Raw genomic sequence first — 57,671 nt, forward strand, 5'->3', positions numbered from 1 at the left:
AGCAAAACCATTTTGGGTTGTATGGTTAAGTGACTAAGCGTACACGGTGGATGCCTTGGCAGTTGGAGGCGATGAAGGACGTACTAACTTGCGATAAGCCTAGTTGAGCCAGTAAGAGGCGCTTGAGACTAGGATTTCCGAATGGGGAAACCCGGCCCTTTGGGTCATCAACAACTGAATACATAGGTTGTTGAGGCGAACGCGGAGAACTGAAACATCTAAGTACCCGTAGGAAAAGAAATCAACCGAGATTCCGAAAGTAGCGGCGAGCGAAATCGGATTAGCCCTTAAGCTGTAATGTAGTTAGTGGAACATTCTGGAAAGTATGACGAAACAGGGTGACAGTCCCGTACACGACAACTTATTTACAGTGAAATCGAGTAGGTCGGAGCACGTGAAACTTTGACTGAATATGGGGGGACCATCCTCCAAGGCTAAATACTCCCAACTGACCGATAGTGAACCAGTACCGTGAGGGAAAGGCGAAAAGAACCCCTGTGAGGGGAGTGAAATAGAACCTGAAACCGTGTACGTACAAGCAGTAGGAGCCCATCACTAAGTTACTTTGGTGAACTCCTAAGTAAGCACAATGTTTGAAATTACGTTAACGTCGACCTAACTTGTTAGCCGACGATCAACCGCCAAAATCAAGCAGAGGTAGCTTAGTGATGGGTGACTGCGTACCTTTTGTATAATGGGTCAGCGACTTATATTCTGTAGCGAGGTTAACCATTTAGGGGAGCCGTAGCGAAAGCGAGTCTTAACTGGGCGAGTAAGTTGCAGGGTATAGACCCGAAACCCGGTGATCTAGCCATGGGCAGGTTGAAGGTTGAGTAACATCAACTGGAGGACCGAACCCACTAACGTTGAAAAGTTAGGGGATGACCTGTGGCTAGGAGTGAAAGGCTAATCAAACCGGGAGATAGCTGGTTCTCCCCGAAATCTATTTAGGTAGAGCCTCGGACGAATACTTACGGGGGTAGAGCACTGTTAAGGCTAGGGGGTCATCCCGACTTACCAACCCTTTGCAAACTCCGAATACCGTAAAGTACTATCCGGGAGACACACGGTGGGTGCTAACGTCCATCGTGGAGAGGGAAACAACCCAGACCGTCAGCTAAGGTCCCAAAGTGTATGTTAAGTGGGAAACGATGTGGGAAGGCTAAAACAGCTAGGAGGTTGGCTTAGAAGCAGCCATCCTTTAAAGAAAGCGTAATAGCTCACTAGTCGAGTCGGCCTGCGCGGAAGATGTAACGGGGCTAAACATACCACCGAAGCTACGGCTGCAAACTTAGTTTGCGGGGTAGGGGAGCGTTCTGTAAGTGGCTGAAGGTGTGCCGGGAGGCATGCTGGACATATCAGAAGTGCGAATGCTGACATGAGTAACGATAATGGGAGTGAAAAACTCCCACGCCGGAAGACCAAGGGTTCCTATCCCATGTTAATCAGGGTAGGGTGAGTCGACCCCTAAGGCGAGGCTGAAGAGCGTAGTCGATGGGAAACGGGTTAATATTCCCGTACTCAGTATGAATGCGATGGGGGGACGGAGCAGGCTAGGCAAGCATGGCGTTGGTTGTCCATGTGAAAGGCAGTAGGCGAATGACTTAGGTAAATCCGGGTTATTCTTTTAAATAAGAACGCTGAGAGTCGAGACGAGCCACTACGGTGGTGAAGTTGTTGATGCCCTACTTCCAGGAAAAGCCTCTAAGCTTCAGTTCATACTGAATCGTACCCTAAACCGACACAGGTGGTCAGGTAGAGAATACTAAGGCGCTTGAGAGAACTCGGGTGAAGGAACTAGGCAAAATCGTACCGTAACTTCGGGAGAAGGTACGCTGACATTAGGTGAAGGGCCCGCGCTCGGAGCTGAAGTCAGCCGCAGTGACCAGGTGGCTGGGACTGTTTATTAAAAACACAGTACTCTGCAAAATCGTAAGATGACGTATAGGGTATGACACCTGCCCGGTGCCGGAAGGTTAATTGATGGGGTTAGCGTATGCGAAGCTCTTGATCGAAGCCCCGGTAAACGGCGGCCGTAACTATAACGGTCCTAAGGTAGCGAAATTCCTTGTCGGGTAAGTTCCGACCTGCACGAATGGTGTAACCATGGCCACGCTGTCTCCACCCGAGACTCAGTGAAATTGAAATCGCAGTGAAGATGCTGTGTACCCGCGGCTAGACGGAAAGACCCCGTGAACCTTTACTACAGCTTGGCACTGAACATTGACCCTACATGTGTAGGATAGGTGGGAGGCTTTGAAGCATCGTCGCTAGATGGTGTGGAGCCGACCTTGAAATACCACCCTTGTAGTGTTGATGTTCTAACTTAGGTCCCTGGATCGGGATTGAGGACAGTGCCTGGTGGGTAGTTTGACTGGGGCGGTCTCCTCCCAAAGAGTAACGGAGGAGCACGAAGGTTGGCTAAGTACGGTCGGACATCGTACGGTTAGTGTAATGGTAGAAGCCAGCTTAACTGCGAGACAGACACGTCGAGCAGGTACGAAAGTAGGTCATAGTGATCCGGTGGTTCTGAATGGAAGGGCCATCGCTCAACGGATAAAAGGTACTCCGGGGATAACAGGCTGATACCGCCCAAGAGTTCATATCGACGGCGGTGTTTGGCACCTCGATGTCGGCTCATCACATCCTGGGGCTGAAGTCGGTCCCAAGGGTATGGCTGTTCGCCATTTAAAGTGGTACGCGAGCTGGGTTTAGAACGTCGTGAGACAGTTCGGTCCCTATCTGCCGTGGGCGTTTGAGAATTGAGAGGGGCTGCTCCTAGTACGAGAGGACCGGAGTGGACGAACCGCTGGTGTTCGGGTTGTTATGCCAATAGCATTGCCCGGTAGCTACGTTCGGAACTGATAAGCGCTGAAAGCATCTAAGCGCGAAGCAGGCCTCGAGATGAGTTCTCACTTGGAGTTTAACTCCACTAAAGGGCCGTTGAAGACGACAACGCTGATAGGCAGGATGTGGAAGTGGTGCGAGCCATTAAGCTAACCTGTACTAATTACCCGTGAGGCTTAACCATACAACGCCAAAGTGGTTTAGCGACAGAAGTTGATAAGATACTAAAGTAGCAGCGGTTTTAGACCGCGACGAAGACAAAGAATTTAAGCAGTTTTTTCCAGATTTTAATGATTAAACAAGGTGACTAACCTCAGCGGTATCGCGAAATCAGTTCACCTTGCGCAAATGGAATGGTCGTGCGTGGCACGATGTCATTAGACATTTGCACCCAGTTTTCCTGGTGACTATAGCGTTTTGGAACCACCTGACTCCATGCCGAACTCAGAAGTGAAACAAAACAGCGTCGATGATAGTGTGGGCTTCCCATGTGAAAGTAGAACATCGCCAGGGCCTTATTAAGAAAACCCCGATTCGAAAGAGTCGGGGTTTTTTTGCGTTTAGCGCACAATAAAATGCGCGGGATAAACCCGCGCCTACCTGGTAGGCGACCTTTGGGCACACATCCCTGTGGCGGGCTTCCGGCTCGGTATCCATATCTCGCGTTCACTGCGCTGCGAAGCAGTGCTTCGGTCGCAGTTCACCCATGTGTCTCTCTATGAAAAGAATGAGAACATCCTACTTCGTAGCGAGCCAGGGCCTTATTAAGAGGTCGATGAAAGGCATTCATCCATGAATCTCATCGACATTAGTACTTCCTTGTACGTCAAACCCCGATTCGAAAGAGTCGGGGTTTTTTGCGTTTAGCGCACTATAAAACATCGCGGGGTAAGCCCGCTCCCACCCGGTAAATCTAAACTCTGGGATATTTGTCCTGCGCTCTTAGTATCATCGTTGTAGGCGGTGGTTTATCCGCCGATTTGTGTGGTAGATATACCAAGTCGAAGTCGTTAAAGCTTTTCCCTCCGACAACATTATTATGGAAAATATACGTCGCGCGGGGTAAACCCGCGCCTACAGGAAAGGTGGAAGGCTAGATTGCGCGTCCACACCAAACAACACGCCCTGAGATCCCATGCTGCTCGGCATTTTCTTGGGTGATGTGCCAGTTGGGGTAAGCGGGATTATCACTGATAACCTCCATGTGGTGCTGTTTAGGCACTATGCGCTTGGCCATTAAGCCATCTTCTGTTTGTATAATAAAGACTGCAGCATTGCTTGGCTGTTGTTGCGATAAATCCACCAACACTATGTCGCCATCTAGTAATGTCGGCTCCATACTGTCTCCGCGAATACTAACAAATGCCAGTTGCTCTGAGTACACACCGAGCTGATTACTCAGCCAGCGTTTGTTTAAAGCAAATTGCTCTGTGGTGGTTTCGATCCCCGTGATGCTACCCGTACCGGCACTGGCCTCGATATCCAGCATAGGCACTACAGTTAGTTCTTGGTTATTAGCTGTCGCGCCTGATTGATTTTGCTCTCCAGTCAGCAACCAATTCAGATCGATTGCAAACATCTCATACAAACGTTCAATATAGTTCATAGATGGTCTACTAAGACCACGGCAGATACGATAAATATGTGAGGGGGATTTGCCTGTCAGTAAAGCAAACTGACGTTTGTTGCCTGCCGTAACTTGTTCGACTAAGGTAACGAAACGTCGAGAAAATGCAGTTGCCATCGCTATTATCTCTAAGCACTTTTAAAGCAGGCAAGGATACTGAGGTGGGCCGCTACTGTACAGCGTCGGCAAGCTGTTTGCTGATTACTTCACCAGTGGGTGATAAGCCGACTAGCAGAGTAAGAGTTTGCCACATCGATAAAACGAGCATCGATGTGGCTTTGGCTCGATTAAAGTGCTTTGAAGCGAATAGCGACTCCGCCACTGGTGGCCAATTTTAGCTTTAGCTTATCGTTTTGCGTTACTTTTTGACGATAAATGCGCATATCATATGGGTTGTTTTTCCATTCGGCGTGTTCACCATCGGCATAGATCTGAGCTTCATAGATTTTGCCTGGATCTAAAAAGTTTAGGCTGATATCAAGCTCTCTGGCTACTTCATTGGTCACTGCTCCAAGATACCAATCATCACCACTGTATTGTTTGTGCTTGCGCTCCTTACGGGCAAAGACCACATAATCGCCTACCTCACCATCGAGTGCGATACTTTGCTCCCAGTCAGTTGGTACGTCTTTAATAAATTGGAACGCGTCAGGCTTTGCGAGATAGTTTTCTGGCAAGTCGGCTGCCATTTGAATTGGGCTATATAACACCACATACAAAGCCAATTGTTTTGCCAGAGTTGTTTGTGGGCGGTTGCTTTGGTCGCCAAGGCCATTGAAGCCCATATCAAAAATACCCGGAGTAAAGTCCATTGGTCCTGCAAGCATTCGGGTATAGGCCAGCATAGGCACATGCTCTGGTGGATTAGGAGGAGTGCCCCAAGCGTTAAACTCTTGTCCTCGAGCGCCTTCTCTGGTGATCCAGTTCGGGTAGGTACGGCGTAAGCCCGTTGCTTTGATGGGCTCGTGAGTATTAATGCTGATCTTATGTTGTGCCGCGAGCTTAACGTTATCTAGGTATTCGTTCACCATAAACTGGCCATCGTGCCATTCAAAGCGAGCATTACCCTGATGATCTATGCGCTTAATATTACCGCCATCGGCAACATAACCGGTTTTTACTTGCGTCACGCCTGCTTGTTCATACAGCTTGAGGGCATCAACCATTTGCTCTCGATAGTTACTGACGTTGCCTGAAGTTTCATGATGACCGATTAAGCGTGCTCCCACTTTTTTGGCGTGTGCAGCGACGGCGTCTATATCAAAGTCTGGGTAAGCTTCGGTAAAACTAAACACGTCACCGTTGTAAAACCAATCACCGTCCCAGCCGGTATTCCAGCCTTCTACTAGAACACCGTCAAAGCCATGTTCCGCGGCGAAACTTAAGTACTCTTTGGTGCGCTCTGTGGTTGCACCATGTTTTTCACCGCTCCCCCAGGTATGCTTTTTGATGTGCATGCCCCACCAAATACCCATATATTTCCCCGGTTCTACCCAAGAAACATCGCCTAGTTTATTCGGTTCATTGAGATTTAAAATGAGGTGAGAGTTTAATAGATCAGTGGCATCATCACCGATCTGCAGGGTACGCCATGGTGTAGTGAATTGGCCATTGGTTTTTACTGCAATGCCATCGGACCAGGGGGTTAAATCGGCCACAAAAGTGCCAGGTCTACGTTGGTTTAGAGTCATCCCTGCGTAATCAATCAGTGCCGCTTCATGAACACTAATGTGCACGCCATCTTGGGTTCTTAACGTGAAAGGAGTATGAGCATGAGGGGCATCTTGTAATGCGGTGGTGTTATATACGTATTCATAGCGGTTCCACCCTCGCGCTGGGATCCACCAAGCCGTGCTGTTACCACTATCTGCAAATGCAAACTCTGTGAGTTCTCGGGTAATATAAAGCGGTTGGTCATGATCTACTTCATAACGAAAACCAATGCCATCATCAAAGGCGCGGACGCGAACTGTGTATTGCTGTTTGGATTCTTCATTAGCGAAGGTGACTGCTAGCTCATTGTGTTTATCGACAATGACTCTTGCTTCACCCCAAGGCTGTTCCCAGCTGGTATTTACGCTGTTACGAGAGTGTGAGGAAATAGCCATGCCATCGCGCAAGGAAGCTGCCCTTGCAAAGTCAAAGCCGAGTTTAGAGCTGTGTATGACTTCTTTGCCTTTGAAGCTCACTGTGTAGCTTGGCTGACTATTATCGTCACTCAAGGTGAAGGTGATTTGACCGTTCGGTGAGCTTACAGCAACTTGTTCGGCATAACTGCCTGTTGCAAACAAGCTCAAACCGAGCAAAGAAATGGAAATGGCGCGCATAGTGCTTCCTTTTGTTTTTCGCACGAGCAATTCGTGATCTTATGAACATAAGCTAAGCTTAATGGTGTATCACTTGAATGGCGTATAAGCTGCATACGTATTCATGCGTTAAATGCGATGAATGGAATAATTATGCTGCCCGGTCTATTACTCACTGACAATAATAAGGAAGCCCTCAGTTTATGTTTCTTTTCTCTGAGCTCAAGCCATTAGTGCTAGGTTTATTGCTGGCCCACAGCGTGGCGGCAACAGCCATTGAAATTCAAATTCTCGATAGCAACAACACTCCATTAGCAAATGCTGCAGTGTGGCTGACGGCACCTGAATTGAGCTCAGCAGCAGCCAAAGTTAATTATGAAATGACACAGCAAGACAAAGCTTTTGCACCTCATATACTAATGATCCCAGCAGGAAGCCAAGTTGCATTTCCCAACCTAGACCCAATACTGCATCATGTGTACTCGTTTTCAGCGGCAAAATCGTTTGAATTAAAACTCTATAAAGATGAACCAAAGCAGGTGCTGTTTGAGCGCTCTGGGATCGTTGAGCTAGGTTGCAATATTCATGATTGGATGCTGGGGTACATTGTGGTGGTGCCAAGTAATTTGTATGCCCTCACCGATGGCAATGGTAAAGTGGATATTCCACTGCCGCAGCAAGATGTCACACAACTTCAGATGCATGTATGGCATGAACGCTTTACAGACATTACTCAGGTTGAGTCTATAAGCTGGTCGCAGATAGACAATAACCGTCAGGTCGAGTACATCATCAAACAATCTTTGTTGGCCCCCTTGGAGGACTTCTCTAGTGAGTTTGATAACTACTAATGCACTGGCGCTGGGGTGTTTGCTTTCTGCCAGTGCTAGTGCCGTAGACTGGTCAGCACAAGGGCAATTACAGCTCAGCTGGCAACGAGATGAAGGGCAAGCGGCCTGGTATCAGCCTGGTTGGGGGGTTACTCGTTTTGGCGCTGAGGAGTCGCCCACAAACGTTAGTCGCGGCGCTGTGGCATGGCGGGCCGATTTCGACAGCCTGTGGTCTTGGCATGGCGTCGCGCAATACGTGCCCGACCCTGATGATAAGCTTGGAATAACCGAGCTGTACTTACAATACCGAACGTTGCCACATAACAATCGCCGATGGCGTGTGCGAGTCGGTGGTTTTTACCCGGCATTCTCTATGGAAAACCCGGATATTGGCTGGTCTTCGCCCTACACTTATCAGTACTCGGCAATCAACTCATGGATTGGCGAAGAGGTGCGCGTGTTTGGCGGCGAATTGACTTTTGAGCAGCCTGCCACCAGACGTAGCCGTGGCAAGGGCTGGGCAATACACGCAGGGGCCTTTAAAGGCAATGATCCTGCTGGTACTTTGCTGGCATGGCGCGGTTTTACGCTGCATGACAGACAAACGGTCATCAATGAGCGTATTGCCTTTGCTCCGGTAGCGGCATTATCTGCGCTGCAGCTTGCCAAGCAGGCACAGTTTGTCGAACCCTTCACAGAGGTTGATGGCCGCTTTGGTTATTATCTTGGCTACCATCAGCAGTTTTCCCCGCGCAATGAAATTAACCTCTATTGGTATGACAATAACGGCGATCCGGCACGTGTTAACTATGCCACTGGACAATACGCTTGGGATACCAAGTTCATCAGTGTGGCATGGCGCTATAAACTGACTAAACACAGCCATTTTATAATGCAAGGGATGCAAGGCAATACCGCGATGGGGCCCTCACGTGGCGTAGATAATGATTTTCACAGCTGGTATGCCATGTTGACTCAGCGACTGCAATCTTGGCGCCTGAGCGCGCGAATTGAGCGTTTTAAAGTCATAGATAAAGACGCCTGGAGGTTTGATCCTAATGCCAGTGAGGGCAGCGCACTGACCCTAAGTGCAAAATATCACTTCAATGATAACTGGATAGTGGGCGGGGAGTGGCTTTACCTCGACACGAAAGTTGCTAATCGTGAAGACTTTAATGGCCAACCACAGCAATATGACAATGTCTGGCGCCTCAGCGCTGAGTATCGTTTTAGGTTATAGGGCATGGGTGGCGATTGCACCCATGTCAGCGGTGCTTAATCGAGTAGGCGGTTAAGCCCATTTAAAGCTGCAACACGATAGGCCTCAGCCATCGTTGGGTAGTTGAAAGTGGTGTTAATAAAGTACTCAACATTATTACCACTGCCTTTTTGCTCCATAATGGCTTGGCCGATATGAATAATTTCTGAGGCTCTCTCACCAAAACAGTGGATCCCTAAAATCTCTTTGGTTTCAACATGGAATAGGATTTTCAAACTGCCTACCTCGGTACCCGTAATTTGCGCACGTGCTAGGTGCTTAAACTGGGCACGACCCACTTCATAAGGGATCCGAGCCGCGGTGAGCTCTTGCTCCGTTTTTCCCACTGAACTCATCTCTGGAATGGTGTAAATGCCGGTTGGAATATCCGTGATTAAGCGGTCATCGCAGGCACCATGGACAATGGCATTGGCAGCAATACGGCCTTGATCAAAGGCGGCACTGGCTAAGCTGGGATAACCAATGACATCGCCCACCGCAAAAATGTTGTCAACTTCGGTTTGGTAATGCTCATTAATCTTCAACTGACCGCGGCTATCCGCTTTTAAGCCGACGCTCTCTAAATTCAATGTGTCGGTATTACCAGAGCGACCGTTGGCCCATAAAATACAGTCCGCTTTGACTTTTTTGCCCGACTCTAAGTGCAATACCACGCCTTTGTCATGGGTTTCTACCTTAGAAAACTCTTCATTGTGACGGATCACAATACCGTTGTTCCAAAAGTGATAACTCAGAGCATCTGAAATTTCGGCGTCCATAAAGGCCAGCAAGCGGTCTCGAGTGTTAATTAAGTCGACCTTGGCACCTAACCCTTTAAAAATAGAAGCGTACTCACAGCCAATCACCCCGGCACCGTAAATAAGCACTCGTTGGGGGTTATGCTCAAGACTCAAAATGGTGTCGCTGTCGTAAACTCGAGGGTGATCAAAATCCACCCCTGGTGGGCGGTAAGGGCGTGAACCGGTGGCAATCACAATGGTTTGTGCTGTTAATAGCTCTTGCGAACCATCTTGATGTTGAACCTGGATGGTGTGGGCATCAACAAAGCTGGCATCGCCTTGAAATAAATGGATACGGTTGCGGCCATAAAAGCTCGAACGCAGCGTTGACTGCTTGGTGATAACATCACTGGCGTGGTGGAGGATATCCTGAAACGTATGACGCTGTGGGCGTTCGGTAAAGCGGTAAAGTGGATTGGCTTTATACTCTATCAAGCGACTAACCGAATGCCGCAATGCTTTTGATGGAATGGTGCCCCAGTGGACACAGCCACCACCAACAGCATGTTGTTTTTCGATGACAGCGACTTTTTTGCCGCTTTTCGATAGGTTCATGGCGGCACCTTCACCGCCAGGGCCTGTGCCAATGATTATGGCATCGTATTGATAAGATTGTGCAGTTGTTTTGGTCTTTTCTGCGGCTTTTTTGCTCACGGCCTCACCCCTTTGATTTGCTGAGGCCGTTGCAGATTATGCAGTTGCTGTCTTCAACAGCCTCGAATTCAGTGCTATCCAAGCTTGCTTTTGACTTTCCCAAGCTTGTTCTAACTCTTTATATTGTTGCATTAATGCGGAATGTTCGCACTGTGCAATCACGGCTTCTTTCTTCGACTCTAATACCTGCTTTTGTACTGCACAGTAATTTTGGAGCTTTTTAAGAAGCAAATCATACTCTTGTTGTAACAATGTAAGCTTATCTTGGGCCAAAGGCAATTTTGCGAGACTGACTTTAGTCTTATTCAGTAAGGTTTCGGCCTTGGCTTTTTCAATTCTTTCCACCGGTGTGCGTTTTAACTTAGTGGCTAAGCCAAGCGCAGCAAACGTTCTGATCAGCCACTTGGTTGGGTCGTAATGGTACCAGCGAATGCCATTGCGATAGTCGCTGGCAAAAATATGGTGAAAGTTGTGATACCCCTCGCCATAGGTGAACAGAGCTAAAAAGCCATTGTCTCTGGCGGTGTTTTTCTCGGTATAAGGGCGACTACCCCAAATATGCGCCAATGAGTTAATAAAGAAAGTAAAGTGTTGGCTTAATACCAAACGCAATACACCGGCAAGCAGTAACATGCCCAGCACATTACCAAAAATTAGGCCTAGCACTAGTGGAATACCAATATTGGTGAGCCACACCAACTTCATATAATGTTTATGCTGCCACATAACAATGGCATTACGCTGCAGATCGCGGGCATTGCTATAGTCACTGTAAGATGCCCCCTGATAGTCTCTTAGCATCCAGCCAATATGGCTGTACCAAAAGCCGTTGGTGGCGGCGTAAGGGTCTTTCACCGGATCATCCACTTGGCCGTGATGCACACGGTGATCGCTGCTCCAATGTAGCGCGCTATTTTGCAGGGCAAACGCACCACCGATGGCAAAAATAAATTGGATGACAGGGTGGGCATCATAAGCTTTATGGGCCCACAGGCGGTGATAGCCCGCGGTGATTGAAAGTCCGGCGTAGAACATACAGGCAACAAACGCCACCCAGTGACTGGTGGTATAGCCATACTCAAAGCCATACCAAGGAACCAAGGTGATAGCGGCTAAAAAAGATAAGCTAAAGAACAACACATTGGTCCAAATAATTGGCGGTTTTTTCATCGATGGATCTCTAATAAATAAATTCAGCGTACAACTGTACGCTAAAATAGTATTTCAAACTTTCCGCGTCAAGGTTTAGACTGCAGTTTATTGTTCTTATTTTGCGAACCGAAGTGGGGAAATGTCCATGGCAGGCGTGCGTGCCCAGCAAAAACAAAAGACTCGTCAAGCGCTTATAGAAGCTGCTTTTAACCAGTTAAGTGCTGAACATAGTTTTTCTAATTTAAGCTTACGTGAGGTAGCGCGAGAGGCAGGAATAGCACCAACCTCATTTTATCGTCACTTTAAAGACATGAATGAACTGGGGCTAACCATGGTAGATGAAGCGGGCCTAACGCTCAGGCAGCTAATGCGCCAAGCGCGTCGCAGAATCGCCAAAGGAGGCAGTGTCATCAATACTTCGGTGCACACCTTTATGGAGTTTATTGAGCAGTCAAGTAACCAATTTCGATTGTTATTACGTGAGCGTTCAGGGACATCGCCAGCGTTTCGCGCAGCCGTTGCTAGAGAAATAAAGCACTTTATTTTGGAGCTAGCTCATTACCTAGAAACCGAAACCGGTGTTGAGGCCAACCACGCTCATATGCAAGCCGAAGCCATGGTGACCTTAGTGTTTAGCTCTGGCGCCGAAGCACTGGACCAAGACTCATTACAACGCGCTGAGCTCACTGAGCGACTTAAGTGGCAATTACGTTACATTGCCAAAGGTGCTGCAGGTTATGCTAAGCACCCAGAACCGCCGAAAAAATAGCGCAAGCGGCTATTTTTTTTGCTGTAATTACAATCTACATTTGATTGGTGAACACCATATCTTATCTGCATTTTATTAAATGAAAGTAATTTTTTGCCTGTAAATAGAAGCTACTTGGTTAATCTCTCCTTTAAAATCCCATTTTTAGTCGGTTTTTGGGATAAATTATGCTTGTTTTTGTCTTTTAAAGCATGTTAAAACATAACCAATTCATCAACAGGAAGCGTTAGCTCATGATCATGACAGCAATTATTTCACTCCTACTGAACCTCCTACTGGTAAACCATAGGGGTGGAGTGTAATTGCGCGCAGTGAGCGACATTACTAAATACACCCCGCACTTGCGGGGTTTTTTTTGGCTGAGGAACGGGTAGCTATGGGTGCAGAAGATAAGGTTTGGATTTTTGATACCACATTACGGGATGGCGAACAGGCGTTAAAAGCCAGCCTCACCGAAGAAGATAAGATACAGCTGGCACATACCATTAGTCGCCTCAATGTCGACATTATGGAAGTGGGCTTTCCGGTTTCCAGCCCTGCAGATTTTAGAGCCGTGCAACGTATTGCTAATGAGGTTAAAGGGCCGATTATCTGTGGTTTGGCACGTGCTGTGAGCAAAGACATTGAAGCCTGTGGCGAGGCACTAAAAAGAGCCGAGCGGCGCCGTATCCATACTTTTATCGCAACCAGCCCGCTGCACCTTGAGCACAAATTGAAAATGAGCTTAGCAGAAGCCACAGCCATGGCGGTCAACGCCATCACCTTGGCGAAAACTTACACCGATGATGTCGAATTTTCTTGTGAAGACGCGGGGCGCACGCCGCTGAGCGATCTCGCCGAAGTCGTTACCGCGGCAATAGAGGCAGGCGCAACGACCATCAACTTACCCGATACCGTAGGTTATGTGACACCCGATGAATATGCCGCCATGGTGCGTTACATCCGTGAAAATGTCAGCAACATTGATAAAGCGCGTCTGAGTGTGCATTGCCATAATGACTTAGGCCTTGCTGTGGCCAACTCGATTGCGGCGGTGCAAGCTGGGGCACGACAAATTGAATGCACCCTCAATGGCATCGGTGAACGTGCAGGTAACTGCTCATTAGAAGAAGTGGCGATGATCATCAAAATGCGTCAGGACCATTTACGAGTCCATACGGATATCCGCAGCGAAGAAATTTATCGTGCCTCTCGCCAAGTCTCGAAGATTTGTAATATGCCAGTGCAGCCAAACAAGGCGATTGTGGGGGGAAATGCCTTTGCCCATAGCTCGGGTATCCACCAAGATGGCGTGTTAAAAGCCCAAAACACCTATGAAATCATGGCACCAGAAACCGTTGGTGTGCCCAACAATCAGCTTAATATGACCTCGCGCTCTGGCCGTCATGTCATTGAGCACCGCTTAACTGAACTCGGGTATCAAGCGTCCGATTATGATATGGACAGCCTCTATGAAAGCTTCTTAGCTTTGGCTGACCAAAAAGGCACAGTGTACGACTATGACCTGGAAGCGATGATTTATTTCAATCAGATCCAACAACAGGATGAGCGCTATCAACTGCAGTTCGTTAATGCTTCATCGAATTCGCAATCGATTGCCAGCGCCACCGTAGGCATTGCCCAGAACGGCGAGTTAAAACAAGAGGCCGCCACCGGCAATGGCCCCGTTGAGGCCGCTTTTTTAGCCATTGCACGGATCACTGGAATGGCAGTGGAGGTGCTTGAATATAACTTAGACGCCACGGGCCAAGGGGCCAGCTCATTGGGACAAGTCGATATCATTGCCCAGTTTGAAGGTAAGCAATACCACGGCGTGGGTTTAGCTGCTGATATTGTCGAAGCGTCGGTGAGAGCCATGATCCGAGTGTATAACCTGATCGACCGTGCGCAAAAAGTTTCAAGTCTTAAACAACAAAGGAAAGCAGGATGAGTCAAGCAAGCTACAAGATTGCTGTACTTGCCGGTGACGGCATTGGCCCTGAGGTCATGCAAGCCGCAGAGTTAGTATTAGATAAAGTATCACAACAGTTTAATTTTAACTTAGAAAAGTCGCCACAGGCGATTGGCGGAGCCGCCATTGAACAGTACGGTGAGGCGTTACCTGCAGCCACACTCAGTGCGTGTGAGGCCGCCGATGCTATCTTATTTGGCTCGGTTGGTGGTCCGCAGTGGGAACATTTACCACCCAATGAACAGCCAGAGCGAGCCTCATTACTGCCACTTCGAAAACACTTTAAGCTGTTTTGTAATTTACGTCCGGCGCAATTGTTACCAGCCCTAAGTGCTGCGTCACCGCTGCGCAGTGATATCTCGCAGCAGGGTTTTGATATCTTGTGTGTACGGGAGCTCACTGGGGGCATTTATTTTGGTGAAAAGGGTCGCCACGGTGAAGGGCCAAGTGAATCCGCATTTGACACCCAGACCTATTCTCGTGGCGAAATTGAGCGCATCGCTAAATTTGCTTTTGATGCTGCCAGACTGCGCAGCAACCACGTTACCTCGGTAGATAAAGCTAACGTACTGGCTACCAGTGTGTTGTGGCGTGAGGTGGTGAACGAAGTCGCCAAAGGCTACCCAGATGTCAGTCATGACCATATTTATATTGATAATGCGGCGATGCAGCTGGTGAAGCAACCCAGTCAATTCGATGTGTTGTTATGCGATAACTTGTTTGGCGACATTTTATCGGATGAGTGCGCCATGATCACCGGCTCCATGGGCTTGCTACCGTCGGCAAGTTTAAACCAGTCTGGCTTTGGGCTCTATGAACCAGCTGGTGGCTCGGCGCCAGACATCGCCGGGAAAGGCGTGGCTAACCCCATTGCCCAGATCCTCAGTGCGGCACTGATGCTGCGCTACTCATTGGGGCAAGATGAAGCGGCAAGAAGCATCGAAAAAGCAGTCGCCGAAGCGGTGAAAGAAGGGGTTGGAACGCCAGACATTTATCCGCAGGGTGGCTTTACGACGATGGATGTCGCGCAAGCCATCGTGGATCGAATCTAATTTAACAAGGGGCGATAGCAAGTGGCACAAACATTATACGACAAAATTTGGCAGTCCCATGTGGTGACTAAACTCAATGAACAAACGGATCTGTTATACATTGACCGTCATCTGGTTCACGAAGTGACCTCACCTCAGGCTTTTGCAGGGTTAAAAGAGAAAAATCGGACAGTACGTTGTCCTGAAAAAACCTTTGCTACCATGGATCATAATGTCTCGACTAAAAGCCGCTCTATAGATGCGGCTAGTGAAGTGAGCAAAAACCAACTGCAAGCCTTAGCGAAAAACTGCGCCGAATTTGGCATTGTACTTTATGACCTAAACTCGATTAATCAGGGGATTGTTCATGTCATGGGTCCTGAGCAAGGGATCACCCTGCCAGGCACAACCATCGTCTGTGGTGATAGCCATACTTCCACCCACGGTGCCTTTGGAGCATTAGCACATGGCATTGGCACGTCGGAAGTAGAGCACGTGCTGGCAACCCAGACTTTACAGCAGAAAAAAGCCAAATCGCTGAAAATTCAGGTCAATGGCGAGCTGCGTCCGACGGTGACGGCAAAAGACCTTATTTTGGCTGTGATTGCCAAGTTAGGCACCGCTGGTGGTACCGGCTTTGTGGCGGAATTTTGTGGCAGCGCCATCTCGGCTCTGTCGATGGAAGCACGCATGACCTTATGCAATATGAGCATTGAAATGGGAGCCAAAGCGGGACTTATTGCACCAGATGAAAAAACCTTTGCTTACCTAAAAGGGCGACCGTTTGCCCCACAAGGAGCGGAGTTTGATGCGGCCGTGGCGTATTGGCAGACCTTACATAGTGACCCAGACGCTGAGTTTGATCGGGTGGTAGAGATTGACGCGGCTGAGATACAACCGCAAGTGACCTGGGGCACTAGCCCAGAGCAAGTGATTGGTATCAATGATGTGATCCCAAACCCCGATGATGAGCCGAACTTAATTAAAGCGGATGCCATTCGCAGCGCCTTAAAATACATGGGACTAACAGCTGGACAAAGGCTCAGTGATGCCAAGGTGGATACCGTATTTATTGGTTCTTGCACCAATAGCCGTATTGAAGACTTACGAGCCGCAGCAGAGGTTGTGGCGGGTAAACGGGTTGCGCCAGGTGTTGAAGCGTTAATTGTGCCTGGTTCGGGCCTGGTGAAACAACAAGCAGAGCAAGAAGGGCTGGCTGAGATTTTTATTGCCGCAGGCTTTGAATGGCGTCAGCCGGGCTGTTCCATGTGTTTGGCCATGAATGATGACCGTCTTGGGCCTGAAAAGCGCTGTGCGTCAACATCAAATCGTAATTTTGAGGGGCGTCAAGGCCGTGCCGGTCGTACCCATCTTGTTAGCCCTGCAATGGCTGCTGCAGCCGCTATTGCCGGTCACTTTACCGATATTCAAGGAGTCGCGTCATGACGGTTTTTCATCAAGGTTTGGTGGCACCATTAGATAAAAACAATGTCGATACCGACCAAATCATTCCCAAGCAGTTTTTAACCTCAACCAGTCGAGATGGCTTTGATAAGGCGTTGTTTTACGACTGGCGTTACACTGAGGAAGGTCAACCGGATCCCAGTTTCGTGCTTAATTACCCACAATACCAAGGTGCCTCTATTTTATTAACGCGAGATAACTTTGGCTGTGGCTCCTCGCGAGAGCATGCTCCTTGGGCGCTACAGCAATATGGCTTTGAAGTCATTATTGCACAAAGCTTTGCCGATATTTTCTTTAATAACTGTGGTAATAACCAAATGCTCTGCATTGCCTTGCCAGCAGAGACACTCGATACCTTGTTCACCTTGGCGGAGCAGCCCAGTGGCGTAAACCTAACCATAGATCTCGAGCAGCAACAGATTGTCGCACCGGGGCTCGAGGCGATTGCCTTTGATGTCCGCGAGGATATTAAAGCTAGGCTTTTAAGTGGCTTAGACTTTATTGGCGAAACGGAGTTATTGGCGGCAAAAATCGATGCCTTTGAAACCCAGCTTGCGGCACAAAGACCATGGCAATAACGCCTAATTAACGCATATCTTTGCTATCAAGCCAGAAGCCCAGTAAGCTCTGGCTTTATTTTTTAAGGTAAACACGATGCATAAAACCACAGTAGTCGCCTTGGCAGTGCTTAGCGGCAGTGCGCTGGCACGTCCAGCTCCTTTGGTGTCGATCCCAACTCATGATGCCTTTTTTGATAGCATTAAAGCCCACTGTGGCAAAGCCTATGAAGGCAAGGTCAGCGTTGATAATCAAGGACCTAGCAGTTTTAGTGAAGCACGTCTAGTAATGCACGTACGTAAGTGCAGTGCCACTGAACTGCAGGTACCGTTTCATGTTGGCAAAGATGCCTCGCGCACTTGGATCATTAGTAAAACGGGCAGTGGCTTAAGTTTAAAACACGATCATCGCCACCAGGATGGCAGTGATGATGCCTCTACCATGTACGGTGGTCACACGGTTGATGCCGGGTGGAATACGGTACAGTCGTTTCCTGCAGATGAGTATTCTAAGCAGTTGTTTGTGCAGCAGGGCATTCCACAGTCGGTGGGCAATACTTGGCAGATGTTTATTTACCCAGAACAGTTTAGCTATCGCTTAATTCGTGAAGGGCGAGAGTTTCGAGTCGACTTTGACTTAACCAAGCCAGTCACTCCCCCTGCGGCACCTTGGGGCTACTCTGATTAATGCAGATTAGTATTAGTCAGTGACGCAGCGAACCTCGACGGTGAGATCGTGTTGATATGGTCTCGGCGTCAGTGGTAGCCGTTCATATTTTTGTACACCCTTTAACAGCGTGAGCTGGGACTGACGACCTGAGCACAAGCGTTTGGCATGGCGGAGTAAAAACACACTTTGGCGGTTAAAGTGGGCGTAACTATCCGGTTTGATGGCCAGTCGGTAATGATCTTGGCTATACTGAATTTGCTCATAATGCACTTTGTGATCAAAGTCGTATAAACGCTCAGCTTTACCACTGGTAACAGGCGTTTGTTGGCAGGCGGTGAGCAAAAGCGCAGCTAGGGCGACAGGACTGCGCTTTATTTGCCACCGTCTCAATGTTAACTTTGCCATAATTGTCCTTTTAATCTGCTAGATTTTCAGTATATCACACAGGAGATTGGTCACTTGCTTAGTCATATTAAAAAGTTATTTCAAGCTGCCCAACAGCAGCCACACGCTGCAGACTCGCTTGATTTCAATACGGCGTTAGCGGCACTGTTAGTTGAAGTGATGCGCGCCGATGGCGAACTCCATGACGCTGAATTCGATAAAATAGCCGAGCTATTGCAGGTGCGCTGTGAGTTGCCGAAAGAGCAAGTAACGGCGCTGGTCGAGCGAGCACAGCAGCTTGTAGAAGAAGCCGTTGATATGTTTTCTTTTGCCAAGCAAATCAATAACTACACCAGCGATATAGAGCGCATCGAAATCATCGAGTTATTGTGGCATGTGGCTTTTGCCGACGGTCAGTTGGATAGTCACGAAGAACATATAATACGCAAGATCGCCGGGTTATTTTACGTCGCTCATGCCGATTTTATTAGTGCCAAACTCGCGGCTGAAAACGCTAAGAATGGCTAATGTGGCAACACTGCTTGGCACGTTAGCACCACTTCTTGCAAGATAAAATTCACTAGCGTCGGTGATATTGCGCAGATCTTAGCTATCTCCTTTTGCTTGTAATTACCACGAGTGTATAAACTTAACACCGTTAAGTGACGGCTTGAAAGCTGCTGTACGGCTTGCAGCATCTGGGTTTCTAAGTTGTTCTCAATAATCTTATCTTCTATGTTGAGCCGCTGTTCATTACAGTACTGAGGCTCGGCTTCATCGATATCAATACTCTTCTCCCTAGCACGTTTACGCAGTGTATCAATCGCGATATTCCTTGCCGTCTGATAGCAGTAGGCGGTTTGGTTTTGCACGCTTTGATATTGCGAAAGCTCCATGCTGGCAAGGCGAATAAAGGTTTCTTGTAATACGTCTTCGGCGAGCGCATGACAATGGAGCATACCTGTTAAATAGGCTACTAACTTCTCCCTTTGTGACTCAATGATTTGAGCCCAGCTATGAGCCGTCACAACGAGGTTAGAACTAAGCGCGGCACCCATTTTATTCCTCTTTTATTAATAATGAAAACGATTATCAATTAGATCCTATGGCTTTGCAGGTCCAGCTGTCAACATGGAAAGGGATTTTTTGTTTACTAAATTGTAACTTTTGCTCCTGGTAGAGGGGTAGGTTTTTGGATTTAAAAGAAATAAAAATTATTTTTATTTTTCTTAAATTATTTTCCCAGTAGGACGTCATAACTACATTGAAGTTTACTGTTTATGTCTAATAAGTGCATGAATTTATTTTTATTTATTGCTGCTTTTTAGTGCTGTTCTTATGTCGTTTTTTAACTGAGTTAAACGCTGACTCATGCTTTATAATGAAATACGCAACATCTAAGGTTTAAAATAATGTTAAATAGTTGTTTATCTTGGCCCGAGGGCGATGCAGAACAATATCGGCGTTTGGGATATTGGCGAGATCAGGAGCTGATACAAATTTTAGAGCGCCAAGTGCAATCCAACCCCCATGGCATTGCGGTGATCGATGGCGAGCTCAGTAAAAGTTATCTCGAACTCGAAAAAGCAGCGACGCGACTGGCCTGCTATTTAGCGAACCAAGGAATAGCTGCTGGGGACAGTGCCATCGTTCAGCTACCCAACTGTTATGAATTTTATGTTGTTTTCTTTGCCTTACAAAAACTGGCGGTGGTTCCAGTGTATGCGTTAATGAATCATCAGCAGCTGGAGCTAAAGCAATACACCCAGCTATTACAGCCCGCGCTTATTCTCGCTGATGCGGCACAGCCATTATTTAAAAATGCACAGTTTTATACTGAGCTACAACAGCACTCGACTCAGCTGCAGCACGTCTATTTACGGGGTCAGCAGAGTTGGACGGAAGACTTTACCAGTAAGCTTCATGCCTCTGCCTGCTTTAATCACTTTGAGTCGCTATCGCTTAGGAAACACAATGCTGAGAATACCGCATTTTTTCAGTTGTCGGGCGGCAGTACTGGCACTCCTAAGCTGATCCCGCGAAGTCATAATGATTACTACTATAGCATTCGCCAGAGCGTTGCCGTGTGCCAATGGAATAGCCAAACTCGGTATTTATGCGCCTTGCCTGCGGCGCATAACTTTCCACTGAGCTCACCAGGGGCACTGGGCGTGTTTTATGCCGGTGGCACTCTGGTTTGTGCACCAGACCCTTCCCCAAGCAGCTGCTTTCCCTTGATCCAGCGTCACCGCGTGACTTGGACGGCATTGGTACCACCGGCGGTAAACCTATGGCTCGATGCCAAAGCCAGCAGTCACGATGATTTAAGCACATTACAAGTGGTGCAAGTGGGCGGCGCTAAGCTCAGTGCAACGCTGGCGGCAAAGCTTGAAGCTGAGTTTGGGGTATTGCTGCAGCAAGTGTTTGGCATGGCAGAGGGACTGGTGAATTACACTCGTTTAGACGATGACTCATGGCATCGGCACCATACTCAAGGCTTACCCATGAGCGACGCCGATCAAGTGCGCATTGTGGATAACAATAATCAAGAAGTTGAGCCGGGCCAGGCTGGGCTGCTCACCACCAAAGGGCCCTATACCTTCCGGGGGTATTTTAACGCTGCCGCCCATAATTTAGCCGCTTTTACTGCGTCTGGCTTTTATTGTAGCGGCGATGTCGTTAAGCAAACCCCCAGTGGCCACCTTATCGTGGTGGGCCGCGATAAAGATCAGATTAATAAAGGCGGTGAAAAGGTCGCCGCAGAAGAGGTCGAAAACCTCTTGCTCGCCCACCCCAGTGTCTATGACTGTGCCTTAGTCGCCATGCCCGATGCCTTATTGGGGGAGCGCATATGCGCTTTTGTGGTGCTTTATCAAGACCGTCCCGAAGTGGCAACGCGAGGTCATTTATTGCGTTTTTTGCGTGACCGCGGCCTGGCCTTGTACAAGCTCCCTGACCGCATCGAGTTTGTGACCGAGCTGCCAACCACCAAAGTTGGCAAAGTAGATAAGCGAGCACTGCGCGAGCGCATTAAGCACACTCTTACTCCAGTTGAATCAGTTTAATAGGAAAAATACTATGGCAATCCCTCGGATCAGCAGTTACTCACTGCCCACAGATCGCCCAGAAAATCGTACCCAATGGGCTCTTGAGCCCAATAAGGCGGTATTGCTGGTGCATGACATGCAGTCGTACTTTGTCAACTTTTATGACTCCAAAGCGGCGCCCATGGCAGCCTTGGTGGAACATATTAAAGTACTGATCAAGATCGCTAAAGCCGCTGGGATCCCGGTTGTCTATACCGCCCAGCCAGCCGATCAGCCAGCACATTTGCGAGCCTTATTAACCGACTTTTGGGGCACCGGCTTGGGTCAAGCAGATACCCCTATTATTGCTGACATAGCCCCTGAGGCCGGTGATAAAGTCTACACCAAGTGGCGTTACAGTGCCTTCAAACGCAGTACGTTGCTACAAGACATGCAAGCACAAGGGCGAGATCAACTTATTATTTGTGGTATCTACGCCCACATTGGGGTGTTAGCCACCGCCCTTGATGCCTTTATGTCTGACATTAAGCCTTTTGTGGTTGCGGATGCTGTGGCGGATTTTAGTGCCAAAGAGCAACAGCAAGCGCTAGAGTATGTGGCCACTCGTTGCGGTCAGGTACAGCTACTACAAGAAGTTACTGAGGCCTGTGCTACGACTACGACCAAGAGCACCTCAATCACGCTAGCCCAGATGCAGCAAGCGGTGGCAGACACACTGAATATTAATACTACAGAAGTGGACCCTGAAGAAAACTTGCTCTATCTCGGTTTAGATTCTATCCGGGTAATGGCCTTAGTCGAACAGTGGCGCGGGCAAGGAGTGGCGGTGACCTTGGCAGACCTAGCCGCAGGGGAGAACTTGACCCAGTGGCATGACATTATTGCCGCTAAAAGCAACCAAGTAGAACAGGCGCTATGAGTACCCTGCCACTTACCGCGGCTCAGCTTGGGATATGGTTAGGTCAGGCGAAGCAATCGTGTGACAGCTACTACAATACGGCTGAGTACCTCAAACTAGACTGGGAGGTCGATACTCAGCGGTGGTTGCTAGAGGCATCGCGGGCCTTGCAAGGGATCACTGCGCTAAATGTTAAGTTTCAAGAGCAGGGCGGCGAACCACAGCAAATACTATTAAGCAATGCTGAGCGCAGCGCTAAGTATGGCGACTATGTTGATTTTTCCGAACAGGAGAATGCCCCCGCTGCTGCACAGCATTTCCTCAGTGACTGGTATCGCAAGCCCTACCATTTGGCAGCAGGGGAGCTGTATCGCCATGTGTTGATAAAACTCGCGCCAAGGCAGTATTTATGGGCGCTGGGAGCGCACCACATTGCGATGGATGGTTACAGCTTTGCACTGGCTGGTGATCGTGTCTTGGCTGCGTATGAAGGCCGGCCAGTAACAGACGATGAGGCTCAGTATCGGGAATTAGTGGTTGCCGATGTAAATTATCAACACAGTGAGCACTATCAACAGGATAAAGAGTTTTGGTTGGCGCATTTACGTGGTGCCAGCAGCGCCATTCAACTGACTGACAACACTTTGCAAGCCGAAGCGGCGAGTAATAAAGTCAGCGCCATCCTATCTGCGCAGTTACAGCAAAAGCTCGTTACTCAAGCACAGCGTCAGGGGGCCAGTTGGCCTGAGCTGCTGATCGCTGCCATTAGCTATTTAGCTTATCAATCGAGTGGTGCAGCGGAAACCATCATTGGCATTCCTGTGGCCAATCGTATTGCCAGTAAGGCTGCCAATACCCCGTGTATGCACATGAATATCATTCCGCTCAAAGTACAATTTCACCTGGCCACAGGCTTTGCTGACTTGGTGACCCAAGTGAGCCAGCAGCTGCGCCAGGCAAGGCGGCATTTTCGCTTTCGTTACGAGGAGATTAAGGCTCAGTCGCAGGCCCACAACCTACCGGACAAATTGTTTGGCCCCGTGGTTAATATTTTGCCATTTGAGCGCCAACACAGCTGTTCGGGCTATCCAGTGAGCAGTCATACCATCAGTGTCGGGCCGGTGGAAGACATTGCCTTTGTGTTTGCCACTCAAGCAGACGGCAGCTTACTGTTCGAGATAGAGGCAAATCCAAGTGGTTATAGCATGGAGCAGTTAAAGGCCCTACAGACACAAAGCCTAGCATTATTGCAGCAGTTCGAGAGCCAATTGCAACAACCTTTAGCTGTGCGCTGCAGCGATTTGGCGTTGTATCACCAGCAAGGGCCGCTGCCATTTAATAGTGTGCTATCGAGCTTGCTACAGCAAGTGCGGCAACGGCCAGAGGCTCTGGCGCTGCGCAATGCACAAGGCCGTGAGCTGAGCTATGCTGAACTGTACCAGCAAGTAAGGGCATTGGCGCAGGGCATACAAGCCTTGCAACAAGCGAGTGCTGGCACTGTTGTCGTGGCATTACCGCGCAGCCCTGAGACAATAGTTGCCATTTGGGCGGTTCTGGCGGCCGGTCAGCGCTTTGTGTGTATTGATGATGCCGCGCCAGCTGCACGTAATAGCGAAATAATCGCAGATGCCGCTCCTTTTGTTGCCTTGGTTAACCCGCAAACCGCAGCCAGTGTCAGTGCTATTGATAGTGGTTTGTCACTGCTGGATGTCAGCGATTTGCCACGCCACAGCAACTACCCTGTCGAGGGCATAAAGGTGTCACCCGAGCAGCAGGCTTATTTAATTTATACCTCAGGTTCAACGGGCCAGCCAAAAGGAGTACAGATCAGCCATGCTGCCTTGGCGGGTTTTGTTCATGGCGCCAGAGAGTGTTATGGCATCGGCCCGGCAGACCGAGTATTGCAGTTTGCCCCTTTTCACTTTGATACTTGCATTGAAGAAATATTTGTTACCCACAGCAGCGGCGCGGCCTTAGTACTGCGTAGCGATGCTATGTTGAGCTCGTTTAGCGCTTTTATGGATGAAATTGACGAGCAGCAAATAACGGTACTCGATTTACCTACGGCCTATTGGCATGAGTTATGTCACTATCTTTGCCGCTCCGGGCGTTTCCTGCCACAGCGAGTACATACCCTAATCATTGGTGGTGAGGCGGTAAATAGTCAGCGAGTGCAAGCCTGGCAAGCACATGTTGCCCAAAACATTCGCTTATTGAACACCTATGGGCCGACCGAAGCCACTGTGGTGGCCACTGCAGTGGATTTGAGTCACACCACGGCATTTAATCTTATTGGCAAACCGTTAGCTGGTCGTGGCGCGGTGGTGATGCGTGAGCCGGGGCAGGTGGCCAAGCTCGGTGAGCAGGGCGAGCTGTGGTTAACCGGAGTCGGATTGGCCAGTGGCTACCTTAATCAGCAGCAACAAAGTGACCACGCTTTTGTTGAGGTTTGGGATCCACTGCAGCGAGCAATGGTCGCAGCCTATCGCACTGGCGATAGGGTGATAATGGATAAAGCAGGGGTGCTGACTTACTTAGGGCGCAGTGATGCGCAAATCAAGATCAGTGGCTATCGCATTGAGATTGGTGAAATAGAAGCGGCATTGTTGGCTTTGCCTGAGGTGCTTGAGGCGGCGATCACCGTGATCCATAACAGCCAAGGTGCAGCAACGGCATTGGCGGCGCATGTGGTGGCGACGCAGCAGCGAACGTTGTCTCAACTGCGAACTGAACTGGCGCAGCAGCTACCAGCGGTAATGATACCAAGTCAGCTTTACTATCATGCCTCTTTGCCAAAGACCGCAGCCAATAAACTCGACCGCAAGGCATTATCTTCACACTCAAGCTGCGCTCCGAAAACCCAGTTAACGGGTTTACAGGCTGAAGTGGCCGCTGTGTGGCAAGCGGTGTTAGGTGTGGCTGACGTGCATCCGGATGATAACTTTTTCGATATTGGTGGTCAGTCTATGCAGTGCATTCAAGTGGCTGCCAGACTGACTGAGCTGTGTCAGCAGACGGTGACGGTGGCATTTTTGTTTGCTCATCCCAAACTTGCGGATCTTTGCACTGCGTTGGCGAAGGGGAGCGGCGTGAGCCCAACAAGCCATGACCAGCTGCAAGCCACCATCACGCAGGATGTCGAGGATGTTGAAACCCAGCTACAAGCGATTCAGCCATCGCCAACACTGAAGCAGCCAACCTCGCCATGTGTATTACTGACTGGCGCGACAGGTTTCGTTGGCGCGCAGTTACTCGCCCAGTTATTACTCACGGCAAACGTAACCATCCTTTGTCCGGTGCGCGCCGACAACCTGCAACATGGCTTGGCGAGATTGCAGCAAGCACTCGCAGCACAGCAATTAGGAGAGCTGGACAAGCAACGTGTTGAAGTCTTAGTGACAGATATCGCCAAACCGAACTTGGGGTTAAGGGCCTGTGAGTATGACGCGCTTGGTCGTCGCATTACTCATGTGCTCCATAACGCGGCACAAACCTCGGTGTTACGAGATTACGCTAGCTTGCGCAGTGCCAATGTTTTGGTAACGGCTCAGCTGCTTAAGTTTGCCAAACAGTTTGCGTTACCGTTTAGCCATGTTTCAACCATTGCCGTAGCCCCGCAGCAGGAGCAACCGCTAGAGGAGCAGTTTGTCGCATTCCACCCCGGGTTACGTGATGGCTATCAGCAATCCAAGTGGGCAGCAGAAGCCATGGTGGCTAAAGCGCGCAAACAAGGCGTTAAAGTGCAAGTGTATCGCTTAGCTCGAGTGATAGGTGCAAGCCACAGTGGCTTTATTAATCGCGACGACTTAGTTTGGCGGATTTTACGGGCGGGACTAAAGCGTCAGCAATTACCTGAACTGAAGGTGTCTGAACCATGGACGCCGGTGGATACCATCGCCCAGTTTATGGTGCGGCAAACGCTGCAGCAGACCGGTCATGGGGTGTACAACCTGACACCCGAGACCCAGGTTTGTTTACCACAGCTCTATCAATGGTTGCAGCAATACGGATTCGAGGTTCATACCTTGGCGGTGGCGAAGTGGGTGCAACAACTCGAGCACTCCGATGATGAACATGATGTAGCCATTGCTAGCTTTTTCAGCAGCCAAGGCAAGCAGACACAGCCGGTAAAGCTGGTGGCCAATAATCAGCGCTTTGTTAGTGCCAGTCGTAAGTTTGCCATCAATTTACCGACATTTTGCTGCGACGACCTAAGCCAATACTTAGTTTTTGCTTTTCGCGTTGGGCTACTCAACCCCAGGCAGCATCCCCAGGTGGTGCAAAAACTCAAGCAAAACCATTTACTTCATGAGGAGGCATTATGACCATTCGCCAGCCTGTCAAACCTTCAGGGCCCCGCCGTGTTTACTGTGTTGCTAAGCGCTATATTACTCCACGGCTATTGCGGATCACGGTATCTGGAGATGAGTTGCTGGGGTTTCCCAGTGACAGTGCCGGCGCGCACATTAAGTTGTTTTTTGCCAATCGCCAAAGCGGCAACTTGCAACTGCCAACTCGCGATGAGCAGGGCAAAATTCACTGGCCAAAGGATAAGCCCGTGACACGGGCCTATACGGTGCGCGCCTATCGTGCTGAACAAAACGAATTGGATATTGACTTTGTGGTTCATGGTGATAGTAGCCCCGCTTCAGGTTGGGCGGTCAATGCCAAACTAGGCGCTGAACTCGGTGTTGCCGGCCCTGGTGGACCCAATCCCTTGTTGGCCGCGGCCGACTGGCAACTATTAGCTGGCGATTTAACCGCAGTGCCGGCAATCAGTGCGTTATTACAGCAAATGTCAGACGAGCAACACGCTGAAGTGTTTATCGAAGTGGATAGTATCGACGACTGCCATGAGCTTGACCATCCAAGTAATGTCACCATTCATTGGTTGACCCGGATACGTGGCGATCATCAGCAGTTGGCTCGGGCCTTAGCGACGGCGAAACCGCCAGCCACTGCAACCTCAGTGAGTGCCTTTGTTGCCGGTGAAAACAGTGCTGTGCTGGCGTGTCGCAAGCAGCTCATTGGTGATTTTGGACTAACAAAAAAGCAGCTCTATGCCATTCCATACTGGCGTCGAGGGCAAGACGAAGAGCGCTACCACGACCAGCGTCATGAAATTATGGATGAGGTGTACTAATGACCGAAACTTCGGAATGGGCTGGCCGTATTGCACTGGTCACTGGAGCCGCGCGTGGCATAGGGGCGGCGCTGGTGAACCAGTTGCTAGCACAAGGTGCCACCGTGGTGGCGGCTGATATCGCCTTCGCTCAGCCTCAGCTGACATCGGTCTCACCACGATTGTTGCAGGTGCAGCTGGATGTCAGCGACAGCGGCCAAGTACAGCGCCTGGTTGATGAGGTGGAGCAACACCATGGTGCCATTGACTACTTAGCCAGCGTGGCTGGCGTCTTGTTGTTGGACAGTGTGTTAACCCAAAGCGATGACGATTGGCAGCGCAGCTTTGCGGTTAATTGTCATGGCCCTTTTTACCTCTGCCGAGCGGTGGGCAACAAAATGCGGGCGCGGGGGCGCGGCGCAATGGTGGCGGTAAGCAGCAACGCAGCACACACGCCGCGCTTAAACATGGCCAGTTATTGTGCAGCAAAAGCGGCACTGACGGCGCTGGTTAAAAATCTCGCACTGGAGTTAGCCACAGACAATATTCGCTGCAATCTAGTGGCGCCCGGCTCAACCGATACCTTGATGCAGCAACAACTTTGGCAAGACCAAAGCGGCGCTGCCCAAACCATTTCTGGCGACTTGGCCAGCTACAAGGTGGGGATCCCGTTAGCCAAGCTAGCCACCCCAGACGACATTGCCTCTAGCATCTTATTTCTGCTTAGCACGCAAGCAAATCACATTACTATGGCTCAGCTCACCGTGGATGGTGGGGCGACGCTAGGTCATTAAATTTCGAGGAACGTATGACGACAACACTTAATTTAACCCAGTCTCAGGCCCTGCAAGCGCAAGGTGAACACGTCATTGCCGGCTTTACCCAGTCAATGATGAAAAAGCCAGAGCAGTTTTCTCCTGGAGCCTACCCAGTCTACTTGGCTGAAGGAGAGGGCGCCATGGTCACCGATGTTGATGGCAACCAATACATCGACTTTGTCTGTGGCTTGGCTGCCAATACACTGGGACACAATCATCCGGCCGTGGTGACAGCCATCCGCGACAACCTCAGCAAGGGCATAATTCATTCTTTACCGACTCCCATTGAGGTAACCACAGCTCAGACCCTGTCTAAGGTCATTCCGAATGCTGAATTGGTGCGCTTTTTTAAAACCGGTGCGGATGCCAACTCGGCGGCCATTCGCTTAGCACGGCACGCAACTGGGCGCGATGAAATCATGACCATTGGTTACAACGGCTGGCATGATCACTATATGTTTGACACCCCGGGAGTGCCAGCCAGTATCGCCGCCTTAACTCATCGAATGCCACTTTTTACTGAAAAGGACGAAGCTGCAATTTTAGACAAGGTGGTGGCACAGCAAGACTCACTGGCCGCGGTGCTGCTATCCGTGCCTTACAATCGCGTGTTAGAGAAGTCCTTCTTGCAGCAATTGCGACGTGTATGCAGCGAGCATGGCGTTATTTTGATCTTTGATGAGGTGGTTACCGGCTTTCGCTTGGCTCCCGGTGGTGCCCAAGAGTTCTTTGGCGTTGATGCCGATTTGGTTACCTTATCAAAAGGTATCGCTGCTGGCATGCCGTTGTCGGCAGTCACAGGCAAACGCACATTAATGTCGCAAATGGCAGCGCTGCAGGTCTCGACCACCTTTGGCGGCGAAATGTTGTCGTTGGCAGTGTGTGATGCCGTACTCAAAGAATATCAACGAATGGATTTTTGTGACCACATTGCCAAGTTAGGCGCACGCTTAAAAGCCGAAGTAAATGCCATCGCGCAACAGTTAGAGACCCCGCTGAGTGTGGTCGGTTATGACCCTATTCCGATGTTCTTATTTGCCCGTGACCCGCAAGCCCATGTGAAGTTGGCCATTCCGTTTTTGGCGGAAATGGCCAAGCGCGGAGTGTTACTGCGTCGCGAAGTAAACTTTATTTGTGGTGCCCATACTGAGGAGCACATTACCCAAACAATCTCTGCCGTTAAAGCATCGTTAATGGCAATGAAAGCGGCTGGATTGTTCAAAAATCAGGAAGCGGCCTAATGGCGTGCAGTTGTTTTCAGCCGCAGCGCTTTGCCAGCTTAGCGCAAGCGAACACCACCACGGCCTTTGGTAGTGCTGCGGTGGATACCATCGAGAGTTTAAAAGCAACGCCGATAAAGCCTCAGGACAATACCCTGCACACACTTATCGACAATGTGTTTATTTACACCGCCGATGAGGATAATCGCGTGATCCCCCATGGTTGGGTGGTGGTTGCAGGGCGCACCATAGTTGCGCTTGGCGATACCAGTGAGGAGCCACCGCTATACCAGCAAAAGCTCGATGGTCAGGGTAAGCTGATGCTGCCTGGGCTGATTAATCCCCATTGGCATGAGAGCTTTGTGGCCCCAAACCCTGAGCAGCCTGATGACAGCCATGTGACCCCGACTGCTTATGCTAACGGCGGTGATGTGCAAGCTTTAGGGGCGATGTTTGGTTTTATTTCGAGTGTCGCCGATAAACTAACCTTGGCCGAGGGACTGGCCATTGCCCGTTGGAGCATGTGGACACAGCTGCGCTCTGGCACCACGGCATTGGGCGACGTTGGCTCTGCCAATAAAGGCGATGCTATGGCGTTGGCGGCCATCGATTTGGGGATGCGACTGCGGGTGAGTCGTTGGGGCTCAGACATCATGCTGGAGAGCAATAAAGCGACGCCCACAGCCGTTGCGGATACCCAAGCACAAACAGAGGATTGGCTTGCTCTGATTGAAACTTGGGAAGGACATAGCTCGGGGCTAGTGGGCGCTATGCCTTCGGTGATGGGGGCATTTGGTAGCTCGGATAAGCAGCTGGCAGCACTGGCAAGCATTGCCAAGCAGTATCAAGTGCCTTATGCAACTCACTTAGCGCCGCTTAAACATGAGCGCAGTGAAGTCGAGCGAGTGTTTGGACTGTCGCCAATCGCTCGCTTTGATGCCATGGGACTGCTGACGGATAAGCTCTTGGCAGTGCACACGGCGTATGCCAGTGAGCAAGAGTATCAACGCTTATTGCAAACCGGCGTTAATATTTGTCACTCACCGGCCCACTACGGCATGTTAGGTGAGGCAACGGTCAGTGAAACCGGGCAAATTGGGCGCTTTCTCAAAGACGGAGTGTGGGTATCGAGTAGCACCGATGGTGATATTTCCTTTATTGGTGGCATGTGCGAAGCCATGCGCGGTGCCCACTTAGGTCATAATGAAGCGCAAAACTGCAACACCACTTGCCCACCAACCTTGGCACTAAAAACCGCTTCTTTGTATGGTGCCAAAGCGCTGGGTTGGGAGCAGCAAATAGGCTCTATTGCGGTAGGAAAACAGGCCGATTTGGTGCTCATCAATAATGACGACTACCGTTATAAACTTTCTGCGCACCCATTGCGCACGTTTATTGTTACCGGCTCTAGTCACGATGTTGATAGTGTGATGGTGGCCGGAGATTGGGTGGTACGAAATGGCCGCAGTACCCGGTTCGATGAAGCTGAGCTGTACCAAGATTACCTCAAAGCGGTGGCCAGTGCACGTCAGCGCATCGGGAGGCCAGGATGAGCCAGATGCGTTTAGCCACTTGGTTTTTGCTGTTAGCCAGTACGCTCACCGTGATGGCCAGCGCGCCACTGGCGCCGGCATTACCCGGCATGACAGCGGCGTTTACTGGTGTTAGCGAAGCGGCCTTTTGGACTAAAATGACGCTCGCTTTACCCGGTCTTGTCATTGCTATCTGTGCGCCATTAGTAGGTAGCTGGGTGGATCGCTTACCGGCTTACCTACTATTACGGAGCGGTTTAGTGGCGTTTATTATCAGTGCTGCGCTGGGCTATTATTGGCAGTTTTCGCTTTGGCTGTTATTACTTAGCCGCGCGTTTATGGGCTTCGCGGTGGCGCTGATTATGGTGGCTGGCACCACCTTGGCAGGGAAGTATTTAAGCGGTGAAAAGTTTTCACAGTTTATAGGCATGCAAGCCGCGTTTGGCGGCTTTGGCGGCGTGTTTTTTATGGCGCTAGCCGGCTTTTTGGCACAGCAGCATTGGAGTTGGGTATTTGCCATTTACGCGTTGGCTTTATTCATCCTGCCAGGGGCTTGGATGTGGATAAAAGACCCAAAAAGCGCCGCTCCCACAGCGCCGAGTGATGCACCGCATTACGGCTTGAATTCTTCCTTTGTTGGTTGTTGTGGCTTAGCGTTCGTAGAAGTTTTGGTGCTTTATGGGCTCACGCTTTACTTGCCTTTTTACTTAACAAGCTTGTCAGCTTCAGCCAGTGACATTGGTTTAATTGTAGCGATGTTTTTATTGGCGATGTCTGTCAGCTCCTTGTGTTATGGCCAGTTGCGGCGGTTACTTAACGTCGGGCAAGCTCATGTAGCGGGTTGGTTATTGGTGGCACTTGGTTTTGTTTTACTGAGTTTTACCACGACACTAACTACAGTGATCCTGACCAGTCTAGTGGTTGGCATTGGGCTGGGGGCGATCCGGCCTAACTTAGTGGTGTGGTTGTTTGCGGTGATACCGCTCGCCATGCGTGGCAAAGCCATGGGGATAATGACTACGTGTTATTTTACTGGCCAGTTTTTGAGCCCAGTTATGTTTGACCCCATTATTGCGTGGTTAGGCTATCAGGGGTTTTTCCTCTGCTTAGGAACCGTGATTGTTAGCATCACGGTATTGTTCAGTATTACCTTTCTAGTCCGCAAAAAAGCCGCGTTAGCCGAGCTAAGTTAAGTTGTTTTCATGCCGGTGCATAGCCACAAACTGCATCGGTGTGATACCAAACTGCTTTTTGAAAGCCGCGCTGAAATTACCAATATGATGGTAGCCTGCAAGGTAGGCCGCTTCCCCTACAGACAATCCCTCTATTAGCAATGCATGTCTTGCCCGGTTTAATTTATGCTGCTGTAAATAGCGCTTAGGAGTGCTATTAAAATGCTGACGAAAGAAGCGTTGCAGACTACTTAGACTCATGGCCAGCTCCGCAGCGATGTCCTCAAGGCTGCTCTCTGAGGTCAAAAGATCTATTATGCGGCTCTTCTTGCGCTCAATGTCGGTATCGGGTGGCAAGCGGTAATGAGCATGTTGGGTGGTTTTTTTCTGCATGACCTCTGGCAGTAACTTTGCCAACCATTGGGTCGCAAGGCTTTCATAATGTAATCGCGTTAGCATATCTGTGCTGCTCGGGGTATTAAGCAGTTGTTGGGTAAGGAGCAGTATCTCCTCATCTAGAGTAAGTTGAGTCACTCGGGTGCTGTTGAATGATGCAAACTGCGGCGCAGTCATGCGCTTTTGTAGAAAATCATGACTAACACTTAAGGTGACCTTTTTGACTTCTTGATGCCGATGTAGGTAGCGACTAAAAGGTTCCGACTTGGCAATGATATTGGCAAATGCCAGGGGCTGGGTTTGGGCGTGGAACTGGTAATATTTTTCGCCCACACGAAAGGCCACACTGCCGGCGAGTAAGACGGTAATGTTGAGACTAGGTGGCAGTTGGCACGATTGGCTCAACTGTTGCTGTTCAACGCAGTGGCAAATATGCAGCTGCAGCTCATCGGTGAGTGGTATAAATGACAGCCTACCAGTGACAATGGCTTGCTCTTGCGCACCACCACCATGACGGCAGCAGGTGCCGGTTCGCACTAGGAGGTGCTCGTTTAACTGGGTGCTAGTTATATTTCCTTCCATGTCTTGCGCCATTATTTTTTAAATCGCATAACTGATTGACGATTTTGCATAACTAATATTTAGAAAGCAATAAAAGCAAAGGTGTACAATATTGAGAGTGATTCTTATTAACATCAAAGTTTAAGGGACAAATATGTTGGTTTCTCGCACTAAACACCGCGCTTTTCGCCTTTCCACTCTCGCTTTAGCCGTAGCTGGGGTCACCGCTATGCCGGTTATGGCCAATGCTGAAGCAGAAGAAAAAATAGAACGAATTCAGGTTTGGTCAACGGCAGTAAAAACCTCGGCATTGTATTTACAAGAGCAAGAAATTGCTGATAAACAGGCCGATCATGTCTCGGATTTGCTGCGTTCTATTCCTGGTATAGATGTTGGTGGGGCCCACTCTTTAAACCAGCGTATTACCATTCGTAGCATGGACGACAAGGACCTAAAAATCTCCATTGATGGCGCTGCACAAAACACCTACATGTACCATCATATGGGCAACTTGCAGATCCACGCCGACATTTTAAAATCTGTGGACATTGAAACCGGCACTAACTCTGTGATCAATGGTGGCCTTGGTGGGGCGGTGCGCTTTGAAACCAAACAAGCCCGCGAATTATTAACAGGCGATGAGCAATTTGCCATGCGCCTGTCTGCCGGCGCCGCTGATAATGCCGGGCATAACTACTCTGTTACTGGCTTTGGTCTATTAAGCGATGACGTTGACTTTCTTGCCTATTTTAATCACGTCGAACGAGACAATTACGAAGTGGGTGGGGGCAAAGTCTTAGATCAAACTGGTGCCGAAGTGGAAGGAACCGATGGCGAAGTAAAGGGCCTTAAAGGAGAGGTATCAGACGCCTTAATTAAATTTGGCTGGAACATTGGCACGAGCCAAAGGATTTCTCTGAGTTACGAGACGTATGAGGATGAGGGGGATTACAGCTACCGTCCTGATATGGGTCTTGCCACAGACATCACCTTTACAAACGGTCTTGGCGTGCCTTTGTTATGGGATACGGAGTTTACTCGGGACACGGTTACTCTTAGCTATGACCTGACAGTAGATAATACAGAGTTAAAGGCAACCGCTTTCTCAAACATCAGTGAGTTATCACGGGATGAGCGCGGCTGGCTCGATGCTAACCATCCCCGTTTTCACGGCAATGCCGGATTGGTGACGGGGGAAGCGAAAAACTCTGGATTCAATGTGTTGGCCGAAACTATTGTTGAAAATGTGTTTGCAGATGAAGCTCATATTTTCACTTACGGCATAGATTATATTAAACATGATACGGACTACCAGATTGATAAGGTCCCCAGTAATGAGAGCGTGCGCTCAGACGAGCAAGCAAAAAACCTGGCTTTATTTGTACAAGATAGGATAGAGCTGGGCAGAGGTTTTGTGGTAACACCTGGTGTTAGGTACGACGATTACGAGATAGACGCTAAGGTCGTTGAAAACGATTTTTCAGAGCTATCATTAGCACTTGCTTTGGAATACCAAGTCAGTGAAGGCTTATTAATTAAATTAAGTAGTACTGAGTTATTTAAAGGCCCCGAGATTGGCGAAGTGTTTGTTGGCGCAGGTTTGAATGACTCTGAAAACCCAGAGCTCAGCGCTGAAACGGGCTTAAACACTGAGTTGTCGGTTGCTTATCAATATCGGTTGAGTGATGACACGGATATTAATCTTGGTGTAACCTTTTTTGATACGGAGCTTGATAATTACATTTACGACAACGCGACTAAGCCTGATGCTCAGTCGCCATGGGATACTTGGAAAGACAACGTTGGAGATATGAAGCTCGATGGCTTTGAAGCCTATATGGGTTTTAGCATTGAACAATTCAGCGCGCAGTTTACGTATGCCAAATCAGACAGTGAACTCAGTGCAAATGCTCAGTACAGCGCATTAGAAGGCTTCCAGTTAGAGCGCACTCAGGGGGATTCCATTACTGCCGAGTTGAGTTACTACATGGTCGACTACAACCTAAATCTTGGGTGGGAAATGCAAGTATTGGATGATGTTGCTGCTGGTAACTTCCTAGGAGGAGCATCAATTGATAACAGTAAGTCAGGTTATACGGTCCATGATTTTGTCGCTCACTGGCAGCCTGAAGCTGTAGAGGATCTTCATTTACGTTTGAGCATTGAGAATGCCTTCGATGAATTTTATGCTTCGCAGTCTTCTAAAACAGGGGTCACAGGCCACCCGTTGGCAGGAGAGTTAGGCTTATTCCTAATGGACTATGAGCCAGGGCGTAATATTAAAGCCAGTATTTCGTATCAGTTTTAATTAAGCTAAAACATAAGCCCAGCATGATTGCTGGGCTTTTTACGTGTTGGTGAGGGATTAACTCTCGCTTAAGAGGCCACGAGTTGCTGTGCCCCGAGCCGTTGATAGGCTTGTTTAGCCTCTAAAGCGTTTAACATGGTGGCGAGCTTGGCTTCGGTTTCGAGCCACTCTGAACGCGGGTCGGAAGCGGCGACAATACCGGCACCGGCAAACAGTCTGGCCTTGTTAGCCATGATTTCGGCGCTGCGGATCACCACCACCCATTCGCCATTGCCATGTTTGTCACACCAGCCGATAATCCCGGAGAAGAAGTCACGGGGGCACCCTTCGAGGCTGCGTACCCAAGGGTAAGCCTCTGCGGTGGGCTTACCACACAATGCTGGAGTGGGGTGTAAGCGATTTGCCAGTGATAAAATGTGGGTATTGGGGTCACTAAGTTGCCCTTGTACCTCAGTGGAAAGGTGCCACATGGTTGCGGTGCTTAATAACGACGGCGTGCTTGGGATCGTCAGTTGCCGACACCAAGGCGATAATACCCCCGCCATTTCCGCCAGCACTACGGCATGTTCGTAGCGGTCTTTTTTCGAGTGCATCAACGCCTGCTTTAATTGCGCTTCGGTGGCGGCACTGTGGCTGCGCTTAGCTGAGCCTGCTAAAGGGTTACTGAGGATTGTGCCACCGTGTTTACGGAGCAATAATTCGGGGCTGACTCCCATTAGCACCGCGCCACTTTGGGTTGGAAAAGAAAAGTGATAGCCGCTGGCACTTTGGCTTAATAAGTTGGCCAGCACTGGCTCCGGTGAGATAGCTGCATCAAAACTAAGATCAACCTGCTTGGCGAGCACCAGTTTGTCTAATTGTTGCTGAGCAAACAGGCGTTTGGCTTTGCTTACCGCGGCTTCATAGTCAAGTTGTGGCTGTCGATAGTGGGCGCTGCGTAACTGGGGTAAGGAGCTTGGGCGGCTGCCATGTGCGCCAATGACATGGTCATAAAGCGCTGACTTATCATAACGCTGTGTTGCCTCAGAGATGATGAATTCGGCCTGTTGCGACTTACAAAATGGCAGTACGCCAAAGGCCATTGCGTTGCTGCTATGTGGGCGCAGTGCTTGCTCTACCTTGGCGGCCAATGCTTGGTGACAAGCTATGGGGACGCGAAAGCGGTGCACAATAGGTTCGGTAACGTAACAGTGGTCAGCAGAGACAAATACCGCTTGATGCTTTGATCGAAAGCCAGCTCGAGCCGTATTGACAGCTTCGGATAAAATGGTTTGATTGAACATAGAATTCCTCATTTCCAGCGCGTACGCAGTGTCGTTGTTCAGTTGACGAAATGAGAATGTAAATATTTAGTGATAAAACCAGTGGCGAACCAGTAGAGGCGCTGTCACAGTCTTTACTAACAAGCTGTTGGCAGATGCGTTACCCTATAGTGAAACGATAAAATAGAAATAACTGATGCAGCAATTTGACAGCATTTACCAGCGCGCAGTCGCACGAAAAGGTTCGGCAGCGGCGCTTGAGAACAAAATTAGCCAGCCATTGTCAGTAGTACAGTTAAAACAATATTCCGACGATCAGTGGCTGGAGGAGTTTACTCGCAAAATATTTCAAAGCGGCTTTTACTGGTCGGTAGTGAACAGTAAATGGGATGGCTTTCGCGAGGTGTTTTGGCAGTTTTCAGTAGAAAAGCTACTGATGATGTCACCTGAGATGTATGAGCAGCGCAGCCAAGATGAGCGTATTATTCGCAATGCTAAGAAAGTGCAAACCATAGCGCAAAATTGCCAGATGATTTTTGAGGTGCAGCAACAGCATGGCCGCTTTAGCGATTTTATTGCTCAGTGGCCGGAGGATGATATTGTTGGGCTATGGCTTTACCTGAAAAAGCATGGCGCACGGTTAGGTGGTAACACTGGGCCTTATGCGCTTAGAGCAATGGGCAAAGACACTTTTTTGTTAAGTCGTGACGTTGAGACAGTGCTGCGAGCAGAAGAGGTTATCGATGGTGGCTTACAAAGCAAAAAATCCTTATATGCCGCGCAGCAGTGGTTTAATCAAATGAAAGAGTACAGTGGGCTGTCCTATCAAGCATTAAGCCAAATCGTTGCCATGAGCGTAGGTGATAATCTGCGTTAAGGTAACACCTAGAAGTAATCGATATTGAGGTCTTTATGGCATTTATTCAGCCTTATCAAGGCTCTTCGCTGCTGTTTTCAGAGCAGCCAGCGCGTTTTAATCAGCCAGAGTTGCTGTTACAAAATGAGGTGCTTACCGAGCAACTCGGGTTGCACGGCATGAATCACAGCGAGCTTGCTGCGCTGTTGAGTGGGCAAACACGACTGGGTGAGGTAGCTCCCAGCAGTTTGGCCTACAGCGGTCATCAATTTGGCCAGTTTAATCCGTTACTCGGTGATGGTAGGGCGCATTTACTTGGCGCGGTAAAGCTTGACGATGGCCGGCAATATGACTTGCATTTAAAAGGCTCTGGCGCGACGCGCTTTTCTCGCGGTGGCGATGGTTTTTGTGCCCTAGGCCCAGCGGTTCGCGAGTTCATTATGAGTCAGGCAATGGTGGGGCTGTCGGTGCCAACCACCCAGTGTCTGTCGGTGGTCTCCACAGGACACAGTGTCTATCGTCAAGGCGACAAGCCAGGGGCCGTAGTGTGCCGTGTGGCACAGAGCCATATTCGTATTGGCACCTTGCAATACTTAGCCTCTCAGCAAGACACTAGCGCCATGTGGTCGTTATTGGCGCAGCAAGGTGAGCAATTATTTTCAGGTCTTGCGGTCAAAACAGAAGCCGATGTGTTGGAATTGTTCCGCGAAGTGTGTGAGCAATTGGTCGACTTAGTGGTTGAGTGGATGCGAGTGGGTTTTATCCATGGGGTTATGAATACCGATAATATTTTGCTCAGCGCTGAAACCATCGATTATGGCCCCTGTGCCATGATGGAGGAGTTTGACTTTAATACTGTGTATAGCTCTATTGACCGTCAAGGTCGCTATGCTTATGGTAATCAGCCGAACATCATGAACTGGAATTGCGCCCGATTAGCCGAAGCTTTGCTGGTGTTATTTGCTGATGAAAAAGACGCCATTGCATCATTTAGCCAGATCTTATCTGAGGTAGCGGATTCGTTTAACCGTAAATACAAAGACATGTGGGCTGCTAAGCTCGGTGTCGAGCAGTGGAATGAAGACGCGGATGTGTTGTTAGCCGATGTGTTTAGCCTGATGACCGAGCACCAACTTGATTTTACCAACACCTTTGCGGCGCTCACCAATGACTTGCTGGCGCAGCCAAATACCCAGTTATCGATCCCCAGTGCCTTACATTCTTGGTGCCAACGCTGGCAACAACTCCGCGCTGAGCAAGACGTGGCAGTGCGGCTAATGGCGCAAGCAAACCCGATTTTGATCCCTCGCAATGCCATTGTAGAGCAGCATATTGCCCAGTTTGAGCAAACTGGACAAAGCGCGGAATTAGAATCCTGGCTCAGTGCGCTTGCTACGCCATATGACTATAAAAACTATCCCGAAGCTTGGCTTAAGGCCAGCACTCCAGAACATTATAAAACTTTTTGTGGAACCTAAATGGCAACACCGACACACCTGTCGTGGCAGGAAATCAAGCGTAATGTACTTGCGCATAAGCGACCTTTAGTTATTGCACACATCATTGCCTTATTTGCAGCGCTAGTCAGCGTACCTATTCCACTGATGATGCCGTTACTGGTCGATGAGGTGCTGCTCGACAAACCTGGCGCTGCAGTGGCATGGATGAACTCGATTTTGCCAGCACACTGGCATGGTCCGACGGCCTATATCGTGGTTATCTTGATTGCGGTGATCTGTATGCGCTTAGCGACATTGGTGTTAGGCGTGCTGCAATCACGACAATTTACCATCATAGGCAAGGACATTAGCTACCAAATACGTGAACGCTTACTGCATCACTTGCCGCGAGTGCAATTAAAAGAATATGAAACACAAGGCGCTGCCGCCATCAGTTCACGCTGCATTACTGATGTCGAAACCCTAGACAAGTTTATTAGCCAAACGCTATCGCGGTTTTTAATTGGTATTCTGACCATTATTGGCACCGCCGCTATTTTGCTTTGGATTGATTGGGTATTAGGGTTAGTCATTTTGCTGTTAAACCCCGCTGTTATTTATTTTTCTAGGCAATTTGGCAAACACGTCAAAGAGCTGAAAAAAGAAGAAAACGCCGCTTTTGAAGCGCTGCAAACCTCACTGGTGGAAACCCTAGATGCTATTTCTCAGTTGAAAGCGGTGCGCCGTGAAGGCAGTTACTTTGAACATGTAAAAACCACCGCGAAAGATCTTAAACACTTTGCGGTGCAGTCGCAGTGGAAAACCGATGCCGTCAATCGCTTGAGCTTTACCGTTTTCTTAGTGGGGTTTGAGTTTTTCCGCGCGGTGGCGATGTTTATGGTGGTGTTCTCGGATTTAACCGTAGGTCAGATCTTTGCGGTGTTTGGTTATTTATGGTTCATGATGGGCCCGGTGCAAGAAATATTGGGCATACAATACGCTTACTATGGCGCCACAGCGGCTTTGGGAAGACTCAATCAGGTGTTTGGTTTTGCCACTGAGTCACAATACCCAGCCAAGCAGCCAGTATTTCAGGCAGAGCAAGTTGATATTCGCTTTGAGCGGATTAACTTTGCCTATGTACCAGAGCAGCCGGTACTTAAAGACGTCTCTTTGCATGTGCCGGCAGGAAAAAAGGTGGCGCTGGTGGCGGTGTCCGGAGGCGGTAAATCGACCTTAGTACAATTGCTGCTGGGCTTATACGAGAAGCACAGTGGTGATATTTACATTAACGACACCGCAGTTGAGGAGATTGGTTATGATGCGGTGCGGGAAAATATCGTCACGGTATTACAGCAACCCATATTGTTTAATACCAGCGTCAGAGAGAATCTAGCCATGGGCCGGGCGGTGGATGATGCTGTGTTATGGCGCGCACTGGAGGTGGCGGAGCTGGCCGATACCATCGCGGCGCTTAGCGAGCAGCTTGATGCTCAAGTCGGGCGCAATGGCATTAAGCTATCGGGCGGGCAAAAGCAGCGTTTAGCCATTGCCAGAATGGTGGTCGCGGATCCCAAAGTGGTGGTGCTTGATGAGGCGACCTCGGCATTGGACATTGAAACTGAGGCGAAAATACATCGCAATCTCCATGACTTTTTAGAAAATCGCACCACCTTGATCATTGCTCATCGCCTGAGCGCGATTAAACAAGCCGATCTCATCTATGTGCTGGACGATGGTGAAGTGTCTCAATATGGCGAGCATCAGGAGTTATTACAGCAGCAAGGCTTGTATCAAATACTATTTGGTCATCAAAATTAATGGTTTTTTTATGATTTGCCTTTGTAACGTTAAGTAAAGATTAATAGACCAGCTAATATTATGGGTGCAAGGTAATCGGTTGGCGCATTTTCTGGTAAACTAGCTACCGTACTCAATGCGTCCACTAATAGAGATGGGAAGGAATGATGAAAATTAAAACTTTGAGCTTACTCGTTGCCATGGCAGCTGCTGCTAATGCAAACGCAAATACAACGGAGCCAACCGAAAGTGTTTACTTCGGTGTGTTTGGCGACTACTACAATGCCGATTGGAAAAATCACCGTGATATGGCGGGGTTAGATATTGAAGATTCTACCGGCTGGGGTGCTGAACTTGGTTACCGCTTCAATCAATATTGGAGTGGTCGTGTTGAGTATGCTGACATGGACTTTGATCTTGCTGGTATCAGCAACGGTTCTATGGATGCTGAGCGCTATGGTATTGATGGTCTTTACCACTTCGATGGTGGCCCATTCTATGGTTTAGTCGGTATCAAAAAGATGAACCTAGATATTGTTGATGATAATACCTTTGCCAATGTCGGTGCTGGTGTGCGTCATTACTTTACGGATCACCTTTTCGTTAATGCGGAAGCGGCGATTTATCAAGGTATGGAAGCAGGTTTCACTGACGTAGGTGGTAAAATTGGCTTGAACTACTCGTTCGGCAGTGCTGGTAAAGCTGAAACTGTCGCTCCGGCTCCTGCGCCTAGCGTTGCTGAAGCACCAAAAGACAGTGACAAAGACGGTGTAGTAGACAGCGAAGACCAATGCGCGAATACGCCAATGACCGATGCCGTCGATGCTTCAGGTTGTACGTTGTATGAAATGAAAGAAGACACGGTCAGCCTGTTGGTGCGTTTCCCACACGATGACGCGACTTTCTCACAACAATACGTTGATGACATCAATGCTGTGGCTAAATTCTTAAAAGATCACAGCGATGCGGATGTGGTAATTGAGGGTCATGCTTCAGCGGTCGGTGATGCCGATTATAACCAGAAGCTTTCTGAGCGTCGCGCTAAAAACGTAGCAGAAGAACTAGTGGAAATGGGTATTGATTCAATGCGTATTACGACCGTTGGCTACGGCGAAGAGCGTTTGAAAAACCCTGCCAATACTTTAGAAGCGCACGCCGAAAACCGTCGTGTTGAAGCCCATGTAACGGCGAAAGAAAAAGTAAAAGTAAAACGCTAAATAGTGTTTTAACTAAGCTCGCGGTTATATGCGAGCGGCTAAAAAGGCTCCTGCGGGAGCCTTTTTTGATCGCCGTGATGGCATCAGAGTAGAAATGATTCTCGTTTGACTATTATTCACCTAAATAGGCTTGTGTTAGTATGCTTATTCATTGTATTTATAGTGAGTATAAGGCGAGGTATCGCATGCAAGATTTTCATCTATACTCAAAGACCTTATAATTGTTGATTATAAATTATGGTCAAGGAAATGATTTTGTCGCTCGTCAAGCGAGAATGACAAGAGCGTTTGCTTGTCTGTCCACGTCACCAAGAGGGCAATATTGTGCTTCAAGAATATCGTAAACACGTAGAAGAGCGTGCCGCGCAAGGTATCGTGCCTAAGCCACTAGACGCGCAGCAAACCGCAGATCTAATTGAATTATTAAAAACACCACCGGCAGGCGAAGAAGAGTTCATCGTTGATCTATTTATCAACCGTGTACCGCCAGGTGTTGATGATGCCGCTTACGTTAAAGCAGGCTTCCTTGCAGCCATCACCAAAGGTGAAGCTGAATCTCCATTGATTTCTAAAGAGTACGCTGCTGAATTACTTGGCACTATGCTAGGTGGTTACAACATCGCGCCTATGGTTGACCTACTAGACGACGATGCGCTAGCACCAATCGCAGTGAAAGGCTTATCTCATACCCTACTTATGTTTGATGCTTTCTACGACGTAGAAGAAAAAGCGAAAGCGGGTAACAAGTACGCAAAAGAAATCATCGAGTCTTGGGCAAAAGCGGAGTGGTTCCTAGAAAAACCAGCGGTTGCTGAGAAAATTTCTGTGACCGTATTTAAGGTAACTGGTGAGACTAACACCGATGACCTATCTCCAGCACCAGATGCTTGGTCACGTCCTGATATCCCACTGCACGCACTCGCTATGTTGAAAAACGAGCGTGACGGCATTAACCCTGATAAACCAGGCGAAGTAGGCCCAATTGCGCAACTTGAAGAACTAAACACTAAAGGTCTTCCGCTGGCATACGTGGGTGACGTTGTAGGTACGGGTTCTTCTCGTAAATCAGCGACTAACTCTGTGCTTTGGTTCATGGGTCAAGATATCCCACACGTTCCAAATAAGCGCGTTGGCGGTGTTTGTCTAGGCGGCAAGATTGCTCCAATCTTCTTCAATACCATGGAAGATTCTGGTGCCTTACCTATCGAGCTAAATGTTGATGACCTAAACATGGGTGACCAAATTGACATTTACCCATACGAAGGTGTGGTTAAGCGTCACGGCACAGATGAAGTGATTTCAACATTCTCACTAAAATCGGATGTTATCCTAGACGAAGTTCGTGCTGGTGGCCGTATTCCACTGATCATCGGTCGTGGTCTAACTGACAAAGCACGTGAATCACTAGGCATGGAAAAAGAAGACATTTTCCGTAAGCCTAAGCTGATCAAAGATTCTGGTAAAGGCTTCACTTTAGCTCAGAAGATGGTTGGTAAAGCATGTAACATGGACGGCGTTCGTCCTGGTCAATACTGTGAGCCAACGATGACGACTGTGGGTTCTCAGGATACCACCGGTCCAATGACTCGTGATGAGCTGAAAGACCTTGCATGTCTTGGTTTCTCTGCTGACCTAACTATGCAGTCATTCTGTCACACTTCAGCTTATCCTAAGCCAGTAGATGTGAATACTCACCACACATTACCAGATTTCATCATGAACCGTGGCGGTGTATCACTGCGTCCAGGTGACGGTGTTATCCACTCATGGCTAAACCGTATGCTACTTCCTGATACGGTTGGTACCGGCGGTGACTCGCATACGCGTTTCCCATTAGGTATTTCATTCCCAGCGGGTTCTGGTGCGGTAGCATTCGCAGCGGCAACAGGCGTTATGCCACTGGATATGCCGGAATCAATTTTGGTTCGCTTTAAAGGTGAAATGCAACCGGGTATCACATTACGTGACCTAGTACATGCGATCCCTTACTACGCAATCCAGCAAGGTCTATTAACGGTTGAGAAGAAAGGTAAGATCAACGAATTCTCTGGTCGTATCCTTGAAATCGAAGGTGTTGAGCACCTAACTGTTGAGCAAGCGTTCGAGCTATCGGATGCATCTGCAGAGCGTAGTGCTGCTGGTTGTACAGTTAAGCTTTCACAAGAGTCTATCGAAGAGTACCTAAACTCTAACATCGTGATGTTGAAGTGGATGATCTCTGAAGGCTACGGTGATGTACGTACTATTGAGCGTCGTATTACTAAGATGGAAGAGTGGTTAGCAAACCCTGAACTAATGATGGCAGATGCTGACGCAGAATACGCGCACACCATTGAGATTGACCTTGCTGAAATCAAAGAGCCAATTCTTTGTGCACCAAATGACCCTGATGACGCGCGTTTACTATCTGACGTGACAGGCGAGAAAATCGATGAAGTATTCATCGGTTCTTGTATGACTAACATTGGTCACTTCCGTGCCGCAGGTAAACTACTGGATAACTATGGCGGTCGCTTACCGACGCAGCTATGGGTAGCACCACCAACTAAGATGGACCGTGATCAGTTAACTGATGAAGGTTACTATGGCATTTACGGCCGTGTTGGTGCGCGTATCGAAACTCCTGGATGTTCACTTTGTATGGGTAACCAAGCACGTGTTGCAGACAAGGCAACTGTGGTATCGACCTCTACACGTAACTTCCCGAACCGTTTAGGTACCGGTGCGAACGTATTCTTGGCTTCTGCTGAGCTTGCTGCAGTAGCGGCGATTATGGGTAAATTACCGACGCCAGCTGAATACCATGAGTACGCTGAGAAGATCAACGCAACGGCAGCAGATACCTACCGTTACTTGAACTTCCACAAAATGCCTCAGTACACGCAAAAGGCAGACACGGTAATTATCCAACAAGCGGTTTAATTACGTAACAATAGAAAAAAGCCAGCATATGCTGGCTTTTTTTATGCACATAAAACAGTCAACTTAAATGGTGTTGTCATTGTTTATTTTAAAAGTGGATAAATAAACTTCCAAGCTGATTATATGTGGATTTTTATTGCATTTAAGGTGATAAATACTTGGTTTTTTAAACAGTAATTTTTTCTAGTTTTATTAGAATTGTCGCCAAATTCTCATCAATAGGCGAGAGGATCATGACTACAGTAAACAACCAGAATTTATTGCAACTTCGTTTTATCGGCCAGTCTCACATTGACGCGGTAAAACCTTTCTTTAATCAACTTCCTGATAATCCTTATGCGGATGGCGCGTTCAGAAAACGTCGCTACTCAGTGATCAAATTTGTTGATGGTGAAGTTTCACTGCAACCAACCAAGGCCTTTGTTCAAGACGACTCGATTAATACCTTCCAAGGCAACGTTGAGCGTGTTTATGAAAACCTTGAAACAGAAATGCTAAATACTGCTGGCTTTAAGCACTTACTTACCGAATTTAAAGCCATGACAGGGATCGCTGATGACACCAACATCGAAGTGCACCAGTTCCGTATGCTGGCCATTGAAAGCGATACTCCTCCAGCACCTGAAGGCGTTCACCAAGATGGTTTTGACCACGTTTGCGTATGTGGTGTTTCTCACGAAAATATCGCGGGCGGTGAGCTGCTAGTGTATGAACACCAAGAAGCCGAACCTTGCTTTAAAATGGAAATTAAAGACGGTTTATTTGCGCTAGTGAACGACCGTGAAGTGTGGCACAACGCCACGCCAATGAATAAGCTAGATGGCAATCAAGAAGGCTACCTAGATTGCTTCGTATTTACAGCCTAAGAGGGTAGTATGGACTTAAACCAAGTGCGTCGTCAGTTTCCTGCCTTAATGCAAAGTGTTAATGGCAGTGAGCCTATTTTTCTCGATGGTCCAGGTGGCTCGCAAGTGCCACAATCAGTACTCAGCGCTATGTCAGCGTATTTGGGGTATTTTAACTCGAACTTAGGCGGTGCGTTTTTCTCTAGTGATAAAACCGTGAGCTTAATGCATGAGGCAAGACAAGCGGTTGCCGACTTACTCAATGCCCCAAGTGCCGAGCAAATCGTTTTTGGTGCCAACATGACCAGCTTAACTTTTAGCTTTAGTCGGGCACTGTCTCGTGATTGGCAAGCCAATGATGAAATCATTGTGACCAATGCCGATCACTTCTCCAATGTCTCGTCTTGGCGTCAAGCGGCTGAAGACAAAGGCGCAACAGTACATGCAGTCAAAATCAACGAGAGCGATTGTACCTTAGACTTAGAGCATTTTGAGTCGTTATTGAATGCCAACACCAAGTTGGTTGCGGTAACGTACGCTTCTAATACCACAGGTTCAATCAACGACATTAAACGTATTGTTGAACGTGCGCACCAAGTTGGTGCATTAGTCTATGTCGATGCTGTCCACTATGCGCCTCATGAGCTTATCGACGTACAAGCGTTGAACTGCGACTTTTTAGCCTGTTCAGCCTACAAGTTTTTTGGCCCTCATGTCGGGATTGTGTATGGTAAACGCGAGCACCTAGAAGGGTTTACTCCTTACAAGGTTGAGCCTGCGAAAGATATTATTCCTGGCCGCTGGGAAACCGGTACGCAAAGCTTTGAAGGCTTGGCTGGTGTGGTTGCTGCAATCGACTATATTGCTTCACTGAGTGGCATGACGGCAGATACACCGCGTCGTGAGAAACTGGTGGAAGCGTTTGCGCGTTCTAAAGCCCATGAAATGCAGTTAAGTAAACACTTCTTGACGCGTTTAGCTGAGTTTAAACAAATTCGTTTATTCGGTATCGACTCACTAGACAGACTCGAACAACGAACACCGACTTTCGCGCTGACATTTGATGGCATCGAACCGCGCAAAGTGTCGGAGTTTTTAGGTGCGAAGCACATGTGTGTTTGGGATGGTAACTTCTACGCTCAAGGGTTATGTGAACAACTGGGCGTGATGGATAAAGGCGGTGTGGTACGCATTGGTTGCATGCACTACAACACCATCGAAGAGCTTGATAGGCTTTTTGCAGCGTTTACTGAATTACTCAGTTAAGTTGTACACGCCCAAATTTGACCTGATAGTTACCCATTTTTCAAGCGGTGACTGTCAGCTTTGATTTGGGCTAATCTCTTTGCTACCAATTCAGATGAATAAGGAAGTTGAATGCTTTTTGTTAAAATAGTGGCTGTTTTTTTATTGCCAATCTTTCAGCTTTGGGGCTTTTTTCTAGATAATGGAATCCAGATATTTAGTTCTTTAGAACCGCACTTACATGATTTCTATCCATTTATCATGCTTCTCTCTTTGCTACTTTTTTTGTTCGCTAGCTATAACGAGAAGTCTGACAGTAATTACATTGAAAGTACTGCAGGCAAGATAATTTCTTGGATTGGCTTATTTTATATTGTTATGAGTATAATTGCTTACATCCTAATTAAACTCTTACTAAGCGCATGATCGTTCGCACTGGCTAAAAAGTTAACTATGTGCTTCAACAAACTCATTAAGCTTGGCAATACGTAAGCTCATTCCCTCAATTAACTTATCTTTAATTTTCTCACGAATGACATTGGGCAATCTGGTTAAGGCATCTGGGGTGATGGCCAGAATAATGCTGTCCTTGACTGCGCGTGCACTGGTGCTGCGTTCACGATTGCTAATAAAGGCCCCTTCACCCAAAAACTCTCCTGGACCTACGCGGCCGAGATCGTGATCGTTATCCTGCTTAAAAATTAAAAACTCGCCACTGAGGACAATATATAAACGATTGTCTTTTTCAAAGCGCTTGAAGGCGTGCCGATCTTTTTGTACTAGATATAAATGACTAAAAGATTCCAGCAATACTTGTCGTTCTGACAGCGTAAAATCATGAAAAAACGAGAGTCGATTTATGATCTCTAACTGTTTAAACAAGGGGACACTTTCTAATAACTTCATAAACGCTTTGGGTCGATTAATCTTAATCCTGAATATTGCGTTCTTTTAGCTTGCGCGTCAATGTATTGCGACCCCAACCAATTTTTAATGCTGCGTCTTGTTTATGGCCATGACAAGCTGACAGTGCCGATTGTATTAAGCGGGTTTCAAGTTGTGCTTGAACATCGGGCCAAATATGATCTTTGCCTTGGCGTAACTCAGTGTCTAACCAAGACTGAAAAGCATCTAACCAGTCGCCTTGAATCGCATGACTTGCAGGCTCGGGCTTATCCAATTCTTCAGGAAGGTCAGCGGGTGTCACCAGCTCGCCGGGTGCCATGACAGTAAGCCAACGGCAGGTGTTTTCCAGTTGCCTAACATTACCAGGCCAGTGATAGGCCTGCATTTTTTGCAGCGCATGTTTGGAAATGATTTTTGGTTCTGCTTTAAGCTCTTTGGCACTTTTGGCTAAAAAGTGATCGCTCAGGGCGGCAATGTCTTCCGGTCGCTCTCGTAATGCAGGCAGTTTCAAGCGCACCACATTGAGGCGGTGGAACAAGTCTTCGCGAAATTTCCCTTGCTTAACTAGGGTTTCAAGATCTTGGTGGGTAGCAGCAACAATGCGAACATCCACTTTAACGCTGTGATGGCCACCAACACGATAAAATTCGCCATCGGCTAATACCCGTAATAGCCGAGTTTGCACATCTAAGGGCATATCACCAATTTCATCTAAAAACAGCGTGCCACCATCTGCTTGCTCGAAACGGCCGCGGCGCATGCTGTCGGCCCCAGTGAAAGCCCCTTTCTCGTGGCCAAACAGTTCTGACTCGACTAAATCTTTAGGAATGGCCGCCATATTGAGCGCTACAAAAGCGCCTTCTTTGCGTGGGCTATGGTTATGCAGAGCACCGGCAACCAGCTCTTTACCGGTGCCCGATTCGCCGTTGATTAATACACTCATACTGGATGCTGACAGCTTACCGATAGCACGGAATACTTCCTGCATGGCTGGGGCTTCACCAATAATATCTGGGCTGCTGGCTTTGCTGCTTTGACGCTTTTGCTTTTTGCTTTGTTGTCCTGCGCGAAAGGCTCGCTGTACCAAGGAAACGGCTTCTTCCAGATCAAAGGGTTTGGCCAAGTATTCAAAGGCGCCTTTTTTAAACGCATTAACTGCAGAGTCAAGATCAGAGTGTGCCGTCATGATGATCACTGGCAAATTAGGGTAGTGCGAGGCCAACTTTTCGAGCAGTGCCATGCCGTCAATGCCTGGCATGCGAACATCAGAGATCAACACGGAAGGTTGCTCATATTCCAGTGCGGTTAACACATCTTGGCCATTAGCAAAGCTTTCGGTGACAAATTCTGCGCGCTTTAAGGCTTTTTCTAGAACAAATCGAATCGAAGCATCATCATCGACTAACCAAACTGATTTCATTGCACGTTTCCTGTTTCAGTGTTGTCAAAAGGCAGGTAAATATTAAACTCGGTATGCCCTGGCCAACTATCGAACTCAATAAAGCCCTGATGTTGTTCAATCAGAGTTTGCGCGATAGAAAGGCCTAATCCAGAGCCGCCCTCCTTATTGGTGATCATCGGGAAGAATAAGGTTTCTTTTAGTTCTTCAGCAATGCCCGGACCATTATCACTGATGCGGATCAGTAACGCTTTTTTCAGTAGCCGCTCGGCATGGTGTAAGCGATGTTTGACCCGAGTGGTGATGGTGATGGTGCCATCGTGTTGCAGCGCTTGCTGAGCATTGCGGATAATATTTAACAACACCTGCTGTATTTTCGCCTGATCGATTACGATGGGCGGAATACTGGGATCGTAGTCTTTAATTAACGCTATCTCAGCGTCACGCTCCAAGGTGGTCAGTTTAATGACCGACTCCAATGCTTGGTGAATATTACAGGGTTCTTTTTGTGGTAGCTGATTCGGCCCTAGTAACCTGTCCACCAACTCACGCAATCTATCCGCTTGTTCAATGATCAAGGCTGCGCATTCTTCCCGCTCTTGTTGATCGGTTTCATACTGCAATAATTGCGCCGCTCCGCGTATTCCTCCGAGGGGATTTTTGACTTCATGTGCTAAGCCGCGAATTAAATTTCGTGATGCTTGAAATTGGTGCATTTGGTTGGATGCTTGGTCATAGCGTAGAGCGTCATCCACACGGCGGCATTCCAGTAAAATATAGGCAGCACCAGATAACATTAAACGCCTGGCATGCAGCCCTAAAGTGGCCACTCGATTATCGACAAACACCACGTCTACTCTGTGTTGCTGGCAATCGACGCCATCTTGTAAGACATACTTTGCCAGTCGTTCTAAATCAAACTGATGATGATTAAAAACACTGTCCATGGCCATACCACATAGGCGTTTAGTGCTTAAACCAAGCAGTTCACTGCTGCTGTAATTGGCAAAGCGAATCGTCATGCTGTCGTCCAGCACTAATATGGCCGTTGCCAGGGACTGCCATATTTTATCTAGTTCATTGAGGTTGTTTTGATCCATTTAAGGTCACCGTGCACCAATGTGGTGCAATGAGCATAGCATATTAAACGCAGGATGCGATATGCCAGGCACTTTAATAGCAAAACATTAACCATTAATAAATCGTGCCAACTTGGGGGGAAAGTAACGTTAGTTGTTAATGCTGTTGCGATGTAGGAAAAACGTCACTGGTTCGCTTTGTGCTACCAATTGGCCCTTATTGTTAAAGGCTTTTAACACCAAAGAGTGTTCACCACGGTATAGGTTTCGCAAGGCAAATTGCGTAGTGGTTTGTTTTGGCCCTGTGGCTTTACCATTAACAAATAATTGTACGCTCAAGCCTTGGCTAAAGCGTGGCTCTATCCTGCCTGCAACATGAACGCTGCCGCTATTATCACGAATGGTTTGTTCGTGTTCAGGAGTGGTAATAGTGGCTTGATATTGAATTGGATCGGCTTTGACCTTAGGGGTTAATACTTGCGTGTCTACGCTTGGCATGGTTAGCGTATTGCGGTTGAGGTTCACTTCTTGAGCGCCTTTTTGGGCGATATCGGAATACACCCAATTACCGTTTTTATCCTTCCAACGGTAAACCTTTGGCTCTGCATCGGCGTAACTTGGCCAGCAAATGATTGTGCAAAGCGCACTAAAAACCAAGATGTGATACCACTGACGCACGCGCTTTCTCCCGAAAAAGTGAATACTCATACTTTAGTATATCAAATCAAAAATAGCGAGTTTAATCACGGGCAAAGAGTTCAATGTATTTAGCTAGGTTGTTGGTTATATTAAACAAAAAAGCCCGCAACAGCGGGCTTGAGAACACATATGATTAAGAGTGCCAGAAACACATAACGAGTTCAGGCTCTACATGTGCGGTAAATAGTACCGCACAAAGTAGTGGGTATTACTCAGCGCTTATACGCTGTAGTACATTTCGAACTCAACAGGGTGAGTTGTCATGTTAAGTTTTTCCACTTCCTGAGACTTAAGTGCAATATATGCATCAATTAGGTCGTCAGTGAATACATCGCCTTGCGTTAAGAACTCGCGATCGGCGTCCAGTGATGCCAATGCTTCGTCAAGCGACGCTGCCACGGTTGGGATTTCAGCGGCTTCTTCTGCTGGTAGGTCGTATAGATCCTTATCCATAGCATCGCCAGGGTGAATTTTGTTTTTGATACCGTCCAGGCCTGCCATTAGCATTGCTGAGAACGCTAGGTAAGGGTTTGCTGTTGGGTCAGGGAAACGAACTTCGATACGGCGCGCCTTTTCCGATGGTACCACTGGAATACGGATTGATGCTGAGCGGTTACGAGCAGAGTATGCCAACATAACGGGTGCTTCAAAGCCAGGTACCAAACGCTTGTAAGAGTTAGTTGAAGCATTAGCAAAAGCATTGATTGCTTTAGCGTGCTTAATAATACCACCGATGTAGTACAGTGCTTCTTCAGAAAGACCGCCGTACTTGTCGCCAGCAAAGATATTTTTGCCATCTTTACCTAGTGATTGGTGACAGTGCATGCCTGAGCCGTTATCGCCAACAACTGGTTTTGGCATGAACGTAGCCGTTTTGCCGTACAGGTGCGCCATGTTATGGATAACGTACTTCATCTCTTGGATTTCGTCCGCTTTTAACACCATAGTATTGAAGCGTGTGGCAATTTCGTTCTGGCCAGCAGTAGCTACTTCGTGGTGGTGTGCTTCAACAACTTGACCCATTTCTTCCAGCACTAGGCAGGTTGCACTGCGCCAGTCTTGCGATGAGTCAACTGGAGCAACTGGGAAGTAACCGCCTTTAACACCTGGACGGTGACCGGTGTTGCCGCCTTCATAATCTTTGTCTGAGTTCCAGCAAGCTTCCTCTGAATCGATGCTGTACATCGAACCTGACATGTCTGTTTTATATTTTACGTCATCAAATAGGAAGAATTCTGGCTCTGGGCCGAATAGTACGGTGTCTGCAATACCTGTTGAGCGCATGTACTGTTCAGCGCGCTTTGCTACTGAACGAGGATCACGTTCGTAGCCTTGGTGAGTGCTAGGCTCAACCACGTCACAACGAACAATAAGAGTGGTTTCTTCTGCGAATGGGTCTAGTTTTGCACTTTCTGCATCTGGCATAAGCACCATGTCTGACTCATTAATGCCTTTCCAACCAGAAATCGATGAGCCATCAAACATTTTACCGTCTTCGAAGAAGTCTTCATCGGCTTGGTGATGAGGGATTGATACGTGTTGTTCTTTGCCTTTTGTATCTGTGAAACGTAAGTCGACAAATTTAACTTCGTTTTCTTTAATAAAATCTAAAACCGACTGTGACATGTGTCCTCCGACTCGTTGGGTTATTTTTTTGCTGCAATGTACTGCAATTGCTCACTATTAAGCGCAATTCATGCCAATTTTATAAGTGCATGAATTTACTTGTTTTTAATATTGTTACTAAGCTTAAAACGAAAGTTTTGCACTATATTGGTGCGTATTTGTTTCATTGTGGTGCGTAAAATTGGTGCAATGCCTTTCCTTGTCCATGATGTTGCTTTATCAGCAAAAATGCTTTGATTTAAATCTATACGACGAACGAAGGTTTATCAAAGTGAGTGACTACTTTTTACCACGCTATAGTGTAAAAGTTATTTTCCCGCTATTTTTATGGCTAACTTGCTGAGTGGGTAGGATAAAATGATGACTTCGGCCTAGAACAGGGAAAAATTCTTTGGATAAACTTTCATCTGTCACATTAATAGGGGATAATACGCGACCTTTAATTCTCAATCGGTATCCTCAACGCGCAATTTTGCGCGGATCGGCTAGGATCACTGAGGACCAACTTCACTGAGTAATAATATGAGCATCGAAAAGTTAAGAAATATTGCGATCATCGCGCACGTCGACCACGGTAAAACAACGCTAGTAGATAAGCTACTTGAACAGTCAGGTACTCTACAGCAGCGCGGTGGTAACGAAGAGCGAGTGATGGACTCCAACGATCTAGAAAAAGAGCGTGGTATTACCATCCTGGCTAAAAACACGGCTATCACTTGGAATGACTACCGTATCAACATCGTGGATACTCCAGGACACGCCGACTTCGGTGGTGAGGTAGAACGTGTACTTTCGATGGCTGACTCAGTATTACTGCTTGTGGATGCCCAAGAAGGCCCTATGCCACAAACGCGCTTTGTAACGCAAAAAGCATTCGCGCAAGGCCTTAAGCCAATCGTGGTAATTAACAAGATTGATAAGCCAGGTGCACGCCCTGACTGGGTAATGGATCAGGTATTCGACTTGTTTGATAACCTTGGCGCCACAGACGAACAGTTAGACTTTAAAGTGATTTACGCATCGGCTATTAACGGCTGGGCAACGCTTGATTTAGATGACGCTTCAGACAACATGGAGCCTATGTTCCAAGCAATCGTTGATGATGTTGAGGCACCTAATGCTGATCCATCAGGCCCATTCCAAATGCAAATCACCCAGCTAGACTACAACTCATACGTTGGCGTTATTGGCGTAGGTCGCGTAAAGCGCGGCTCTGTAAAGCCAAACCAACAAGTGACGGTTGTAGGTGCTGATGGCACTACACGTAATGGTAAAGTAGGCCAAGTACTTGGTTACATGGGCCTTGATCGTAATGAAGTGGACGAAGCCGGTGCTGGCGACATTATCGCGATTACAGGTCTTGGTGAGCTTAAGATCTCAGATACAATCTGTTGCCCTAACAACGTTGAAGCGCTTCCAGCTCTTTCTGTTGATGAGCCAACGGTAACCATGACTTTCTCGGTTAACACGTCACCGTTCTCAGGCCAAGAAGGTAAATACGTTACATCACGTAATATCCTAGAGCGCCTAGAAGATGAGCTTGTCCACAACGTCGCGCTCCGTGTTGAAGAAACTGATAACCCAGACAGTTTCCGTGTTTCTGGTCGTGGTGAGCTTCACTTAGGTATTTTGATCGAAAACATGCGTCGTGAAGGCTATGAGTTAGCGGTTTCGCGTCCAGAAGTAATCCTACGCGAAGTGGACGGTCAAATTGAAGAACCATACGAGACCGTTACTATTGACTGTGAAGAAGAGCACCAAGGTTCTATTATGGAGCAACTAGGTCACCGTAAAGCGGAAATGACCGACATGTCTCCTGACGGTAAAGGCCGTATTCGTATGGACTTCATGATGCCGGCACGTGGTTTAATTGGTTTCCAAACTGAGTTTATGACACTGACTTCAGGCTCTGGCTTGATGTACCACACGTTCTCACACTACGGACCGCATAAAGGTGGCAACATTGGTCAGCGTAAAAACGGTGTATTGATTGCAAATGCTCAGGGTAAAGCACTGACCAACGCACTATTTAACCTGCAAGAACGTGGACGCTTATTTATTGGTCACGGTGTTGAGGTGTATGAAGGCATGGTTATCGGTATTCATAGCCGTGATAACGACCTGACAGTAAACGCCCTAAAAGGTAAGCAATTAACCAACGTTCGTGCCTCAGGTACGGATGAAGCGCAAAGCTTAGTGCCGCCAGTAAAGATGTCACTAGAGCAAGCACTTGAGTTTATCGATGACGACGAGCTTGTCGAAGTAACACCGGAAAATATCCGTATTCGTAAAAAGCTACTGACAGAAAGCGAGCGTAAGCGCGCTAGCCGTCAAGCTAAGTAAGCTAGATTAACATCGAAAAACGCCGCAATTGCGGCGTTTTTTTATGGCAAAATGACGGGGTCTAAAAAAGACCGTACTCCGCGGTTTCTTCGGGCTCGTAATTTTGTAGGTGCTCGGGGCGGAAAATCGCGCTTGGGTCTATCAGCAAACTGTGCTTTTCACCTAATTTGACTAGGCCTTTCATGAGCTTTTTAGTTTGCGGATCCACTTCAAAGCCAATGCTAGTGAGCTCGTGCAAAGGCTTTATATCGCTCTCTTCGCAGTGCACATTATCCTCTACCTTATCCACTAGTAAGCCAATATATGGGCTTTGTCCATCTTGCGTTGTAAACACAATAATGGGTTTGTGATCGAGCATAATTTGTTCGCGGGTCGACTCAAATAGACGCATGAGCTTATAAAAAGTGGTGCTGCGTTCTTTTTCTAGTTGTTCAATGGCGGCTTGCTTGTTGCCTTTAGCTGACATGGTCAGCAGTTTATCAGCCATGGCATGGAGTTTATTATGCGGCTCTTCAAAACGATGTAGCAGTGCTTTTAAGTCTTCGTTGTCGGTTTTAAAGCTATAATACCATTGCCCAAATGCGCATTGAGTTGGATCTTTTGCTTTATTAAAAGGGGTATCATTGACAATACTTTGTTCCAACGCCGCAAGCCAGTCGCGATGATCTTGTTCGCGCTCTTGTAGCATAGTAACCAGTGCCTGATTGGTTTCGTAAGAAGAGCACTTGTTGAGAATGATCCCCAAGTCAAAAATGGGCGTTGGCACCCCCATGTAGTCTTTTACTCCTAAGAAGCTGGGGTTGTCATTGGGTAAGTCAGTGAGATTGTCGTCGTAGCGCTCGGTTAGAAGAATATCGAGGATTTGCAGTGATATTGTTTTTTTCCCAACGCAAAAGTTTATTAAATCCATCTTTGCCTCGCTTGCCAAAATTATTCTCTAAGCATAGAACATTATTAGAAAAAGGAGCGATAAACCGGTAATTTCTTTTGCCCTGGAGCGAGCATAAATACCTCGCGTATGATTTTATTGGTTACCAGTGTTTGTTCCAGCGCATTGAGTAAACAAGGGGCCTGAATAGGGCTATCACATGCCTGAACCGCTAAGGTTAACATCTGAGCATTAAGGAAGCCCTCGAACGTTTGCTCATTGACCAACATATTGGCTTGGCTGGCTTGTTGACGAAACTGCTTACAAAGGCTTGCTTGACACGACTCTGGATCTGGAACTACCTCAGTGACCAGTACATCTACGGCACCATTGAGCCTGGCGTAGAGCTCATTCGACGCGGCAAAAGAAACCGTAGCAAAATAAGGGTGGAAGTTATCTTGTTGAGCTTGGTTAATAAATTTAGCTAACGGTTCGTATGTTCCCACCATGGCAATGGCATCGACCCCTTGCTCTTTAGCTTTACTTAGTGCTTGCGCGATATCTCCGGTATTGCGCCGAAAGCGAGTGATCACCACAGGTGTCTGCCCTCTGCGCTTAAGCGCTCTGGTTAAGCTTTGCTCGACCGTGAGGCCAAACTCATCCGCTTGAATAAGAAAACCAATTCGTTTCAGTCGTTGCTCATCCATCAGATAGCGAATGATTTCCTGCGCCTCGAGATCATAGCTGGCCCGTAAGTTAAATACCGAGAATGTCTTAGGCTGTTGTAAAAAGTCAGCGCCAGTGTAGGGCATCAGTAAGGGCACTTTTGAGTGCTCTAGTATTGCTTTAATGGCAAAAGATGTGGGGGTGCCCATAACCCCAAATAAAGCATCAACTTGATGCTGATAGATTAGAGTGCGGGCATTGATAACGGTTTTACTCGGCTCATAACCATCATCAAGGGTGATGAGTTCAACCGCTATTTGCTCTGGACTTTTGGTTTTATTGTAATGATTAAAATGCAGTTCAGCCCCAGCTTTGAGCTGACGTCCTATTTCCTGAGCTGGACCGGAAAGTGCCGTTGACATACCAAGCTTTATTGTACCTTCTGCCGCCGCGAGGCAAGACAGCCCTACAGCAAAAACAAGCAGACTAACTTTTATCAACCGTGTGCGCATACACTTCCCTAAGTGCTTCTCTCAGCGCTTTTATTAACGCTTTCTTACCTGTTAAGCCCAGCTCTGTGATCACGTGCTGAGATGATTGTTGCTGTAATACTAGTCGAATAATCAGAGCTTTGGAAATAAGGCTTAGGAATTTAATCACTTGCGGTGTAGACAAAAGCTGCTGCCACAGCACAGGTGCGATTTGTTGCTCATTGCTTTGCTGGTTATCGACTAAATAGTAAAGCAAAGTTTGCTGCTCTAACGTCGTTTCGCTACAAGGGAAAGAACACAGCATGGCTGCTACCACATCACTATCAAGGTGTTTATATTGGCCCTGTAGTTGATAATAAAAGCTTGCTTTAAACTGTGTTCTGATGGCCGACATTGGCTGAGGCTCATGCAGTACTATCATGGCATACTCACCGCTGGCCTTGTCCTTTTTATAGCCCAGTTTTACCGGGGTAAAGCCAGCCTTTTGCCAAAAATTAACCAGGGCAGTGGTACAGCCAAAGCTGCTACCTATGTAGGCGCTTTCTGTGGCTAATTGCTGCTGAAGGTATTTGAGCAATGCCGTACCGATACCACGCCCTTGGCATTCCGGCTGTACTGCAATTCTCACTATGCG

The 57,671-nt window shown here is 48.1% G+C and carries 42 protein-coding genes and 2 rRNA genes (1 of these 44 running past the window's edge); 28 read left to right on the forward strand and 16 right to left on the reverse strand.

Annotation, left to right across the window (positions count from 1 at the left end):
• Positions 1-23 precede the first annotated feature (23 nt).
• Positions 24-3,031, forward strand: a 23S ribosomal RNA gene (locus R3P39_RS14150).
• Positions 3,032-3,246: 215 nt separating this feature from the next.
• A 5S ribosomal RNA gene (gene rrf, locus R3P39_RS14155) occupies positions 3,247-3,360 on the forward strand.
• A 580-nt stretch (positions 3,361-3,940) separates the two neighbouring features.
• Here rrf and R3P39_RS14160 read toward each other — a convergent pair.
• Together R3P39_RS14160 and R3P39_RS14165 are read right to left on the reverse strand one after the other, a co-directional pair.
• On the reverse strand, positions 3,941-4,591 hold the full coding sequence (locus tag R3P39_RS14160) for an XRE family transcriptional regulator (protein WP_336568233.1): 651 nt from the start codon (positions 4,589-4,591) through the stop codon (positions 3,941-3,943).
• A 170-nt stretch (positions 4,592-4,761) separates the two neighbouring features.
• On the reverse strand, positions 4,762-6,801 hold the full coding sequence (locus R3P39_RS14165) for a glycoside hydrolase family 97 protein (protein WP_336568235.1): 2,040 nt from the start codon (positions 6,799-6,801) through the stop codon (positions 4,762-4,764).
• Positions 6,802-6,983: 182 nt separating this feature from the next.
• Between R3P39_RS14165 and R3P39_RS14170 the strand changes: the two genes are divergently transcribed.
• Together R3P39_RS14170 and R3P39_RS14175 are read left to right on the forward strand one after the other, a co-directional pair.
• A complete protein-coding gene (locus R3P39_RS14170) occupies positions 6,984-7,631 on the forward strand; it encodes a methylamine utilization protein (protein WP_336568237.1) in 648 nt (215 codons plus the stop codon).
• Positions 7,612-8,850: a hypothetical protein gene (locus tag R3P39_RS14175; protein WP_336568239.1), complete on the forward strand. Its 1,239-nt coding sequence runs from the start codon at positions 7,612-7,614 to the stop codon at positions 8,848-8,850. The genes R3P39_RS14170 and R3P39_RS14175 overlap by 20 nt, the downstream gene beginning before the upstream one ends.
• A 35-nt stretch (positions 8,851-8,885) precedes the next feature.
• Here the strand turns inward: R3P39_RS14175 and sthA are convergent, their stop codons facing one another.
• Positions 8,886-10,322, reverse strand: coding sequence for a Si-specific NAD(P)(+) transhydrogenase (sthA, locus tag R3P39_RS14180; protein WP_336568240.1), 1,437 nt, complete (start codon positions 10,320-10,322; stop codon positions 8,886-8,888).
• 36 nt (positions 10,323-10,358) lie between these two features.
• Positions 10,359-11,492, reverse strand: coding sequence for an acyl-CoA desaturase (locus R3P39_RS14185; RefSeq protein WP_336568242.1), 1,134 nt, complete (start codon positions 11,490-11,492; stop codon positions 10,359-10,361).
• 127 nt (positions 11,493-11,619) lie between these two features.
• On the opposite strand from R3P39_RS14185, the gene fabR reads away from it, so the two are divergent.
• The 6 genes from fabR to R3P39_RS14215 all read left to right on the forward strand — a co-directional run bounded on the left by fabR (position 11,620) and on the right by R3P39_RS14215 (position 17,934).
• A complete protein-coding gene (gene fabR / locus R3P39_RS14190) occupies positions 11,620-12,243 on the forward strand; it encodes an HTH-type transcriptional repressor FabR (protein ID WP_336568243.1) in 624 nt (207 codons plus the stop codon).
• Positions 12,244-12,619: 376 nt separating this feature from the next.
• Entirely contained in the window at positions 12,620-14,173 is a 1,554-nt protein-coding gene (gene leuA / locus R3P39_RS14195; RefSeq protein ID WP_336568244.1) for a 2-isopropylmalate synthase, read from the forward strand.
• Positions 14,170-15,246: a 3-isopropylmalate dehydrogenase gene (gene leuB, locus R3P39_RS14200; protein ID WP_336568245.1), complete on the forward strand. Its 1,077-nt coding sequence runs from the start codon at positions 14,170-14,172 to the stop codon at positions 15,244-15,246. The genes leuA and leuB overlap by 4 nt, the downstream gene beginning before the upstream one ends.
• A gap of 21 nt (positions 15,247-15,267) precedes the next feature.
• On the forward strand, positions 15,268-16,671 hold the full coding sequence (leuC, locus tag R3P39_RS14205) for a 3-isopropylmalate dehydratase large subunit (protein WP_336568246.1): 1,404 nt from the start codon (positions 15,268-15,270) through the stop codon (positions 16,669-16,671).
• A complete protein-coding gene (gene leuD / locus R3P39_RS14210) occupies positions 16,668-17,267 on the forward strand; it encodes a 3-isopropylmalate dehydratase small subunit (RefSeq protein WP_336568247.1) in 600 nt (199 codons plus the stop codon). The genes leuC and leuD overlap by 4 nt, the downstream gene beginning before the upstream one ends.
• Positions 17,268-17,343: 76 nt before the next feature.
• The gene (locus R3P39_RS14215; RefSeq protein ID WP_336568248.1) at positions 17,344-17,934 is read left to right on the forward strand and encodes a hypothetical protein; all 591 of its coding nucleotides are present in this window, start codon (positions 17,344-17,346) and stop codon (positions 17,932-17,934) included.
• A gap of 12 nt (positions 17,935-17,946) precedes the next feature.
• Here the strand turns inward: R3P39_RS14215 and R3P39_RS14220 are convergent, their stop codons facing one another.
• Positions 17,947-18,321, reverse strand: a complete 375-nt coding sequence (locus R3P39_RS14220; protein ID WP_336568249.1) for a hypothetical protein — start codon at positions 18,319-18,321, stop codon at positions 17,947-17,949.
• A gap of 54 nt (positions 18,322-18,375) precedes the next feature.
• On the opposite strand from R3P39_RS14220, the gene R3P39_RS14225 reads away from it, so the two are divergent.
• A complete protein-coding gene (locus tag R3P39_RS14225; protein WP_336568250.1) occupies positions 18,376-18,828 on the forward strand; it encodes a tellurite resistance TerB family protein in 453 nt (150 codons plus the stop codon).
• On the opposite strand, the gene R3P39_RS14230 is transcribed toward R3P39_RS14225, so the two are convergent.
• The gene (locus R3P39_RS14230) at positions 18,825-19,358 is read right to left on the reverse strand and encodes an RNA polymerase sigma factor (protein ID WP_336568251.1); all 534 of its coding nucleotides are present in this window, start codon (positions 19,356-19,358) and stop codon (positions 18,825-18,827) included. The genes R3P39_RS14225 and R3P39_RS14230 overlap by 4 nt on opposite strands.
• A gap of 354 nt (positions 19,359-19,712) precedes the next feature.
• On the opposite strand from R3P39_RS14230, the gene R3P39_RS14235 reads away from it, so the two are divergent.
• Genes R3P39_RS14235 through R3P39_RS14270 form a run of 8 tightly spaced genes read left to right on the forward strand, consistent with a single transcriptional unit; the run spans position 19,713 to position 32,130 of the window.
• Positions 19,713-21,365, forward strand: a complete 1,653-nt coding sequence (locus R3P39_RS14235) for a (2,3-dihydroxybenzoyl)adenylate synthase (RefSeq protein ID WP_336568252.1) — start codon at positions 19,713-19,715, stop codon at positions 21,363-21,365.
• 13 nt (positions 21,366-21,378) lie between these two features.
• Complete coding sequence (locus R3P39_RS14240) at positions 21,379-22,266, forward strand: isochorismatase family protein (RefSeq protein WP_336568253.1); 888 nt, start codon at positions 21,379-21,381, stop codon at positions 22,264-22,266.
• Complete coding sequence (locus R3P39_RS14245) at positions 22,263-26,570, forward strand: amino acid adenylation domain-containing protein (RefSeq protein WP_336568255.1); 4,308 nt, start codon at positions 22,263-22,265, stop codon at positions 26,568-26,570. The genes R3P39_RS14240 and R3P39_RS14245 overlap by 4 nt, the downstream gene beginning before the upstream one ends.
• Positions 26,567-27,388: a siderophore-interacting protein gene (locus R3P39_RS14250; protein WP_336568256.1), complete on the forward strand. Its 822-nt coding sequence runs from the start codon at positions 26,567-26,569 to the stop codon at positions 27,386-27,388. Before R3P39_RS14245 ends, R3P39_RS14250 begins: the two co-directional genes overlap by 4 nt.
• Complete coding sequence (dhbA, locus tag R3P39_RS14255; RefSeq protein ID WP_336568257.1) at positions 27,388-28,161, forward strand: 2,3-dihydro-2,3-dihydroxybenzoate dehydrogenase; 774 nt, start codon at positions 27,388-27,390, stop codon at positions 28,159-28,161. The genes R3P39_RS14250 and dhbA overlap by 1 nt, the downstream gene beginning before the upstream one ends.
• A gap of 14 nt (positions 28,162-28,175) precedes the next feature.
• Positions 28,176-29,426: an aspartate aminotransferase family protein gene (locus tag R3P39_RS14260; protein ID WP_336568258.1), complete on the forward strand. Its 1,251-nt coding sequence runs from the start codon at positions 28,176-28,178 to the stop codon at positions 29,424-29,426.
• Positions 29,426-30,958 carry an amidohydrolase family protein gene (locus R3P39_RS14265; protein WP_336568259.1) on the forward strand — a complete coding sequence of 511 codons (1,533 nt, stop codon included), beginning with the start codon at positions 29,426-29,428 and terminating at the stop codon, positions 30,956-30,958. Before R3P39_RS14260 ends, R3P39_RS14265 begins: the two co-directional genes overlap by 1 nt.
• Positions 30,955-32,130 (forward strand): MFS transporter, encoded by a 1,176-nt coding sequence (locus R3P39_RS14270; RefSeq protein ID WP_336568260.1) that lies wholly within the window; start codon positions 30,955-30,957, stop codon positions 32,128-32,130. Before R3P39_RS14265 ends, R3P39_RS14270 begins: the two co-directional genes overlap by 4 nt.
• Here R3P39_RS14270 and R3P39_RS14275 read toward each other — a convergent pair.
• Positions 32,122-33,087, reverse strand: a complete 966-nt coding sequence (locus tag R3P39_RS14275) for an AraC family transcriptional regulator (RefSeq protein ID WP_336568261.1) — start codon at positions 33,085-33,087, stop codon at positions 32,122-32,124. The two genes, R3P39_RS14270 and R3P39_RS14275, sit on opposite strands and share 9 nt — an antisense overlap.
• A gap of 133 nt (positions 33,088-33,220) precedes the next feature.
• On the opposite strand from R3P39_RS14275, the gene R3P39_RS14280 reads away from it, so the two are divergent.
• A complete protein-coding gene (locus tag R3P39_RS14280) occupies positions 33,221-35,374 on the forward strand; it encodes a TonB-dependent receptor domain-containing protein (RefSeq protein ID WP_336568262.1) in 2,154 nt (717 codons plus the stop codon).
• Positions 35,375-35,442: 68 nt separating this feature from the next.
• Here R3P39_RS14280 and R3P39_RS14285 read toward each other — a convergent pair whose 3' ends face one another.
• Positions 35,443-36,657, reverse strand: a complete 1,215-nt coding sequence (locus R3P39_RS14285; protein ID WP_336568264.1) for an isochorismate synthase — start codon at positions 36,655-36,657, stop codon at positions 35,443-35,445.
• 175 nt (positions 36,658-36,832) lie between these two features.
• On the opposite strand from R3P39_RS14285, the gene R3P39_RS14290 reads away from it, so the two are divergent.
• The 7 genes from R3P39_RS14290 to R3P39_RS14320 all read left to right on the forward strand — a co-directional run bounded on the left by R3P39_RS14290 (position 36,833) and on the right by R3P39_RS14320 (position 46,981).
• The gene (locus tag R3P39_RS14290) at positions 36,833-37,513 is read left to right on the forward strand and encodes a DNA-3-methyladenine glycosylase I (RefSeq protein WP_336568265.1); all 681 of its coding nucleotides are present in this window, start codon (positions 36,833-36,835) and stop codon (positions 37,511-37,513) included.
• Between the two features lie 35 nt (positions 37,514-37,548).
• Positions 37,549-38,970 carry a protein adenylyltransferase SelO gene (locus R3P39_RS14295; RefSeq protein ID WP_336568266.1) on the forward strand — a complete coding sequence of 474 codons (1,422 nt, stop codon included), beginning with the start codon at positions 37,549-37,551 and terminating at the stop codon, positions 38,968-38,970.
• Entirely contained in the window at positions 38,971-40,752 is a 1,782-nt protein-coding gene (locus R3P39_RS14300; RefSeq protein WP_336568267.1) for an ABC transporter ATP-binding protein, read from the forward strand.
• Positions 40,753-40,898: 146 nt separating this feature from the next.
• A complete protein-coding gene (locus R3P39_RS14305) occupies positions 40,899-41,948 on the forward strand; it encodes an OmpA family protein (RefSeq protein WP_336569325.1) in 1,050 nt (349 codons plus the stop codon).
• A gap of 324 nt (positions 41,949-42,272) precedes the next feature.
• The gene (acnB, locus tag R3P39_RS14310) at positions 42,273-44,870 is read left to right on the forward strand and encodes a bifunctional aconitate hydratase 2/2-methylisocitrate dehydratase (RefSeq protein WP_336568268.1); all 2,598 of its coding nucleotides are present in this window, start codon (positions 42,273-42,275) and stop codon (positions 44,868-44,870) included.
• 233 nt (positions 44,871-45,103) lie between these two features.
• Positions 45,104-45,736 carry a 2OG-Fe dioxygenase family protein gene (locus tag R3P39_RS14315; RefSeq protein WP_336568269.1) on the forward strand — a complete coding sequence of 211 codons (633 nt, stop codon included), beginning with the start codon at positions 45,104-45,106 and terminating at the stop codon, positions 45,734-45,736.
• A gap of 9 nt (positions 45,737-45,745) precedes the next feature.
• Positions 45,746-46,981: a cysteine desulfurase-like protein gene (locus R3P39_RS14320; RefSeq protein ID WP_336568270.1), complete on the forward strand. Its 1,236-nt coding sequence runs from the start codon at positions 45,746-45,748 to the stop codon at positions 46,979-46,981.
• A gap of 426 nt (positions 46,982-47,407) precedes the next feature.
• On the opposite strand, the gene R3P39_RS14325 is transcribed toward R3P39_RS14320, so the two are convergent.
• From R3P39_RS14325 to glnA, 5 genes are all read right to left on the reverse strand, one after another.
• A complete protein-coding gene (locus R3P39_RS14325) occupies positions 47,408-47,866 on the reverse strand; it encodes a cyclic nucleotide-binding domain-containing protein (RefSeq protein ID WP_336568271.1) in 459 nt (152 codons plus the stop codon).
• 22 nt (positions 47,867-47,888) lie between these two features.
• Positions 47,889-49,286 (reverse strand): nitrogen regulation protein NR(I), encoded by a 1,398-nt coding sequence (gene ntrC, locus R3P39_RS14330; RefSeq protein WP_336568272.1) that lies wholly within the window; start codon positions 49,284-49,286, stop codon positions 47,889-47,891.
• Positions 49,283-50,365 carry a nitrogen regulation protein NR(II) gene (gene glnL / locus R3P39_RS14335; RefSeq protein ID WP_336568273.1) on the reverse strand — a complete coding sequence of 361 codons (1,083 nt, stop codon included), beginning with the start codon at positions 50,363-50,365 and terminating at the stop codon, positions 49,283-49,285. Before glnL ends, ntrC begins: the two co-directional genes overlap by 4 nt.
• A gap of 129 nt (positions 50,366-50,494) precedes the next feature.
• Complete coding sequence (locus R3P39_RS14340) at positions 50,495-51,022, reverse strand: DUF4124 domain-containing protein (protein WP_336568274.1); 528 nt, start codon at positions 51,020-51,022, stop codon at positions 50,495-50,497.
• A gap of 240 nt (positions 51,023-51,262) precedes the next feature.
• Complete coding sequence (glnA, locus tag R3P39_RS14345; protein WP_336568275.1) at positions 51,263-52,669, reverse strand: glutamate--ammonia ligase; 1,407 nt, start codon at positions 52,667-52,669, stop codon at positions 51,263-51,265.
• 522 nt (positions 52,670-53,191) lie between these two features.
• Here glnA and typA point away from each other — a divergent pair.
• The gene (gene typA, locus R3P39_RS14350) at positions 53,192-55,012 is read left to right on the forward strand and encodes a translational GTPase TypA (protein WP_336568276.1); all 1,821 of its coding nucleotides are present in this window, start codon (positions 53,192-53,194) and stop codon (positions 55,010-55,012) included.
• Positions 55,013-55,073: 61 nt separating this feature from the next.
• Here typA and R3P39_RS14355 read toward each other — a convergent pair whose 3' ends face one another.
• The 3 genes in view from R3P39_RS14355 to R3P39_RS14365 are tightly spaced (at most 44 nt apart) and all read right to left on the reverse strand, a layout consistent with a single transcriptional unit that may run on beyond the window.
• The gene (locus tag R3P39_RS14355; protein ID WP_336568277.1) at positions 55,074-55,922 is read right to left on the reverse strand and encodes a CZB domain-containing protein; all 849 of its coding nucleotides are present in this window, start codon (positions 55,920-55,922) and stop codon (positions 55,074-55,076) included.
• A gap of 44 nt (positions 55,923-55,966) precedes the next feature.
• Positions 55,967-57,058, reverse strand: a complete 1,092-nt coding sequence (locus R3P39_RS14360) for an ABC transporter substrate-binding protein (RefSeq protein WP_336568278.1) — start codon at positions 57,056-57,058, stop codon at positions 55,967-55,969.
• Positions 57,033-57,671 carry the 3' end of a GNAT family N-acetyltransferase gene (locus tag R3P39_RS14365; protein WP_336568279.1) on the reverse strand. Its footprint extends 1,431 nt past the window's final position, so only the last 639 of its 2,070 coding nucleotides appear in the window; its start codon lies off the right edge, out of view; it ends in the stop codon at positions 57,033-57,035. The genes R3P39_RS14360 and R3P39_RS14365 overlap by 26 nt, the downstream gene beginning before the upstream one ends.

The organism is Pseudoalteromonas sp. UG3-2, from assembly GCF_037120705.1.
Taxonomy (GTDB): domain Bacteria; phylum Pseudomonadota; class Gammaproteobacteria; order Enterobacterales; family Alteromonadaceae; genus Pseudoalteromonas.

Bases quoted from the DNA above. Each gene is read 5' to 3' on its own strand.
- R3P39_RS14160 (WP_336568233.1), bottom strand. From the start codon at position 4,591: ATGGCAACTGCATTTTCTCGACGTTTCGTTACCTTAGTCGAACAAGTT.
- R3P39_RS14165 (WP_336568235.1), bottom strand. From the start codon at position 6,801: ATGCGCGCCATTTCCATTTCTTTGCTCGGTTTGAGCTTGTTTGCAACA.
- R3P39_RS14170 (WP_336568237.1), top strand. From the start codon at position 6,984: ATGTTTCTTTTCTCTGAGCTCAAGCCATTAGTGCTAGGTTTATTGCTG.
- R3P39_RS14185 (WP_336568242.1), bottom strand. From the start codon at position 11,492: ATGAAAAAACCGCCAATTATTTGGACCAATGTGTTGTTCTTTAGCTTA.
- fabR (WP_336568243.1), top strand. From the start codon at position 11,620: ATGGCAGGCGTGCGTGCCCAGCAAAAACAAAAGACTCGTCAAGCGCTT.
- leuA (WP_336568244.1), top strand. From the start codon at position 12,620: ATGGGTGCAGAAGATAAGGTTTGGATTTTTGATACCACATTACGGGAT.
- leuB (WP_336568245.1), top strand. From the start codon at position 14,170: ATGAGTCAAGCAAGCTACAAGATTGCTGTACTTGCCGGTGACGGCATT.
- leuD (WP_336568247.1), top strand. From the start codon at position 16,668: ATGACGGTTTTTCATCAAGGTTTGGTGGCACCATTAGATAAAAACAAT.
- R3P39_RS14215 (WP_336568248.1), top strand. From the start codon at position 17,344: ATGCATAAAACCACAGTAGTCGCCTTGGCAGTGCTTAGCGGCAGTGCG.
- R3P39_RS14220 (WP_336568249.1), bottom strand. From the start codon at position 18,321: ATGGCAAAGTTAACATTGAGACGGTGGCAAATAAAGCGCAGTCCTGTC.
- R3P39_RS14230 (WP_336568251.1), bottom strand. From the start codon at position 19,358: ATGGGTGCCGCGCTTAGTTCTAACCTCGTTGTGACGGCTCATAGCTGG.
- R3P39_RS14235 (WP_336568252.1), top strand. From the start codon at position 19,713: ATGTTAAATAGTTGTTTATCTTGGCCCGAGGGCGATGCAGAACAATAT.
- R3P39_RS14240 (WP_336568253.1), top strand. From the start codon at position 21,379: ATGGCAATCCCTCGGATCAGCAGTTACTCACTGCCCACAGATCGCCCA.
- R3P39_RS14245 (WP_336568255.1), top strand. From the start codon at position 22,263: ATGAGTACCCTGCCACTTACCGCGGCTCAGCTTGGGATATGGTTAGGT.
- R3P39_RS14250 (WP_336568256.1), top strand. From the start codon at position 26,567: ATGACCATTCGCCAGCCTGTCAAACCTTCAGGGCCCCGCCGTGTTTAC.
- dhbA (WP_336568257.1), top strand. From the start codon at position 27,388: ATGACCGAAACTTCGGAATGGGCTGGCCGTATTGCACTGGTCACTGGA.
- R3P39_RS14260 (WP_336568258.1), top strand. From the start codon at position 28,176: ATGACGACAACACTTAATTTAACCCAGTCTCAGGCCCTGCAAGCGCAA.
- R3P39_RS14265 (WP_336568259.1), top strand. From the start codon at position 29,426: ATGGCGTGCAGTTGTTTTCAGCCGCAGCGCTTTGCCAGCTTAGCGCAA.
- R3P39_RS14270 (WP_336568260.1), top strand. From the start codon at position 30,955: ATGAGCCAGATGCGTTTAGCCACTTGGTTTTTGCTGTTAGCCAGTACG.
- R3P39_RS14275 (WP_336568261.1), bottom strand. From the start codon at position 33,087: ATGGAAGGAAATATAACTAGCACCCAGTTAAACGAGCACCTCCTAGTG.
- R3P39_RS14280 (WP_336568262.1), top strand. From the start codon at position 33,221: ATGTTGGTTTCTCGCACTAAACACCGCGCTTTTCGCCTTTCCACTCTC.
- R3P39_RS14285 (WP_336568264.1), bottom strand. From the start codon at position 36,657: ATGTTCAATCAAACCATTTTATCCGAAGCTGTCAATACGGCTCGAGCT.
- R3P39_RS14290 (WP_336568265.1), top strand. From the start codon at position 36,833: ATGCAGCAATTTGACAGCATTTACCAGCGCGCAGTCGCACGAAAAGGT.
- R3P39_RS14295 (WP_336568266.1), top strand. From the start codon at position 37,549: ATGGCATTTATTCAGCCTTATCAAGGCTCTTCGCTGCTGTTTTCAGAG.
- R3P39_RS14300 (WP_336568267.1), top strand. From the start codon at position 38,971: ATGGCAACACCGACACACCTGTCGTGGCAGGAAATCAAGCGTAATGTA.
- R3P39_RS14305 (WP_336569325.1), top strand. From the start codon at position 40,899: ATGAAAATTAAAACTTTGAGCTTACTCGTTGCCATGGCAGCTGCTGCT.
- R3P39_RS14315 (WP_336568269.1), top strand. From the start codon at position 45,104: ATGACTACAGTAAACAACCAGAATTTATTGCAACTTCGTTTTATCGGC.
- R3P39_RS14320 (WP_336568270.1), top strand. From the start codon at position 45,746: ATGGACTTAAACCAAGTGCGTCGTCAGTTTCCTGCCTTAATGCAAAGT.
- R3P39_RS14325 (WP_336568271.1), bottom strand. From the start codon at position 47,866: ATGAAGTTATTAGAAAGTGTCCCCTTGTTTAAACAGTTAGAGATCATA.
- ntrC (WP_336568272.1), bottom strand. From the start codon at position 49,286: ATGAAATCAGTTTGGTTAGTCGATGATGATGCTTCGATTCGATTTGTT.
- glnL (WP_336568273.1), bottom strand. From the start codon at position 50,365: ATGGATCAAAACAACCTCAATGAACTAGATAAAATATGGCAGTCCCTG.
- glnA (WP_336568275.1), bottom strand. From the start codon at position 52,669: ATGTCACAGTCGGTTTTAGATTTTATTAAAGAAAACGAAGTTAAATTT.
- typA (WP_336568276.1), top strand. From the start codon at position 53,192: ATGAGCATCGAAAAGTTAAGAAATATTGCGATCATCGCGCACGTCGAC.
- R3P39_RS14355 (WP_336568277.1), bottom strand. From the start codon at position 55,922: ATGGATTTAATAAACTTTTGCGTTGGGAAAAAAACAATATCACTGCAA.
- R3P39_RS14360 (WP_336568278.1), bottom strand. From the start codon at position 57,058: ATGCGCACACGGTTGATAAAAGTTAGTCTGCTTGTTTTTGCTGTAGGG.